This is a genomic window from Nonomuraea sp. K271 (assembly GCF_009908215.1).
In the GTDB taxonomy this organism is placed as follows: Bacteria; Actinomycetota; Actinomycetes; order Streptosporangiales; family Streptosporangiaceae; genus Nonomuraea; species Nonomuraea longispora.
Window position 1 is genome coordinate 1 of the sequence record NZ_JAAAHR010000018.1, and the last position, 56,272, is coordinate 56,272.

Annotated in this window: 56 protein-coding genes, 1 pseudogene and 1 riboswitch (1 of these 58 cut by a window edge); of the genes and pseudogenes, 28 read left to right on the forward strand and 29 right to left on the reverse strand. The window is 70.4% G+C overall.

From position 1 onward, the window contains the following. The 4 genes from GUY59_RS08790 to GUY59_RS08805 all read right to left on the reverse strand — a co-directional run. On the reverse strand, window positions 1-389 hold a 389-nt coding region (locus tag GUY59_RS08790), incomplete at its 3' end, for a hypothetical protein (RefSeq protein WP_161714456.1). Between the two features lie 108 nt (window positions 390-497). After that, on the reverse strand, window positions 498-1,334 hold the full coding sequence (locus GUY59_RS08795) for a universal stress protein (RefSeq protein WP_132329824.1): 837 nt from the start codon (window positions 1,332-1,334) through the stop codon (window positions 498-500). Between the two features lie 9 nt (window positions 1,335-1,343). Then, window positions 1,344-1,691 carry a hypothetical protein gene (locus GUY59_RS08800; RefSeq protein ID WP_138206102.1) on the reverse strand — a complete coding sequence of 116 codons (348 nt, stop codon included), beginning with the start codon at window positions 1,689-1,691 and terminating at the stop codon, window positions 1,344-1,346. Between the two features lie 38 nt (window positions 1,692-1,729). After that, window positions 1,730-2,341: a class I SAM-dependent methyltransferase gene (locus GUY59_RS08805; protein ID WP_161714457.1), complete on the reverse strand. Its 612-nt coding sequence runs from the start codon at window positions 2,339-2,341 to the stop codon at window positions 1,730-1,732. A gap of 51 nt (window positions 2,342-2,392) precedes the next feature. Then, window positions 2,393-2,505: riboswitch (TPP riboswitch) on the forward strand. Between GUY59_RS08805 and thiC the strand changes: the two genes are divergently transcribed. Next, a complete protein-coding gene (gene thiC, locus GUY59_RS08810; protein ID WP_138206105.1) occupies window positions 2,498-4,102 on the forward strand; it encodes a phosphomethylpyrimidine synthase ThiC in 1,605 nt (534 codons plus the stop codon). (Overlaps the previous riboswitch by 8 nt.) 7 nt (window positions 4,103-4,109) lie before the next feature. On the opposite strand, the gene GUY59_RS08815 is transcribed toward thiC, so the two are convergent. From GUY59_RS08815 to GUY59_RS08850, 8 genes are all read right to left on the reverse strand, one after another. After that, window positions 4,110-4,961: an SDR family oxidoreductase gene (locus tag GUY59_RS08815; protein ID WP_138206107.1), complete on the reverse strand. Its 852-nt coding sequence runs from the start codon at window positions 4,959-4,961 to the stop codon at window positions 4,110-4,112. 38 nt (window positions 4,962-4,999) lie between these two features. After that, window positions 5,000-5,956 (reverse strand): glycine betaine ABC transporter substrate-binding protein, encoded by a 957-nt coding sequence (locus GUY59_RS08820; RefSeq protein ID WP_252375154.1) that lies wholly within the window; start codon window positions 5,954-5,956, stop codon window positions 5,000-5,002. Beyond that, the gene (locus GUY59_RS08825) at window positions 5,953-6,729 is read right to left on the reverse strand and encodes an ABC transporter permease (RefSeq protein WP_138206108.1); all 777 of its coding nucleotides are present in this window, start codon (window positions 6,727-6,729) and stop codon (window positions 5,953-5,955) included. The genes GUY59_RS08820 and GUY59_RS08825 overlap by 4 nt, the downstream gene beginning before the upstream one ends. Then, window positions 6,726-7,910, reverse strand: coding sequence for a betaine/proline/choline family ABC transporter ATP-binding protein (locus tag GUY59_RS08830; protein ID WP_289514323.1), 1,185 nt, complete (start codon window positions 7,908-7,910; stop codon window positions 6,726-6,728). The genes GUY59_RS08825 and GUY59_RS08830 overlap by 4 nt, the downstream gene beginning before the upstream one ends. After that, window positions 7,903-8,580 carry an ABC transporter permease gene (locus GUY59_RS08835; protein WP_132329838.1) on the reverse strand — a complete coding sequence of 226 codons (678 nt, stop codon included), beginning with the start codon at window positions 8,578-8,580 and terminating at the stop codon, window positions 7,903-7,905. Before GUY59_RS08835 ends, GUY59_RS08830 begins: the two co-directional genes overlap by 8 nt. 63 nt (window positions 8,581-8,643) lie before the next feature. Then, entirely contained in the window at window positions 8,644-9,294 is a 651-nt protein-coding gene (locus GUY59_RS08840; protein WP_138206110.1) for a hypothetical protein, read from the reverse strand. Next, window positions 9,291-10,754, reverse strand: a complete 1,464-nt coding sequence (locus tag GUY59_RS08845) for a hypothetical protein (RefSeq protein WP_138206111.1) — start codon at window positions 10,752-10,754, stop codon at window positions 9,291-9,293. The genes GUY59_RS08840 and GUY59_RS08845 overlap by 4 nt, the downstream gene beginning before the upstream one ends. Then, window positions 10,745-12,631 (reverse strand): hypothetical protein, encoded by a 1,887-nt coding sequence (locus tag GUY59_RS08850; RefSeq protein ID WP_138206113.1) that lies wholly within the window; start codon window positions 12,629-12,631, stop codon window positions 10,745-10,747. Before GUY59_RS08850 ends, GUY59_RS08845 begins: the two co-directional genes overlap by 10 nt. A 400-nt stretch (window positions 12,632-13,031) precedes the next feature. Here GUY59_RS08850 and GUY59_RS08855 point away from each other — a divergent pair, with 400 nt between their 5' ends. Next, window positions 13,032-13,178 (forward strand): hypothetical protein, encoded by a 147-nt coding sequence (locus tag GUY59_RS08855; RefSeq protein ID WP_161714459.1) that lies wholly within the window; start codon window positions 13,032-13,034, stop codon window positions 13,176-13,178. 125 nt (window positions 13,179-13,303) lie between these two features. Further along, window positions 13,304-13,762, forward strand: coding sequence for a hypothetical protein (locus GUY59_RS08860; protein WP_201760641.1), 459 nt, complete (start codon window positions 13,304-13,306; stop codon window positions 13,760-13,762). Window positions 13,763-13,961: 199 nt separating this feature from the next. On the opposite strand, the gene GUY59_RS08865 is transcribed toward GUY59_RS08860, so the two are convergent. Then, window positions 13,962-14,399 (reverse strand): hypothetical protein, encoded by a 438-nt coding sequence (locus GUY59_RS08865; RefSeq protein ID WP_138206114.1) that lies wholly within the window; start codon window positions 14,397-14,399, stop codon window positions 13,962-13,964. Window positions 14,400-15,139: 740 nt separating this feature from the next. Between GUY59_RS08865 and GUY59_RS08870 the strand changes: the two genes are divergently transcribed. From GUY59_RS08870 to GUY59_RS08895, 5 genes are all read left to right on the forward strand, one after another. Then, complete coding sequence (locus GUY59_RS08870) at window positions 15,140-15,775, forward strand: TetR/AcrR family transcriptional regulator (RefSeq protein WP_138206116.1); 636 nt, start codon at window positions 15,140-15,142, stop codon at window positions 15,773-15,775. A gap of 88 nt (window positions 15,776-15,863) precedes the next feature. Next, window positions 15,864-16,349 carry a DUF3224 domain-containing protein gene (locus GUY59_RS08875; protein WP_138206117.1) on the forward strand — a complete coding sequence of 162 codons (486 nt, stop codon included), beginning with the start codon at window positions 15,864-15,866 and terminating at the stop codon, window positions 16,347-16,349. Between the two features lie 8 nt (window positions 16,350-16,357). Next, window positions 16,358-17,185, forward strand: a complete 828-nt coding sequence (locus GUY59_RS08880) for an alpha/beta fold hydrolase (protein ID WP_161714460.1) — start codon at window positions 16,358-16,360, stop codon at window positions 17,183-17,185. Window positions 17,186-18,205: 1,020 nt separating this feature from the next. Beyond that, window positions 18,206-18,439 (forward strand): hypothetical protein, encoded by a 234-nt coding sequence (locus tag GUY59_RS08890; protein WP_138206120.1) that lies wholly within the window; start codon window positions 18,206-18,208, stop codon window positions 18,437-18,439. Between the two features lie 678 nt (window positions 18,440-19,117). Then, window positions 19,118-20,533, forward strand: coding sequence for an alpha/beta fold hydrolase (locus GUY59_RS08895; protein WP_161714461.1), 1,416 nt, complete (start codon window positions 19,118-19,120; stop codon window positions 20,531-20,533). Window positions 20,534-20,788: 255 nt separating this feature from the next. Here GUY59_RS08895 and GUY59_RS08900 read toward each other — a convergent pair whose 3' ends face one another. The 4 genes from GUY59_RS08900 to GUY59_RS08915 all read right to left on the reverse strand — a co-directional run bounded on the left by GUY59_RS08900 (window position 20,789) and on the right by GUY59_RS08915 (window position 22,552). After that, on the reverse strand, window positions 20,789-21,181 hold the full coding sequence (locus GUY59_RS08900) for a hypothetical protein (RefSeq protein ID WP_138207474.1): 393 nt from the start codon (window positions 21,179-21,181) through the stop codon (window positions 20,789-20,791). A gap of 24 nt (window positions 21,182-21,205) precedes the next feature. Next, complete coding sequence (locus GUY59_RS08905; RefSeq protein ID WP_138207476.1) at window positions 21,206-21,631, reverse strand: hypothetical protein; 426 nt, start codon at window positions 21,629-21,631, stop codon at window positions 21,206-21,208. A gap of 50 nt (window positions 21,632-21,681) precedes the next feature. Further along, window positions 21,682-21,981: a hypothetical protein gene (locus GUY59_RS08910; protein WP_138207478.1), complete on the reverse strand. Its 300-nt coding sequence runs from the start codon at window positions 21,979-21,981 to the stop codon at window positions 21,682-21,684. A 172-nt stretch (window positions 21,982-22,153) separates the two neighbouring features. Further along, window positions 22,154-22,552 (reverse strand): hypothetical protein, encoded by a 399-nt coding sequence (locus GUY59_RS08915; RefSeq protein WP_138207480.1) that lies wholly within the window; start codon window positions 22,550-22,552, stop codon window positions 22,154-22,156. 167 nt (window positions 22,553-22,719) lie between these two features. Between GUY59_RS08915 and GUY59_RS08920 the strand changes: the two genes are divergently transcribed. From GUY59_RS08920 to GUY59_RS08935, 5 genes and pseudogenes are all read left to right on the forward strand, one after another. Continuing rightward, window positions 22,720-25,611, forward strand: coding sequence for an AfsR/SARP family transcriptional regulator (locus GUY59_RS08920; protein WP_138207482.1), 2,892 nt, complete (start codon window positions 22,720-22,722; stop codon window positions 25,609-25,611). 221 nt (window positions 25,612-25,832) lie between these two features. Next, on the forward strand, window positions 25,833-26,117 hold the full coding sequence (locus GUY59_RS08925; protein ID WP_138207484.1) for a hypothetical protein: 285 nt from the start codon (window positions 25,833-25,835) through the stop codon (window positions 26,115-26,117). Window positions 26,118-26,120: 3 nt separating this feature from the next. After that, window positions 26,121-26,534, forward strand: a pseudogene (locus GUY59_RS51300) (WXG100 family type VII secretion target); the annotation flags it as partial. Window positions 26,535-27,489: 955 nt separating this feature from the next. Then, complete coding sequence (locus GUY59_RS08930; RefSeq protein WP_138207486.1) at window positions 27,490-27,894, forward strand: scabin-related ADP-ribosyltransferase; 405 nt, start codon at window positions 27,490-27,492, stop codon at window positions 27,892-27,894. Between the two features lie 19 nt (window positions 27,895-27,913). Continuing rightward, window positions 27,914-28,186 (forward strand): hypothetical protein, encoded by a 273-nt coding sequence (locus GUY59_RS08935; protein ID WP_138207488.1) that lies wholly within the window; start codon window positions 27,914-27,916, stop codon window positions 28,184-28,186. A 79-nt stretch (window positions 28,187-28,265) separates the two neighbouring features. On the opposite strand, the gene GUY59_RS08940 is transcribed toward GUY59_RS08935, so the two are convergent. Together GUY59_RS08940 and GUY59_RS08945 are read right to left on the reverse strand one after the other, a co-directional pair. Beyond that, entirely contained in the window at window positions 28,266-28,685 is a 420-nt protein-coding gene (locus GUY59_RS08940) for a helix-turn-helix domain-containing protein (RefSeq protein ID WP_201760642.1), read from the reverse strand. A gap of 113 nt (window positions 28,686-28,798) precedes the next feature. Beyond that, window positions 28,799-31,642, reverse strand: a complete 2,844-nt coding sequence (locus GUY59_RS08945; RefSeq protein ID WP_138207492.1) for an AAA family ATPase — start codon at window positions 31,640-31,642, stop codon at window positions 28,799-28,801. A 152-nt stretch (window positions 31,643-31,794) separates the two neighbouring features. On the opposite strand from GUY59_RS08945, the gene GUY59_RS08950 reads away from it, so the two are divergent. The 7 genes from GUY59_RS08950 to GUY59_RS08980 all read left to right on the forward strand — a co-directional run bounded on the left by GUY59_RS08950 (window position 31,795) and on the right by GUY59_RS08980 (window position 37,364). After that, window positions 31,795-32,004 (forward strand): hypothetical protein, encoded by a 210-nt coding sequence (locus tag GUY59_RS08950; RefSeq protein WP_132329871.1) that lies wholly within the window; start codon window positions 31,795-31,797, stop codon window positions 32,002-32,004. Between the two features lie 94 nt (window positions 32,005-32,098). Then, window positions 32,099-33,118, forward strand: coding sequence for an MvdC/MvdD family ATP grasp protein (locus tag GUY59_RS08955; protein WP_330849149.1), 1,020 nt, complete (start codon window positions 32,099-32,101; stop codon window positions 33,116-33,118). After that, window positions 33,115-34,014: an SDH family Clp fold serine proteinase gene (locus GUY59_RS08960; RefSeq protein WP_161714463.1), complete on the forward strand. Its 900-nt coding sequence runs from the start codon at window positions 33,115-33,117 to the stop codon at window positions 34,012-34,014. The genes GUY59_RS08955 and GUY59_RS08960 overlap by 4 nt, the downstream gene beginning before the upstream one ends. After that, window positions 34,008-34,577 (forward strand): MauE/DoxX family redox-associated membrane protein, encoded by a 570-nt coding sequence (locus GUY59_RS08965; protein WP_138201039.1) that lies wholly within the window; start codon window positions 34,008-34,010, stop codon window positions 34,575-34,577. Before GUY59_RS08960 ends, GUY59_RS08965 begins: the two co-directional genes overlap by 7 nt. After that, entirely contained in the window at window positions 34,574-35,146 is a 573-nt protein-coding gene (locus tag GUY59_RS08970; RefSeq protein ID WP_138201038.1) for a peroxiredoxin family protein, read from the forward strand. The genes GUY59_RS08965 and GUY59_RS08970 overlap by 4 nt, the downstream gene beginning before the upstream one ends. Beyond that, window positions 35,143-35,871: an ABC transporter ATP-binding protein gene (locus tag GUY59_RS08975; protein WP_138201037.1), complete on the forward strand. Its 729-nt coding sequence runs from the start codon at window positions 35,143-35,145 to the stop codon at window positions 35,869-35,871. Before GUY59_RS08970 ends, GUY59_RS08975 begins: the two co-directional genes overlap by 4 nt. Further along, window positions 35,868-37,364 carry a hypothetical protein gene (locus GUY59_RS08980; protein WP_138201036.1) on the forward strand — a complete coding sequence of 499 codons (1,497 nt, stop codon included), beginning with the start codon at window positions 35,868-35,870 and terminating at the stop codon, window positions 37,362-37,364. Before GUY59_RS08975 ends, GUY59_RS08980 begins: the two co-directional genes overlap by 4 nt. On the opposite strand, the gene GUY59_RS08985 is transcribed toward GUY59_RS08980, so the two are convergent. Next, a complete protein-coding gene (locus tag GUY59_RS08985; RefSeq protein ID WP_138201035.1) occupies window positions 37,354-38,136 on the reverse strand; it encodes an SDR family oxidoreductase in 783 nt (260 codons plus the stop codon). The two genes, GUY59_RS08980 and GUY59_RS08985, sit on opposite strands and share 11 nt — an antisense overlap. 168 nt (window positions 38,137-38,304) lie before the next feature. Between GUY59_RS08985 and GUY59_RS08990 the strand changes: the two genes are divergently transcribed. The 6 genes from GUY59_RS08990 to GUY59_RS09015 all read left to right on the forward strand — a co-directional run bounded on the left by GUY59_RS08990 (window position 38,305) and on the right by GUY59_RS09015 (window position 43,133). After that, window positions 38,305-38,676 (forward strand): hypothetical protein, encoded by a 372-nt coding sequence (locus tag GUY59_RS08990; RefSeq protein ID WP_138201034.1) that lies wholly within the window; start codon window positions 38,305-38,307, stop codon window positions 38,674-38,676. A gap of 12 nt (window positions 38,677-38,688) precedes the next feature. Further along, the gene (locus GUY59_RS50610; RefSeq protein WP_201760644.1) at window positions 38,689-40,098 is read left to right on the forward strand and encodes a sensor histidine kinase; all 1,410 of its coding nucleotides are present in this window, start codon (window positions 38,689-38,691) and stop codon (window positions 40,096-40,098) included. Next, window positions 40,095-40,757 carry a response regulator transcription factor gene (locus tag GUY59_RS09000; RefSeq protein ID WP_132329886.1) on the forward strand — a complete coding sequence of 221 codons (663 nt, stop codon included), beginning with the start codon at window positions 40,095-40,097 and terminating at the stop codon, window positions 40,755-40,757. The genes GUY59_RS50610 and GUY59_RS09000 overlap by 4 nt, the downstream gene beginning before the upstream one ends. Window positions 40,758-40,845: 88 nt before the next feature. After that, window positions 40,846-41,397, forward strand: a complete 552-nt coding sequence (locus GUY59_RS09005; RefSeq protein ID WP_138201041.1) for a DUF4956 domain-containing protein — start codon at window positions 40,846-40,848, stop codon at window positions 41,395-41,397. Next, window positions 41,394-42,191: a polyphosphate polymerase domain-containing protein gene (locus tag GUY59_RS09010; protein ID WP_138201033.1), complete on the forward strand. Its 798-nt coding sequence runs from the start codon at window positions 41,394-41,396 to the stop codon at window positions 42,189-42,191. The genes GUY59_RS09005 and GUY59_RS09010 overlap by 4 nt, the downstream gene beginning before the upstream one ends. Before the next feature lie 9 nt (window positions 42,192-42,200). Continuing rightward, window positions 42,201-43,133 carry a DUF6891 domain-containing protein gene (locus GUY59_RS09015; RefSeq protein WP_138201032.1) on the forward strand — a complete coding sequence of 311 codons (933 nt, stop codon included), beginning with the start codon at window positions 42,201-42,203 and terminating at the stop codon, window positions 43,131-43,133. Here GUY59_RS09015 and GUY59_RS09020 read toward each other — a convergent pair. After that, on the reverse strand, window positions 43,075-43,641 hold the full coding sequence (locus GUY59_RS09020) for a kinase (RefSeq protein WP_138201031.1): 567 nt from the start codon (window positions 43,639-43,641) through the stop codon (window positions 43,075-43,077). The two genes, GUY59_RS09015 and GUY59_RS09020, sit on opposite strands and share 59 nt — an antisense overlap. 101 nt (window positions 43,642-43,742) lie before the next feature. On the opposite strand from GUY59_RS09020, the gene GUY59_RS09025 reads away from it, so the two are divergent. Then, window positions 43,743-44,321 (forward strand): DUF6879 family protein, encoded by a 579-nt coding sequence (locus GUY59_RS09025; RefSeq protein ID WP_138201030.1) that lies wholly within the window; start codon window positions 43,743-43,745, stop codon window positions 44,319-44,321. A 229-nt stretch (window positions 44,322-44,550) separates the two neighbouring features. Here GUY59_RS09025 and GUY59_RS09030 read toward each other — a convergent pair whose 3' ends face one another. From GUY59_RS09030 to GUY59_RS09050, 5 genes are read right to left on the reverse strand one after another with little or no spacing between them, the layout of a single operon-like run. After that, entirely contained in the window at window positions 44,551-45,774 is a 1,224-nt protein-coding gene (locus tag GUY59_RS09030) for an acyl-CoA dehydrogenase family protein (protein ID WP_138201029.1), read from the reverse strand. A gap of 14 nt (window positions 45,775-45,788) precedes the next feature. Next, the gene (locus GUY59_RS09035) at window positions 45,789-46,772 is read right to left on the reverse strand and encodes an ABC transporter ATP-binding protein (RefSeq protein WP_138201028.1); all 984 of its coding nucleotides are present in this window, start codon (window positions 46,770-46,772) and stop codon (window positions 45,789-45,791) included. Further along, complete coding sequence (locus GUY59_RS47365; RefSeq protein ID WP_138201027.1) at window positions 46,762-48,633, reverse strand: dipeptide/oligopeptide/nickel ABC transporter permease/ATP-binding protein; 1,872 nt, start codon at window positions 48,631-48,633, stop codon at window positions 46,762-46,764. The genes GUY59_RS09035 and GUY59_RS47365 overlap by 11 nt, the downstream gene beginning before the upstream one ends. Beyond that, window positions 48,626-49,564, reverse strand: coding sequence for an ABC transporter permease (locus tag GUY59_RS09045; RefSeq protein WP_138201026.1), 939 nt, complete (start codon window positions 49,562-49,564; stop codon window positions 48,626-48,628). The genes GUY59_RS47365 and GUY59_RS09045 overlap by 8 nt, the downstream gene beginning before the upstream one ends. After that, window positions 49,561-51,177, reverse strand: a complete 1,617-nt coding sequence (locus GUY59_RS09050; RefSeq protein WP_138201025.1) for an ABC transporter substrate-binding protein — start codon at window positions 51,175-51,177, stop codon at window positions 49,561-49,563. Before GUY59_RS09050 ends, GUY59_RS09045 begins: the two co-directional genes overlap by 4 nt. Before the next feature lie 110 nt (window positions 51,178-51,287). Between GUY59_RS09050 and GUY59_RS09055 the strand changes: the two genes are divergently transcribed. Then, entirely contained in the window at window positions 51,288-51,971 is a 684-nt protein-coding gene (locus GUY59_RS09055; protein WP_138201024.1) for a TetR family transcriptional regulator, read from the forward strand. A gap of 108 nt (window positions 51,972-52,079) precedes the next feature. Here the strand turns inward: GUY59_RS09055 and GUY59_RS09060 are convergent, their stop codons facing one another. From GUY59_RS09060 to GUY59_RS09070, 3 genes are all read right to left on the reverse strand, one after another. Then, window positions 52,080-53,861, reverse strand: a complete 1,782-nt coding sequence (locus tag GUY59_RS09060) for an ABC transporter ATP-binding protein (RefSeq protein WP_138201023.1) — start codon at window positions 53,859-53,861, stop codon at window positions 52,080-52,082. Window positions 53,862-53,918: 57 nt separating this feature from the next. Beyond that, window positions 53,919-55,610 (reverse strand): ATP-binding cassette domain-containing protein, encoded by a 1,692-nt coding sequence (locus tag GUY59_RS50615; RefSeq protein WP_161714464.1) that lies wholly within the window; start codon window positions 55,608-55,610, stop codon window positions 53,919-53,921. 138 nt (window positions 55,611-55,748) lie between these two features. Then, a protein-coding gene (locus GUY59_RS09070) for a DUF6807 family protein (protein WP_138201021.1) crosses the window boundary here: on the reverse strand, window positions 55,749-56,272 show its 3' portion. 1,402 nt of this gene lie beyond the right edge of the window; the window shows 524 of its 1,926 coding nt (coding positions 1,403-1,926); the start codon falls outside the window, past its right edge; the stop codon is at window positions 55,749-55,751.

Sequence of the window (56,272 nt, forward strand, 5' to 3'; positions counted from 1 at the left end):
CCCCAGTACACCGGCGATCCGCTCAGGTCCGCGAGTCCGGCCGCCGATGGTCCGGCCACGCCGAACGGCACGCCGAGCCCCCACAGCAGGTGCGGTACGGAGAACCCCAGCACGGGCACGCCGGCCGCCCCCCAGGTCGCCGCCCTGGCCCAGGGCGAAGGGCGTACGGTTCCGTCGGGCCGGGGTTCGCGGGGGCGGGTGCCGTAGCGCACGGTGGCCAGGGCGAGCAGCAGGCCGAGCACGGTGAGCAGGAGCTGCCGGCCGAGCGCCGGGTCGTCGAGCTTGCCGAACGCCAGCCGCATGACCAGGTTCCCCGGCGCCACCAGCGCCAGCGCGGCGGCCCCCGCGAAACCCGCGGTCAGCAGGGCCGGCCGGAGGTGTGGTCTCATGGCGGCCAGGCTACGGAGGCCGCGCGTCCGGAGCCTCCCCCTGCCGGGGGAGACGGCCGGGGGAGACGGCCGGGGGAGACGGCCGGGGGAGACGGCCGGACGTGGCTTTCAGGCCCGTACGACCGCGAGCGGGCACGGCGAGTGGTGCAGCAGGGCCTGGCTGATCGAGCCGAGCAGCATGCCGGCGAGCTGGCCGTGCCCGCGCGAGCCGACGACGAGCAGGTCGGCGCCCTCGGCCGCCTCCTTCAGGACCTCGACGGGATGGCCGTGCACGAGCTCGGGCACCAGGTCGATGTCCGGGTGCCGTTCCTGGCGCTCGGCCAACTGGTCCTTCAGCTGTTGCAGGGTGTGCTGCTCGGTGTCGGGGTCGGCCGGTGGGAAGCCGCCGGGCCGCGGCCAGGCCCACGCCTGCACGACCCGCAGCCGCGCCTCGCGCAGCCCGGCCGCGGCAAGGGCGAAGTCGAGCGCCCGAAGGCTGGGCGGGGAGCCGTCGAAGCCGGCCACGATCTCGCCGCGCGACGGTGTCGCGGGCCGTTCGCCGACCACGACGACGTTCGTACGGGCGTGGGCGGCGACCCCGTGGGCGACGGATCCGACGAGCAGCCCGCGTACGCCGCCGATGCCGTGGCTGCCGACGATCAGGAGTTCGGCCTGTTCCGCGGCCTTGATCAGCGCCGTGCGGGGGTCGCCGGGGAGCAGGGTGGTTTCGACGACGATGGCGGGGCGTTCGCGGAGCGCCCGGTCGCGTGCGGCGGTGAGCACCGAGTTCGCCTCGTCGCGCATCCACCGGGCGACCTCGGCGTAGCGGGCGGACAGTTCGTCGCACACCCACCGCGGCACCGCGTGCGCGACGGTCAGTCGCGCGCGGCGCAGCGCCGCCTCCCTGGCCGCCCAGCCGGCTGCCTCCAGCCCGGCGCGTGAGCCATCGACTCCCACGATGATCACGGCAGCTCCTCAGGATGACGCGTAGCACTCCACCTCGGCGCGGCGGAACGAGATGCCGCCCTCCGTGGAGTCGCGTATGCACGCCCGCTCGGCCTGGCTGAGCTTGAGCGTGCCGCAGACGGACACGCCGGCGTACGTACGGCAGTCGAGCTTCGTGTCCTCGGCGCCGATGCGGTAGATCTCCTTGACCGTCGAGCGGCAACGCGCCTTGCCCGTGCCGGCGTAGCTGCACTGGGCGAGCAGGGTCTCGTACTGTTCCTGGCTCACCTCGTGCTGGTCCGTACCGTCGCCGTGGGCGGCGGTGACGCCGAACGTGGCCAGCAGCACGAGTCCTGCGACAGCGGCGATCTTTTTCATAGTCCCCCTGATGGGGTTGGTACCGCTGGAGGCGGTCGTCAAACCTCGCGCCTGGTCGCCAGGACACTCAGCCACGTGCGTTCGGCGCGGTTCAGGCCGTGTTCGACGGTCTCGAATCCGGCCGCGCCGAGCAGGTGCAGGAGCGTGCCGGGGTCGCGGTGGGCGAACCAGCGGCGGCGGCCGGTGTCGCGCGGCAGCTCCTCCCATCCTTCGGTGTCGCCCGCCGAGGTGCTCAGCCCGAGCACGCCGCCCGGTCGCAGGGCCGTCCACCAGGCGTGCAGTGTGGCCTCGGTGTCGGCGGCGGGCACGTGCAGCAGGGCCGCGACCGACCACAGGCCGGCGAGCGAGCCGGGGGCCACGGAGGGCCGGCGCAGGTCTCCCAGTACGGCGGGCACGCCGCGGGCGGCGGCGAGCCGCGCCATCGCGGCCGAGCGGTCGACGCCGACGACCCGCAGCCCGCACTCGCGCAGCCAGGCGGCGTCCCTTCCTGGCCCGCATCCCAGGTCGGCGACCGTCGCGCCGGCGGGCACGGCCTCGGCGAAGCGCCGCCTGAAGGCCTGTAGGGCGTCGTCGGGGTGCTCGGTGCGGGCGGCGCAGCCGGAGGCGATGTGGTCGTAGGCGGCCGTGGTCGTTGACGTGGGATCTTCCATTTTGCGGATGATGTCATGTTTCGTCATGGCACAGGCGTGGGTACGATCACGGCCGTCCAACGCGGGAGCCCGGTGCAGACCGGGCTGAGAGGACGGCTGAGAGCCGCCGACCGCCAGAACCTGCTCCGGGTAATGCCGGCGAAGGGAGTTTGCGCGATGACCGACGCGCGCGTCCCCACCTTTACCAAGATCTACGAAGGCGACCTCCGCGTCCCCAAGCGCCAGGTGAACCTCACCGACGGGTCGTCGGTGACGCTCTACGACACCTCGGGCCCGTACACCGACCCGTACGTCGAGACCGACGTGCGGCGCGGGCTGGCGAGACCGCGCGAGCCGTGGATCGCCCAGCGCCGCGCGGCGGGCGCGCCCATGACCCAGGTGGGCTGCGCCAGGCGGGGGATCGTCACCAAGGAGATGGAGTTCGTGGCGGTCCGGGAGGGAGTCACCCCCGAGTTCGTACGCCAGGAGGTCGCCGCGGGCAGAGCCATCATCCCCGCCAACGTCAACCACCCCGAGACCGAGCCGATGATCATCGGCCGCAACTTCCTCGTGAAGATCAACGCCAACATCGGCAACTCCGCCGTCACCTCCTCCATCGAGGAGGAGGTCGAGAAGATGACCTGGGCCACCAGGTGGGGCGCCGACACGATCATGGACCTGTCCACCGGGCCCGACATCCACGAGACCCGCGAGTGGATCATCCGCAACTCGCCCGTGCCGGTCGGGACCGTGCCCATCTACCAGGCGCTGGAGAAGGTCAGCGGCCGCCCGGAGGCGCTGTCGTGGGAGGTCTTCCGCGACACCCTGATCGAGCAGTGCGAGCAGGGCGTCGACTACGTGACCGTGCACGCGGGCGTGCGGCTGGCGTACGTGCCGCTCACCGCCCGCCGCAAGACCGGGATCGTCTCGCGCGGGGGTTCGATCATGGCGGCCTGGTGTCTGGCGCACCACCGCGAGAGCTTCCTGTACGACAACTTCGACGAGATGTGCGAGCTGCTGGCCCGCTACGACGTGTCGTTCTCCCTCGGCGACGGGCTGCGTCCCGGCTCGATCGCGGACGCCAACGACGAGGCCCAGTTCGCCGAGTTGCGCACGCTCGGCGAGCTGACCACGATCGCGCGGGCGCACGACGTCCAGGTGATGATCGAGGGCCCGGGGCACGTGCCCATGCACAAGATCAAGGAGAACGTCGACCTGCAGCGCGAGCTCTGCGACGATGCGCCGTTCTACACCCTCGGCCCGCTCGTCACCGACGTCGCCCCCGGCTACGACCACATCACCTCGGGCATCGGCGCCGCCATGATCGGCTGGTACGGCACCGCGATGCTCTGCTACGTCACCCCCAAGGAGCATCTCGGCCTGCCGAACAGGGACGACGTCAAGACCGGCGTGATCACGTACAAGATCGCCGCCCACGCGGCGGACCTCGCCAAGGGGCACCCCGGCGCCCAGGCGTGGGACGACGCGCTGTCGGACGCGCGCTTCGAGTTCCGCTGGGAGGACCAGTTCGACCTGTCGCTCGACCCCGACACGGCGCGCTCGTTCCACGACGAGACCCTGCCCGCCGCGCCGGCCAAGACCGCCCACTTCTGCTCCATGTGCGGGCCCAAGTTCTGCTCCATGCGCATCAGCCACGACGTACGGCGCTACGCCGACGAGCACGGGCTGGACACGCAGGAGGCGATCGAGGCCGGCATGGCGGAGAAGGCGGCCGAGTTCACCAGGCGCGGAGGCAGGGTCTACCTGCCGATGGCGGACTGACCCGGGATCAACCGGGCAGCGTCTCCCCGCCGATCGGGGCCAGCACCTCACCCGTGTAGTACGACGACATCCGGCCGGAGGCGAAGAACACGTACGAGGGGGCGATCTCGTCCGGGTCGGCGGGCCGGCCCATGGGCACGTTCCCGCCGAACGAGTCCACCTTCTCCTCCGGCATGGTCGCCGGGATCAGCGGCGTCCAGACCGGGCCGGGAGCCACGGCGTTGATCCGGATGCCGCGGTCGACCAGGTTCTGGGCCATGGAGTAGGTGAAGGCGTTGATGGCGCCCTTGGTGGCGGAGTAGTCGATGAGCGTCTTGTTGCCGCGCAGGCCGTTGATCGACGAGGTGTTGATGATCGCGCTGCCTTCACGCAGGTGGGGCAGCGCGGCCTTCATGACCCGGAAGTAGCTGTGGATGTTGACCGCGAACGTGTGCTCCCACTGCTCGTCGGTCAGCTCTTCCAGGCCGTCGACGGGCGCCTGGTAGGCCACGTTGTTCACCAGCACGTCGAGGCCGCCCAGCTCGGCCACGGTCTGCTCGACGACGGAGGCGCAGTGCTCCCGGTCTCCGAGGTCGCCGGGCAGGAGCACGCAGCGCCGCCCGGCCGCCTCGACCAGCTTGCCGGTGTGCGCGGCGTCCTCGTGCTCGCTGAGGTACGCGATCGCGACGTCGGCGCCCTCCTTGGCGAAGGCCACGGCGACCGCCCGGCCGATGCCCGAGTCGCCACCGGTGATCAACGCCTTCTTGCCGTGCAGCAGGTCACGGCCCACGTAGTCGCGCATCTCGTCGCGCGGCTCGGGGGCCATCTCTCCCGTACGGCCCGGGTACGGCTGGTTCTGGGCGGGTGGTGTTTGCGACATGCCCAGCGGCTGCCCCCGAAAGGGCAGGGTTAACGCCCTTACCGCACGAATCCCTCGTCCCGCAGCCAGTCGCGCGCCACCAGGGCGGGCACGTCGCCGTCCACGTCCACCTTGGCGTTGAGACCGCGCATCACGTCGTCGGTCAGCTTGGCGCTGATGGGCGCGAAGATCTTCGCGATCTCGGGGTGCGCGTCGGCCAGCTCGCGCCGCATCGTCACCGCGGCGTTGTAGCTGGGGAAGAACTTCTTGTCGTCCTCCAGCAGCACCAGGTCGAGCGCCTGGACGCGGCCGTCGGTCGTGGTCACCATGCCGGCGGCGCACTGGCCGCTGGCGACGGAGTTGTAGAGCACCCCCACCGACACCCGGCGCACGTTGGCCCGCGGGACCTCCTTGCCGTAGGTCATGCCGTACGCCTTCAGCATGCCGAGGAAACCGTCGTCGCGGCCGAACGTCTCGTGGTCGACGCAGAACGTACGCTCGTTCACCGGGATCTTCATGAGGTCGGAGATCGTCTTCACGCCCCACTTCTGCGACGTGGCCCGGGTGACGCCCATGGCGTAGCTGTTGTTCAGCGGCGCGGGCGGCAGCCAGACGATGCCGTTCTCGCGCAGGTCGAGGTCGCGGACGGCGACGTACTGCGCCTGCGGGTCGGGCAGCGCCTTGGTCTGGGCGAGGTAGGTGATCCAGCCGGTGCCGGTGTACTCCCACATCAGGTCGGCGTCGCCGCGGGTCAGGGAGGCGCGGGCGTTCACGCTGCCCTGCACGTTCGTCTGGTCGGCCACGTCGGCGCCGGCGGCGGTGAGGGCCAGCACCGCGATCTTGCCGAGCACGAGCTGCTCGGTGAACTCCTTGGACGTCACCCGGATCGGTGTGCCCTCCAGCGACGGGATGGGCTGGATGCCGGCCGGCTCGACCGGCGGCACGAACGACGACGCCGGCCGCAGCCCGCACCCGGCCATCACCAGGACGAGCAGCAGGGCCAGGAACGCTCTCACGACAGCCCCTTCGGGGCGAGGACCCGCTGGGCCAGCCCGCCCACCCAGTCGATCATCAGGGCCAGCACCGCGATCAGCACGCACCCGGTGACCAGCACAAGGTTGCGCTGCGTGCTCACACCCGTGGTGATCAGGTCGCCGAGCCCGCCCGCGCCGATGAAGGCGGCGATGCTGGCCGTGCCGACGCTCAGCACGAGCGTGGTCCGGATGCCCGACAGGATGACCGGCGCGGCCATCGGCAGCTCCACCTTGAACAGCACCCTGGCCGCCGACATGCCGATGCCCCGGCCGGCGTCGATCAGCCGCCAGTCGACCTGTTGCAGGCCGACCATGGTGTTGCGCAGCGTGGGCAGCAGGCTGTAGGCGAACAGGGCGGCGACCGACGTCCAGAAGCCGATCTGGAAGAGCACCGCCAACAGCACGACGAGGCCCACCGCCGGGGTGGCCTGGCCCACATTGACCAGCGCCAGCACGAACGGCGTCGCCCGGCGCAGGGTGCCCCTGGTGAGCAGGATGCCGAGCGGCAGCGCCACCACGAGCACCAGCACGGTCGAGTAGAAGACCAGCTGGATGTGCTCCCACGTGCGGCCGAAGATGTAGGGCAGGTTGAGCGAGCCGCGCTCGATGCCGTCGAGCGGCACCGACTGCGTATAGATGATCATGGCTGCGCCCACAGCCAGGTAGCAGAGGAGCGGCAGCACGATGTGCCAGGAGCGGCCGAGCCGCGGCTCCGGGTTGGTGGTCTCGTCGGGGACTGCCGTGGAGACGGTCATCGGCCGGCCCCGGTCTCGCCGCGGTGCAGGCGGCGCTCGCGCTCCCTGATCTTGATCGCCTGGATCGCGTTCTGCACGGTGCTCAGCGACAGCGCCCCCGCGTACGCCCGCCGCCTGCCCACCACGGGCACCACGTCGTTGTCGGCGTTGAGCAGCGCCTCCAGAGCGTCCTGCAGCGTCATCCGGTGGTGGAGGGTGCCGGTGATCGGGTCGCCGGCGGAGCCGACCGGGCCCGTGAGCCCTTGGAGGTGCTCGGCGCCGACCCAGCGCAGCGGCCGCCGCATCCCGTCCGTGATCAGGGCGTAGTCCAGGCCGTGTCGCTCGACCTCGGCGAGCACCTCGGCCGCGTCGGCGTCCTCCGACGCGTACGGCACCTGGTCCACCTCGATGTCGCCCACCTTGGTCAGGCGCAGCAGCCGCATCGAGGAGCCGGCGCCGAGGAACTGCTCGACGTAGTCGTCGGCCGGGTTCGTGAGGATCTCGGCGGGGCTGGCGTACTGCACGATGTGGCCGGGCGCTTTCATGATGGCGATGTGGTCGCCGATCTTCAGCGCCTCGTCGATGTCGTGCGTGACGAAGACGATCGTCTTGGCCAGGTCGTCCTGGAGGCCGAGCAGCTCGTCCTGGAGGCGTTCGCGGCTGATGGGGTCGAGCGCGCCGAACGGTTCGTCCATGAGCAGCACGGGCGGGTCGGCGGCCAGCGCCCTGGCGACGCCGACGCGCTGCTGCTGGCCGCCGGAGAGCCGGCGCGGGAAGGTGTCGCGGTATTGACCGGGGTCGAGGCCGACCAGGGTGAGCAGCTCGTCGACGCGCTCGGCGATGCGGGCGCGGTCCCAGCCGAGCATCTTGGGCACCTGGGCGATGTTCGCGGCCACCGTCATGTGGGGGAACAGGCCGGCCTGCTGGATGACGTACCCGATGTTGCGTCTGAGCCGGTCGGGGTCGATGTCGTGGGAGCTGCGGCCGTCGATGACGATGTCGCCGGAGGTCGGCTCGATCAGGCGGTTGATCATGCGCATGGTGGTGGTCTTGCCGCACCCGGACGGCCCTACCAGCACGACGATCTCGCCCGCCGGGATGTTCAGGTCGAGCTCGCGTACGGCCGGCTCGCCGCTGCCCGGGAACACCTTGGTCACCTTGCGCATCTCGATCGGCACGCCGGAGGTGCTCTGGTCAGCCACGGACACCTCCTGTGGTCAAGCGGCGGCTCAGCGGGCCTTCGGGCCTGGTCAGCTTGCCGAGCAGCACGAAGCAGCCGTCGAACAGCAGCGCCAGGACGGCCACCCCGATCGTGCCGGTCAGCGTGGAGTTGACCGCGTTGGCCCCGCCCAGCCGGGCCAACCCGGAGAAGATCTGCTCACCGAGCCCCGGCCCTGAGACGTACGCGGCCACCGCCCCGATGCCCATGGCCAGCTGTGTGGACACCCGGATGCCCGTGAGGATCACCGGCCAGGCCAGCGGCAGCTCGATCCTGGTCAGCGACCGTTGCCTGCTCATCCCGATGCCGCGCGCCGCATCGACCACCAGCTGGTCGACTCCCTGCAGGCCGACGACGGTGTTGCGGATGATCGGAAGCAGCGCGTACAAGACGATCGCGGTCACACTGGGCGCCACCCCGAGCCCGAGCGCCGGGATCAGCAGGCCGAGCATGGCCAGCGACGGCACGGTGAACAACACCCCGGACGAGGCGGTGGCCAGCGACGCCAGCCGGGGCCGCCGGTAGGTGGCCACGCCGATGAGCACGCCGAGGAGGGCCGCCACCAGGACACACTGGGCGACCATGCTCGCGTGTTGCGCCGTCTCGAAGAGGATGAGGTCCCATCGGTCCTCGACGTACTCCCACAGGGTCATCGCCTACGTACTAACCGGGATTGTCAGCCCCAAACCTCACAAGCGAAACTTTTGTCCCTTTAGTCACACCTGTCCCACTGGCGAGAGCCACAGGACCAGTGCCAGGGCCAGGAGCAGGTAGCCGCCGGCGGCTGTGAACACCTGCTTACGCTGCGTTCCGCGCTGCAGGAGGCCCGCCCCCGCCCTCACCGCGAATGTGAGCAGGGCAAGCAGCGGGCTCCACACGACCAGCGCCCACGGCGCCGTCTCCGTGGCGAGCATCCCACCGCCGGCCAGCACGTTCACCGGTCCCAGAGCAGGCTCGGGTTTCTGCCCCGTCCCGCGCTCGGCGGTGGACAGACGCATGAGCCCCAGCAGCCCGAGCGCCAGCCCGATGCTCCACGTCAGCAGCCCGATCCACGCGGCCTCGACCGCGCCCACCCCCGACCAGAGCACCAGTCCCAGGCGGATCAGCTCCTGCAGCGCTATATGGGTCACCATGACCACCCCGACGCGCCGCTCCGGATCCGCGGACAACCCGAACAAGGACGCGCAGAGCAGGCCGGCCAGGAACGTGCTCACCGTGAAGACGATCGACAACCCCACCGCGCCCCACGTGGGCCCGCCCGCGAAGACCAGCAGCCCGGCGGCAGCGAGCGCGCAGACGACCGCCCGCACGACCAACCTCCCGATCGGACGGTCCCACAACCCTGCCGTCTCCGCCGCGTCCGTCATGTTCCGCCCTTCCCGCAGAGCGGGCGATCGTCCTGCACCCGGCCGTTCAGCGCCCCCTCAAGGGCGCCGGCGGAGGCAAAGAACGTCTCCCGTGAGACCTTGTTCTCCCAGACGCCCCGGGCGCACCGGCGCAACAGCTCGCTGAACTGGGCATAGTAGGGCGATTTCGGCCGCGGCCTGGCCCGTTCGATCGACTCCTTGGTCTCCGTCGCCAGTCTCGACAGCTCGTCCAGGCTCGGATTGGTGATGTCGGAGCCGTCCTGGCGCCGGCACGACGGGCCGCCGCCGCCTTCGTACCGCTCGTACACCTCGGACAGAACCGGCGAGTAACCGCCGCAGGCGAACAACGTTGCCTGCACCTCCGGGCTGGTGAGCCGGTTGATCAGGCGCATGGCGGGAGCCAGTTTGGCCGGCTTGATGTGCCGCGAGACGGCCAGCACCGACCCGCCGAGCACGCCGCCGTGCGCCGCTGGCGCGTGCACGTCGAAGCGCAGCTTCCGGCCGGAGTCGCGCATGCGCGGGTCGCTCGCCAGCTGGTGGAACGCGATCGGCCAGTTGCGCATGTAGGCCACCGGCTGCCCGCCGGCCTCGCTCTCCTTGAAGGCCACGACGCTCGCGTCCTCGTCCATCTGCAACGACTCGCGCAACACGACCGCGCTCCCCTCCGTGCCGGACAACGTACGGGTCGGCGACGTCAGCGCCCGCCACACGTCGTCGCGCGCGTGGCCGAGGACGATGGCGGTCCTGTCGTCGCCGTCGAGCACCTTCCCCCCGCCCAGCTCGATCGTCTCCAGGAAGTTGACGGTGCCCATCTCGTTGTCGTCCAGTTGCAGCAGGTAGCCGCCGGAGCGCCGGTCCAGCCGCCGGAACTCCAGCGGGGCGTCGGCGGCGAACGGCACGCCGTACTGCTCGCCGTCGATCTGCCCCGCCTCCAGCGGACCGGTCAGGAACCGGTTGTCCCGATCGTCCAGGTCGATCGGCTGGATGTAGCCGTGCCGGGCGAACTCCGTCACCCACGCCACGTCGAGCACGAGGATGTCGTACGCGCAGCTGCCCGCCTGCGCCAGCGCCGCCATCTGGGCCCGCCGCACGTCGGTGCTGCCGGACAGCTCCAGCAGCTTGGAGCGGGGGTCGGCGGGCGGCTTCAACTGGTCGTTCCACTCCTCGATGACCTCACGGCGCACGCTGCCCGTGCTGACGTCGTCGCCGGTGGCCACGACCAGCTCGGCGTCGTTGCCGCCGCAGTTCTCCAGCGGCGTCGCGGGCACCGTGGGCGGCGAGACGGTCGTCCGGGGCATGGCGGGCTGGGACGGCCCGGCGGACATGGCGGCCTGCCACGCGAGGAGCAGCACCATCAGCAGGGCCCCGCAGCAGGCCGCCACCACGTTGTTGAGCCTGACGTTCTTGAGCCGGCCTGCCCGGTTGCGCAGGCGCGGCCGCAGCCATGCCGTCATCGCCACCCCCGCACCGTGATGATGGCCCGGGTGAGCGCCTGGTCCGCGCCCTCGCCCACCGTCACGCATCGATAGGGCTTGTCCGTGTCCGGCAGCGCGCTCACGGCGCACTCGTCCTGGCCGAAGACGACCACGTACAGGCCGGAAACCGTCTCGGCGTCCTTCAGAGCCCGCGCGATCACGTGCGCGGCGTCGCCCGTGCCCTCGTTGTCGAACAACCTGCCGTCGGTCAGCAGCACCACCGGCGCGGCCACCGCCCCGTCGCCCGCGCCCAGCCGGGAGAGCCCGGCGGAGGCGGGGGCGTCCCAGCGGTCGAACGCGGTGCTCTCGATGCCGGTGGCCACGGCGCCGAGCTGCTCCCTGGTGCTTTCGGCGGCGATGCGCGTGACCTCGGCGGGACCGTTTCTCGTGAGCGCGTGCAGGCCGAACACCTCGACCTTGTCGCGCGGCCCGAGCAGCCTGCTGTTGGCCCGCACCGCCTCGGCGGCCTGGACGCGTACCGGGCGGTCCGCAGATCCCGAGGTGTCGACCAGCAGCCGCAGGCCGAGCTGCGGGCGCAGCTCGTCCAGCACCAGCTTCCTCAGCTGCCCGAGCTCGCGCAGGCCGAGCTCGCTGTCGCGGGGCCCCGGCGCGTTGGGGAAGAGCGGGTGGGCCCGCAACCACGCGCCGAAGTGCTCGACCAGCTTCGCGCGTTCGGGCGAACGCTGGTCCGGCCACGACACCTTGACGAACTGGTAGTCGAGCGTGCTGAGGTCGTGGTGACGTACGGCGACGAGGGGCGCGCTGTCACCGGTGCCCTCGCAGCCCTCGACCCGGTCCGCGTTGTAGTCGTCCACGCTGTGCCCCGGCACCAGCAGGGCGATCTTCGGATCGCCACCATCCGCCCTGTCGGCGAGCCGGTCGAACTCGCACAGCAGCGAGGTCACGGTGTCCGCGCCGAGCCCGTTCTCCACCAGCTCCTGCTCGGCCTTCGGATAGCGGGACTCGGGCAGCCCGCGGTCGTGGAACACGTCATGGGTGCCGATCAGCGCCGCCACGGACGTCTCGGGGAACGGCCGCGCGATGGTCATGCCCATCTTGTTCGTCAGCGTGTCCCACACCTCACCGAACGAGTAGTCGTCCGGATTGTCCATGTACGTATCCAGCTCCTCGCTCCGCTTCCCGGACATCGCCAGCACCAACTGGTCCCGCCCCACCGTGTCCTCCTGCTTGCGGGCGCTGAGCGAGCGCAGCTGAGCTGCCCTGAGCTCGTCCGCCTCGGCCGCGGAAGAGGCGACCCAGGCGTCCGGCTGCAGGTCGTAGAGGCGGGCGTACGGCTGGTCGCGGCGGTCCTCCCGCCACTCCCAGCCGTTGTCGAACGCGTCACGCAGATGGATGGGAGGCGGCGCCACCCCCACGGTCATCCTGACCACCGGGCAGCCGTCCTCCGTCTGGTGCTCGCGCACGTAGCTCCGGGTGCGCGCGGTCAGCTCCGCCACGTTCTCGGACGCGGTGACCAGCCGCAGCTCCGCGGGCGCCGGGCACTGGTCGTCGGCGGCGACCGTCCGAATCCCCGTCCACCCCCCGGTGACCAGCGCCGCGCCCGCCAGCACGCACAGCGCCGTCCTGACCTTGTCGGGGTGCTTCTGGATGAGGTCGCGCAACACCGGGATCAGCGCGACGACGCCGAGCGCGCCCCCCACGGCCAGGGAAACCCACAACTGGACGTGGAGGGGCTGGCGTGCGAACAGGCCGAGCCACGGCGCGGAGATCCACGTCACGAACGCGCCGGCCAGGGCACCGATCAGCGCCGTCTGCACCGCTGCGGCGAACTGCGACTTTCTCGACGGTGGCGCAGCCGGCTGGTTCTGCTGTGTGTCGCTCATGTGAAGGGGTGCCCTCATGAGACAGGGGATACGTGAAGCCTAATCCGCTTCTGCGACGCGTGCAGGACCGTTACGGCAACGAACCGGCCCAGTAACGGGTCGCGTACGGGCATGGCGGGAAAGCCGCGACGGCGTCCGCGCGCGGCCACCCGCGGACGCGGAGCGCGGACGAGAACGGGTCCGGCATCCTGAGAACGCTCTTACGGCCGCGATCCGCTTTACCCCTGCTGCCTTTCCATTACCGCCATTCGAAAGGTACGGAGAAAATGCACAGAACCTGCAGGGCATTGGCCGTGGCATCGGGCGCCGCACTCCTTCTCATGAGCGGGGCGGGAGGCGCGCGGGCGGAATCCACGAACACGGTCATGGCGAGTTGTGTGTAGCCGGGAAGAATTCGCTCGTCACCCCCTGGGCCACGGTGCGGAACAACTGCGCCTTCACGTACGACGTGAAGGTCGTGTGGAACAACGGGCCGGACAGCTCGTGCGTCGAGCTCAGCGTGCGCGAACAAGACACGAGCACCTCCACTCCGGGCACCACCTTCGACCGCGTCGCAAACTGCTGAGCCGACCCGAATTACGCTGATTTCTCCATTCACCGCCATTTCCCGGTTCTGGGCCCGTACAGCGCCGATCGCCATACGGGCCCACCGCCGTTGCTCTGCTTAGCGCGCGGCACGCCATCGCCACGGTGAGCGGTTCCCGCGTCAATGCCGAGGGCCTGCTCGGCGACGTGCGTAACGCGGTGATGCTGCCGGCGCAGGAGTATGAGATCGCCCGCCTGCTGGCCAAGCTGTCGGCGCTGCGCGCCAAGCACACGAAGGTTGTCTCGACGGGCCTCACGCCCGGCGCGCAGGCCGTGGCCGAACCCATGGCACAGGCGCTGAACAGCAGCGAGGCGGCGGTGCTGGCCCGGGTCGAGGCTCTGGAACGGTACGCGACCAACGTCGCCGAGGCCGAGCGCGCGTACATGGCCCGCCACCAGATCGAGGAACTGCGTGGAGAGGCGCACGTGTACGAGGAACTGGTGGCCGAGACAGGGGCCGACACGTTCGCGGTGCCTGAGCTGGAGCAACTGGCCGCCGACGCCGGCCAGTTGGAGCAGGCTCTGCGGCGGAGCGTGGACTCCGCCCACGAGGCCCTGGGATAACCCCACGCGGCGCGCGAGACGCCGCACCCGGCCCGAGCTGTTCGGCCCCGTCGCCCGACCCGACGGGTGCACGCCTGATCGACCGGCTCGCCGGCCATCGTGCCCTTGGAGCCGACAGCCCCGCCTGTGATGGTCAATTTCGTGCGTGCGGCGCGGCGATCAACCCCGCCCGCCGTCACTGCTCTGCGCTACACGACCCCTACCCGAAATTGACGAAACCGGTCGTTGCGCCGATCTTCTTGCCGTTCCGCGTCTGGAGAATGTACGTGAACTTCCTCCCCGACGTGTGGCCGATTGCCGCCTTGGTGGTCTTCCAGGCTCCGCGGCAGCCGTTGTTGTTCTTCGCTTCGAACCACGCGCCGGACATGAAGTTGGGCCCATAGTTATCGCACTTGGTGTCCTTCGTGCTGATGGCGAGGTAGTCCCGCCCGGCGATGCTTGTGCCGCTGGCGTACCGGACCGTGCAGTTCCGCCTCAAGAGGCCGCTCAGCTGCGCCCCCGTGATCGTCTTGGTGAAGAGGTGGTCCTTCTGCTTGCACGCCGAGACGCTGATGATGGTGTCCGCCGAGGCCGCCGGCGCACCGACGACCAGTCCGGCCACCATCACCACAGCTCCGGTCATCACTCTGAGCTTCATGTGTGTGCACTCCTTCTGTCAGTTGCAGGAGCGACCATAGAGACGGCCGGTATAGGGCAGGTATGTCGCTGGTATGGCAGTCTCCACTCGTGAGCTGAGCTGCGGGTTCATGCGGTAGCCAGGCGGGCGCGTTCATGGAACCAGCGCTGCCCTGGTCACGTCTCCAGGCCCCTCTTGCGCCCCGGCACAATGACTCCGCGAAACGGACACTCAGGCTGTTACCGATACCTCGCCGTGGCCCTGCACCTAGCAGGAGTCGCAGGACGGGCCCTGGTTTGCGAGGGCATCTCCGCGTACTCCGACATGATCGAGTGGGCGGCGGAAAGTACGGCATCATCTACGGGGCCGGAAACGCCGATCAGCACGAGTTCAAGCGCGGGCTCTGGGGTACGGCTGTGGCCGGGGAATCGGTCGCCTACCTCGCCGGCGCGACTCCGGCGCCCAGGTGGTCAAGCAGCAGACCTGGGCGGGCTGGTTTCGCTGGCGGGCGGCCCTCCGCATTCGTGTACGGCTCCCAGCAGCACGTCTTCGCCTGCACGACCGACACAGCCTGGCGATCTGGTGGTGGGATCCCGGGGCGTCTGCCGACGAGACGGTCATCCACTGGTGGTGGGACCGTACCGGTGGTGTCCAGCAGGAGAGCCCGAGACCACGTAACTCAATTTTCGAGCAGCACACCATCCACAGACTGAGCTTGACACATATCAAACTGAACAGTACGGTTTGGTTCGGGAGGTCAGATGATGGCGAGTCAGGAAACGGCGCGCAGCCGGGCCAAGCGGGCACAGATCCAGCGGGGTGCCACGCGGGTCTTCCTGGCCGGGGGCTTCGCAGGCGCGACGACCGATGCCATCGCCAAGGCGGCGGGGGTGTCGAAACAGACGCTGTACGTTTACTACCGCACCAAAGAGCAACTCATGGTGGACGTGCTCGACACACTGCTGTCACGGCTGAACCGGGACCATGCGGTGCTGGACGCCGAGCGGCCGACCGGCTCTCTGCCCGAGTTGCGCGAGACGCTGACGACGTTGGCGTGCGAGGTGCTGCAGGCCCTCACCGACAGCGACTACCTGGCGCTGGCGCGGGTCATCATCGCCGACTCGCCGCAGGTGCCGGAGATCGGCCGGTTGTGGGCGCAGACGATCACCGGCGGCGTCCGCCCCATAGTGGCGGAACTGCTGGAACGCGCCCGCGATCACGAAGTGATCGGAGCCGTGGATGTGGAGGCGGCCACCAGGATGTTTGTGGGCGGTGTGTTGACCTACATCCTCCCCGACGGCATCGTGGCGACAGCCGGCAAGCCGGTGGCTGCGCCACCCCGCGAGCGGGTCGAGCGGCTCGTGGACCTGTTCCTGCGCGCCGTCAGCACTGACTGACCCTGAGCATGCCTTTTTGTCTCTCTATCAAACTGAACAGTTTGGTTTGACATCGACTGTCGAGGATTCATCGGAAGGGAAGGATCCCATGACCTTCGCCTGGGGTGGGCTGACCGAAGGCCCCACCACATACGAGGAAGAGCACCCGCCGGCGCACGCCGTCACGCACGCCAGCTCCGTACAGGTGCTCAGCATGGACAAGCTGGACATCGGCCCGCAGGTCGAGGGCGGCCCCGCAGTGTTCGCGACGCTGATGACGGAGCAGTTCAGCGGGGGAATCGTCGGCGTTGGGCACGCCGACCACGTCCGCGTCGTCCAGCCCGACGGCTCACAGATCGTCACCGGGGTCGAGCGCATCGTCGGCTCGGTCGATGGCCGCTCAGGCAGTTTCGTACTGACCTGTTACGGCTTCGGGGAACGGCCCGGGTCGGCACAGGGTTACTGGACGGTGGTGCCGGGCTCCGGCACCGGCGAGCTGGCCGGGCTGCGCGGACGCGGCGCCTTCACCGTCCGGCTGGAGCCGGATGGCACCTGGCGGGCCGAGGACACCTTCACGCACTGGTTCGGCCAATGAGCCCGCGAATGGCAGCGGACCACTTCCGTACCGGACACCTCCAGACCGGCGGTGCACGGATCTATCACGAGGTCCGCGGGAGCGGTCCCGTGCTGGTCTTCGTGCCCGGCGGCGGGGTGGACGCCACTCACTTCGAGACGATCGCGTCCCTGCTGGCCGACACGTACACCACCGTGACCTACGACCGCCGCGGATACTTCCGCAGCAGCCTGTCATCCGATGACCGTTCGCCGAGCACGATCAGCCGGCACACCAACGACCTCGCCGCGCTCATCGAATCCCTCGGCGCGGGCCCAGCGGCCGTATGGGGCGGCAGCCTGGGCGCGTTCATCGCGATGGACCTGCTCTCACGCCGCCCCGAACTGCTCACCACGGCGCTCGTCCACGAGCCGCCGCTGTTCTCCGTGCTGGAGGGAGGCGGACCGCCGCCCCTCCCCCGCGACCTGTCCCATCCGCGCGCAGCGATGGAAGAGCACGCCCGTCAGACGCTCGGCGACAACTTCGACCGGCTCACTCCCCAGCAGCGCGAACGCGTGATCGCCAACGGTGAGGCGTTCTTCGGCACCGACGCGCCCGGCGTGATCGCCTCACTGCCCACGCCGGGCACGCTCGCCTCCGCCCTTGCCTCCTCCACCGTCACGGTGCACGTGCTGGCCTGCCCCGGCGACCCGGCGCCTCCATTGCGCCGCACTTCCCGCTGGGTCGCCGACCAGGCGGGGACCACCCTGATCGACCTGCCCGGTGGCCACATGCCCTACGCCGTCGAACCCGAAGCGACAGCGCAGATCCTCCGAAATACCATCCAACACACCACCGCAACAAGAAGCCGCCCATGATTCTCGTCACTGGCGCGACCGGCAACATCGCCCGCCGCCATCTCGTCTCACCCCGGTGTTGTTCGGCGGTGGCCGGCGGCTGTTCGAGGTGTTGCCGTCGCGCGTGGAATTGCAGATCGTACGTGTGATCGACACGCCGGAGGCCACCCACATCCGCTACCGGTTCCGCCGCTGAGCCGATCCAGCGACCGTCGACATCCATGTGTCGCAGAGGCAAGCACACCGTCAGCGGGCAGGAGGGCTCGTGGTAATGCCGGCCTACTGTTCGACCCGTCCCAGGCGTGGACCGCCGGCCAGATGATCGTGCTCTGGCCGGCGCACCCCGCGGACGATCGCGACCCGTTACGAGATCGCCCGCGTCCTGGAGGAACGCAGTCCCTCCGCGACCGGGCCTGCGGTGCTGGAGCTGGACGCGCGTAAGAGCGGCACAAGTGAACGTCGCTGCGAGCTCGGTGGCCCACGGTAAAAGCACTGACACATACACTTATAAGTGTGCGGCTCAGTGCTTGCAGAGCCATGTCAAGGATATTTCCGTCAGCCGGAAGGCGAATGAGCTCTGCATCTGAAATTCGACGGGCGGAGAGCTGGAAACGCACCTTGGCGTCCGGTCATGGCCGTCGGGAAAGGAAGACCGATCGGCAATCGGGGAAGACAACCCCCGAGTTTCACCGCCGGACTGTGCCACCTCGCCGGCTCCCCACCCGATGTTCCTGGTCAGACCGGTTTTTCCTGCTCACCCACCCTGCCGGTGCGCGGCGCCCGATTCTCCGACCTAGGGAACTGTCCTGCGAGCAGCCGTGTGATCAGCGGCCGATCGAGTGATAGCAGTAGTGCCCTCCGCCGCGGCAGTCGGCGGATGCGGGGGCGCTTATCGCGCTGAGTGCGGAGACTGCGGCGATGCAGATCGCCGCTGTGCGCAGCGCCATTCCTCTGTACTTCACGGGTCACTCCGATCATCAAGGAGATTGAGGCATCGACATGGCATATTGAACACGAGTGACCGAGATTAGTAAATGTTTCGTGTATTTGATTCGGCCCCGATTGTCGCCGCGCGGGCCGTGGTCGGGGTTGTTGTGGGTGTACAACGTCGCTCATCTGGAGTTTCTGGAGGCGTACGTGGCCGTGACGTTGTGTGAGCGGCCCCGGCCCGCGGGATCACGGAGCCCGCTGAAGCGGCTGCCCGCGTGGATGAAGTCGGCGGGAAACCGGGACGAGGCGCTCGTGGCGATCCGAGCGCTGCGCGACGGCGCGTAGCTCCGCCGGTCATGGGCGAAGGCCCGCTCCTTGGACGACCCGGTGCCCAAGGAACCCACTCCGGACGGCGAGACCGCCCTCGACTCAAGTGTATGAAAGATCCTTTTGCAACCTGGCCAAGACGATCCGTTGCCTCGGCCGGGACGCTACCCGGGTCCTGTCGATCCTGGGGCTCACATGCTCAGGAGATGCTCAGCCGACTTTGCCGGGGCCCTGGGCCGGGACACCTGTCCGAAAGCGAGTGATCCTTGGCCTTTGTGGCGATCACTCCTCCTCTGGAAGCTTGCCTATCATGCCTGGGGAGCCCGAGGTCAGAGAGGCCATCCCGCTGTTTCGAGTACCAATTGCTTTCCACCTCACCCCAGCTCCGTCGGCCGATGCGATGTGAGACCAGGGGTAAAAGGAGGCTTTGGCCCTGTTATATTCGAGGGCTGAAAGATCAAATGAGGCAGGCATCCACGATCCCGCTGCGTTGGGAACGTCTCGACAGCCTGCAGGTCCGACCTTCGACGAGCCTCTGTTCCCGCCCCATGGCGGCTGGCAGGCGCGCGAGGGGGAGGCCGGTCGTGCCCGTGTGCGCGACCCGGTCTGCCGATCGACGATTGGAGAAGTGTGCGGAGAAGACTATCCACGCTCGCCACCGGCCTTGTGGTGACGGCGGCCCTTTTATCCGCCCCGATGGCTGGGGTGGGCAACGCGGCCGTAGCCGGAAAGGGCGTCACGGATGCCGTCGGCAAACGCGGCATCACGTGGAAGCCGTGCGAGGAGGAGCCCACCGTCGAGTGTGGCAAGCTGACCGTGCCGATCGACTGGTCGAAGCCGGACGGACCCACCGTCGACCTTACCCTGGCCCGGCGTAAGGCCACTGACCCCTCCGCGCGGATCGGATCCCTGCTGACCAACCCGGGCGGGCCCGGCAACTCCGGCGTGAACGACATCCTTCGCCCTTCGGGGTTCAGTGAGGAGGTGCAGCGGCGGTTCGACATCGTCAGCTACGACCCCCGGGGCGTCGCCCGCAGCGGAGCGGTGACCTGCTCGGCGTCGGTGTACAACAAGATCCCGTACGAGGTCATGACGAGCCAGGCCGACTACGACAAGTGGATCGCCTTCAACGAGGAGTTGCGCGCGGACTGCCGCAAGCTCACCGGCCCCCTGTACGACCACATCGACTCGGCCAACGTGGCCCGTGACATGGACGCCATCCGCGCCGCGCTCGGCGATGACAAGCTGACCTCGTACGGCGTCTCCTACGGCACGCTCGCCCAGCAGATGTACGCCGAGCTGTTCCCGAACCGGGTCCGGGCCATGGTGCTGGACAGCAACATGGACCACAGCCTGGACGCCAAGGCGTTCCAGGTCAGCGAGGCGGCCGCGGTCCAGGACGGCTTCGACGAGTTCGTCGCCTGGTGCAAGCGTGACACCGAATGCGTCCTGCACGGGCGCGACGTCCGGGCCCTGTGGAAGGGACTGCTGGCGAAGGCGGACCGCGGCGAGCTGTACTGGCCGGGCCACACCGACAAGCCGGTGAGCGCCCACAACCTCCTCTGGCTGGGCGTGGTGATGAACGAGGGGCCGGACTGGCCGATGGAGGCCAAGGTGTTGCTCGCCCTGGCCGGCGGGCCGGTGCCCGACGACATGCCGGGGCCTCCCGGCAACGGACCTGCCAGCGGTGAGCACGCCGAGTTCCCCACCGCGATCCTCTGCGAGGACTACAACCTCAAGCTGCGCAACTACAAGGCGTACGCCGACGTGATGCGCGGCGCGAACGCGGTGGCCCCGGACATGCGGTACAACCCGATGCCGATGGGCGACATGCCGCGATGCCAGGGTCACCCGGTCAACAACCCGCAGCACCGCCTGCGGTACAAGGGCAGCGCTCCGCTGCTGGTCGGCGCCTCCAGGCACGACCCCTCCACGCCGTACGCGTGGTCGGCCAACGTGGCCCGCCAGCTCGGCTCCAAGGCCACGCTGCTCAGCTACGAGGGCTGGGGCCACGGCATCTACGGCAGGACCGACTGCATCACAACGGCGATGGACAAGTACCTGATCTCGCTGCAGGTGCCCGCGAAGGGCACCCGCTGCCCGGCGGAGTAGGAAGCCGCGAAGCAGTAGACGGCGGGTGGCCGACGGTCGGTCTGACGTCGGCCACCCGTTGCTCCATCGGTCCGGCAGGTGTCGACCCACGCCGAATCCGACCCGCGCGTCCTGAACCGCAGTCCCACGGGGAGATACGTCGCCTCGCGTTCTCCGTGGATTGCCCGTCCATGCGGCTTTGCGCTACGACAAGCTGTGCGGCGGCGCTGAACCAGGCGTCGACCTCGACCGCTCGACCTGACCAAGCGAACGCGGTCAGAGGCAATCCCATTTCATGGTTTCGGAGCCTCCCCAGTTGACGACGGCCAGGGTGCACCAGTCGTTACCACCTTGGGCCCGGAAAACGGTGTCGGTCCAGGCGACACATTTGAGGTCCTTCCCGCAGTCCTTGCGGCCTTTCGCTTTGACCTTGTCGCGATAGTGCAGGCTGAGCGAGATCTGCGGACGGAGCATCGACTTGCACTTGACGGTCGCCCGGCCGACCATCGTGCGCATCCCGACGGAGTGGTTCTCCATGGTCTTCACGGCGACCGTGCAGCCAGGAGGCGGTTTGTCCATGGCCGCCGCTCCGGCCGGCGAGGCGAGACCGGCGGCCGCGCCCAGGCTGACGGCAGCGGTGACGGTGCTGAGGCGCGCGACGACGCCCATCCGATGTCTGGTCATGCCGGCCTCCTAGGCCCTGAACGACTTGCTGATCGAGCGCGATTCGCGAACAACGAAGTTGTAGATGTAGGTGATCTTTCCCTTGATCTTCCAGTTGCTGGTCTTCGGCCTGTTGACCCGCAGATTCACCTCGCACGTCATGTTGGACGGGAACTTGTCCGGGCCGTCCTGGCAGATCTGCTTGGAGCCCACTTTCTTGCCGTTCCGGTAGAGCGTCATCTCCAGCTTCACGCCGTAGACGTTCTTGCAGGTGGCGCTGATGTGGGCGTACACCTTCTCGGGCGGCTGACCGGGGGCCGCGGACGGGCCGCCGGCCGGGTACGTCTTGCACGACCCCGTGGCCGCCGCCGCTGCGGATGCCGGCAGGGCGCCGACACCGGAGGCGGTGAGGCAGGCGGCCGTGAGGACGCTTGCCGTTCTGAGTTTCCTGCTCATGACGAAACCCTCCGAGGATGATCGGCCGTTGTGGACGAGCCGCTTCGCGATCAGGAAGGAACGGAGACGCTGAGACGCTCACCGACCGCTGTGGTGCGCCCCGGCGGAACCACCAGCGAAGGGCCGGCGCAGCCGGGCCCGCTGTGGACGGTGACGGCCGTATCGGTGTCGTTGGCCACGGTGGTGAAGGGAACGGTGGAGCGGTAACAGCCCGGACCGGGGTCGGTCAGCACCGAAGTCGTCTCGGCACCGCGCAGGACCAGGCGGCCCTTCGCGGCCATGGCGGGAGCGGCGGTGACGGTCATCAGTCCGAACGCCACACAGGTTGCGGCGGCGAGTCGTCTCATCACGTCGGTCGTCCTTTCGGCGTGTTTCGTCAAGCCCGCTGCAGGCTCAGCACTGTGGCCGACGGCCAGCGGGCGGCTCTCAGCAGACGAAGGTGAATTTCTTGGATTTCCGGCTCGCGAGTTTCTTGTGACGCCCGCGAGCTCCTCTGTCGGAGGAACACCGGGGCCTACTCCTCTAGGGGCGGTTACAGCCCTTCTTGAGCCATTGGAAGCTGCCGGCCAAGCCGTAGCTGACCTTCTTGCTGCTCTTTGTGTGAGGAGGCGCCAGGATGCAGGTGTACTGGTCCTCGCTTCCGCTGAAGGCGAGCACCTGGACCGGCACCGCATGATTGCAGTGGTTGTTGTAGTACACCGTGACCGAGGCCGATCCGGGATTGTAGGAGAAATTAGCTCTCCCCGCTATGGGGGGCTTGCCGCAAGGAATCGACAGTTCGCCAAGCGTCGAAGGCCCTTCCTGCGGGGCCTGTGCGCCGGTGCCGCCAGGGGTGGCCGCACTGGCCGGGACGGCACCCGCCAGTGCCATTGTCATAATCGCCGCGGGAATGATGAGCGCCTGCTTGGCAGCGAGCTTCACGTCGTCTCTCTTTCGACTGGTCGAGTGCTGGATAATTCTTGATGGGGCCTGCCCTTCAAGGATCAGGCTCACAATGGCGTACGGGTGTTAGTGTCGGCGTATGACCGGACGTATGGGCCGAGGGTTAACGGGGACGGTCAGACTCGCCGTCGTCGAAGGCGCCGCCTGTGGCTGAGCTGGCCTTCAGCGTCCTCGGCCGGCTCGAGGTCATGGTCCCGGCGCGGAACGGTCCGGCTGACGCCGGTGTCGCCCGCGTCGGCCCCATCGACACCGAACCCGTGGACATCGGGTCGCGTAAACAACGGATGCTCCTCGGGCTGCTGCTCCGGTCAGCGAATCGGCCCGTACCGTCGTCCCGGCTGCTCGACGCGTTGTGGTGGGACGGCGCGCCCCCTTCGTCCTCGAAGGTCAGCATCCGGCTCTACGTGCACAACCTTCGGCAGGCCTTCGGGCCGGAGCGGCTCATGTCTACCAGGCACGGCTACCTGCTCGCCGTACATCCGGGCGAGCTGGACTCGCAGCGCTTCGAGGAGTTCCTGGCGCGCGGCAGGCGGGCCATGGAGGAAGAGGACGTCGCCGGCGCGGCCTCCCTGCTGCGTGCAGGGCTCGATCTGTGGCGTGACCCGGCCTACGCGGGGCTGACGGACTGCCCGCCGCTCGGCGAGGAGTCGGCCCGGCTGGAGGAGCTGCGGCTGGAGGCACTCCACGAGCGGCTGGCCGCCGATCTCTCCCTCGGCCGGAACGCCGACGTGATCCCCGAACTGCACGCGCTCATCGCCGACCATCCCACGCGGGAGCGGTTCACGGCACAGCTCATGATCGCGCTGTACCGGGCGGGGCGGCAGGCGGAGGCGCTGCGTGCCTACCAGCGGACCCGGCAGGCCCTCGTGGACGAGCTGGGACTCGAACCGGGGCCGGAGCTGCGGGAGCTGCATCAGGCCGTGCTGCGCGGCGACCCGGTCGCGGAACGGAAGGAGCCGGAAACCAGGGCGGACAAGGCCGGCGTACCGGTGGCGAAAGCGGTCCAGGCCTCCGTGCCGGCCGAGCTCCCCGCCGACATGGAGGCTTTCACCGGCCGTACGGCGGAGGCCGCGCGGCTGTGCGCGGCCCTGACGGACGACGACGCCCGCCGCTCCGCCGCCGTCTGCGCCGTCGCCGGGTCGGGCGGAATCGGCAAGTCCGCCCTCGCCGTGCACGTCGCGCACCAGGTCGCGGACCACTACGGCGACGGCCGGCTCTACGTCGACCTGCACGGCTCCACCCCCGGGGTCCAGGCACTCGAACCGATCGAGGCGCTCAGCCGGGTGCTGCGGTCCCTCGGCGCCGGCAGCTCCGGCGTACCGGCCGACGCGGACGAGGCGGCGGCGCGGCTGCGCACCCTCACCGAGGGCAGGCGGATGTTGCTGGTCCTCGACAACGCCGTCGACGCCGCCCAGGTGCGGCCGTTGCTGCCCGCCAGCCCGACCTGCGGGGTGCTGGTCACCAGCAGGAAGGTGCTCGCCACCCTGGACGGCGCCGTCCACGAGCGGCTCGACGTCCTGCCGGAGGACGACGCGCTCGCGCTGCTCGCCCGGCTGCTCGGCGCAGCCAGGATGGACGCCGAGCCCGAGGCCGCCGCCGAAGTCGTACGCCGGTGCGGCCGTCTGCCCCTGGCCATCCGCATCGCCGCCGCCCGCCTGACCGGTCGCCCCGGCTGGAAGGTGCGCACCCTCGCCGACCGGCTGGCCGCCGAGGAGAACCGCCTGTCGGAGCTGGAGATCGACGACCGCGCCGTCCGTACGAGCTTCATGCCCAGCTACCGGGATCTCGACTACGTGACGGCGCGCATGTTCCGCCTGGCGAGCCTCCTGGACACCGCGGACCTGGGGGTTGCCGCGGCCGCCGCGCTCGCCCACGTGCCGGTCGCGTACGTCGAAACCCTCCTCGACCGGCTCGCCGACGCCCAGCTGGCCGAGCCGCGCGGCCCCGGCCGGTACGGCATGCACGACCTGCTCCGGTTGTTCGCCCGCGAGATCGTGCTGGAGGAGGAGAGCGAGCAGGAGAGCCGGCAGGCCGTGGAACGGGTGCTGCTGTGGTATCTCGCCACCGCCCGCACGGCCACCAAGGCGGTCGCCGCCACGCGACGGACGCGGCTGCTCGGCCTCGGCCCGGAGACGGACCAGGCCGGCCTGGCCCTGGAGAGCGCGGACGATGTCTACGCCTGGGTCGACGCCGAGGCGCGGAATCTGCCCGCCATCGTGGGCCAGGCAACCACCCCCGAACTGACGGTCGCCCTGGCCACCGCCCTCTACACGCCGCTCTACCTGCGCGGACGCTGGCGGGAGCAGATCGCCATCGGGCGGCTGGCCGTCGAGGCCGCCGCTCGTGCAGATGATCTTCGCTATCAGGCGGTCGCGCACAGTGACCTTGGCGGGGCAATGACCCGGTTCGGCGACCCGGCGGAGGGCGTCACCCACCTGAAGGCGGCGCTGGTGGCCTACCGGGAGATCGGCGATCTGTGGGACGAGTCGGGCCAGCTCAACCTCCTCGGCATCGCCTACAGCAAGCTGGGCCGCTTCGAAGAGTCCACAGCCTCGTTCCTCCAGGCCCTTGAACACGACCGGAAACAGGGCAACCGGTCCATCGAGGGTGTCACGCTCACAAACCTCGGCAACGTCCACCAGAAGGCCGGGCGGCTCGCCCATGCCGTCAAAGCCCACACCGAGTCGCTGGCCATCGCCGAAGAGGTCGGGAACACGATCGGAGTGGCGGCAGCCTTGGGCCATCTCGCCGAGGCCGACCGCATGACGGGGGCGCCCGTGGCCGCCGTTGAGCGCTACCTCGCGGCCCTCGACGCCGACCGTACGGCGAACATGCTGGAGACGCCGCTCGCAGCCGAGCACTGGTGGGGGCTCGGTCAGGCCCACCACGACCTGGGCGAGCGCGACCAGGCGAGGTTGTGCCGCGGCAGATGCGCCGCCATCCTCGACCGGCTCGACCTGATCAGCGCGGACGAACGGCGCACCATCGAGACCAGCGACGACCCGGACACGCCGGAAGTCATCAGCAGGAACATGTAGGCGTGATGCGGCGACGCCGTCGGCGTGGGCCACGTTTCGACGTTTTTTGATGCGTCCCTGCATCGCGAAGTGGCGTCAGTACGATGGCCTGATGCCGCGATCCGAAAGTGCGTTCCCGTTACATCGCCACCCGTTGACATGATGTCCGGCCGACCAGGTCTCGCAACACCGGATCGGCGCCGTAACGTACCCAGGAAAGGCGGAATGTGAACGTCAGGCGCATGCAAGTGCAGCCTGAAGGGTTGTCCGGCGACGGCGCGCGGCTGCGCGCCCTGGCCGGGGAGCTCGACACGATCAGGGCGGTGCTCGCGAGGGAGATCGCCGCCGACGAGGGCTGGGAACGCGACGACGAGGCGGGCAGGCAGCTCGCGGAGTCACTCGAGCCCAACGGCGAGATCACGATGGACCTCTTCTCCCAGGTGGTCACGCAACTGTCCGGCACTGCGGACGACGTCGAGGCCACGGGTCGCCTCGCGGCGGAGACCGACGGCGGTATGAAGGCCTGACCCGTGGAGTTCCCCTCCTGGGCCGAGTGGGCGGCCGGATGGCTCGGCGGCTGCAAGTGGCCGGATGTCGACATCGAGGCCATGCGCCGCCTCGGCGACGCGTGGCTGCGCGCGGCGGACGACGTGGCGGCGCTCCTTCCCCACCTGGACGAGGTGCTCGGCCAGGTCAGTTCCCACAACACCGGCGACTCGTCCGAGGCGTTTGCGGGCCGCGCGAGCGAGCTGCGCGAGTCGGCCGCCCGGCTCGAACAGCTCTGCCGGGCCATGGGCGCACAGTTCAAGGACGCCGCCACCGAGATCGAATACGCCCAGATGATGATCCTCGCCACGCTCGCCGTGGTGGTCGTCTCGATCGCGCGGCTCGTGACCGCGCTCTGGACCGGCGGGATCACCGCGGCCGCGGTCGCGGCCCGGCTGGCTCAGCAGCGGATGCGGATCACGCTCATCTACCGGCAACTGCTGCAGTCCTTGCTGCGGTACGTCGCCGTCGACTTCGCGACCGGGGCCGGCCTGTCCGTGGCGGTCCAGGGCGTACAGGCGTTCCAGGGCAACCGGGACCGCATCGACCTCGGCAAGGCGGCCATCGAGGGTTTCCAGGAGGCCATGGAGTCGATCGTGCAGAGCCTCACCCAGGGCGCCCTGAACCGCAAGGGCGCGCCCGGGACGACCGGCATCGCCGACGCCGGCCGGATGTTGCTGCTGCGAGCCGCCGGCCACAACGCGTTCGGCGGCGCCACCGGTGGCGCCGCGGCGGCCGCGGTGATGGGCTTCATCACGGGGGAGCCCGTCTCGCTCGAGGACATGGCACGTGCGGGCGTCTCCCAATCCGTCATCGGTACGGCTACGGGCATCCGCGAGCTGATCACCCCGTTCGACGCCGGCCCGACCCCCACCGCGCCGTCGACTGGTTCTCCGGGTTCCGCCGGCTCCCCTTCAGGGGTTCCTTCCGACCCTTCAGGGACCGCCGAACCTCCTTCCGGGCTGTCCGGAACCGCGAGCCCCGCCGCCGTGCCCAATCCCGGGGCCGCCGGCTCTCCTGCGCCGCCCGTTCCCGGATCTTCCGGGATGGTCGGCTCTGCTCCTGCGCCGCCCTGTCCCGGACCTTCCGGGGTCGCCGACTCCACTCCTGCGGCCGAGTCGCCTCTGCCACCCGCCGGAGCGCCGACGCCGGAGTCCAACCCGACGCCGGCCCCATCGGCCGGGTCCGTACCGAGTCAGTCCCATCCCTCAGCATCCCGGGAGTCCACCACACCAAGCTCGACCAGCCCTCCCACTGCCGTGTCCTCCCCGGTATCCGGTTCCGTGCGGCACGAAGGCGGCGGGCCGATGCCCGACGCACCTTCACGACAATCTGGGGCGCCATGTCGACAACGTGGTGATACGGGAGACACGGGAGCCGCTCTACCGGGTGGACAACCGTGGCCCGGACCAGTTGAAGGAGACCGGTTTCCTGGCGAAGGACATCCACGACGCCGACCTCGACCAGCATCTCGGCGCGGGCAACAGGGCCTTCGTGTCGACCAGCCGCAATCCCGCGATGCCCTGGCGTGGGAGATTCCAGTACGAGCTCGACCTGGAGGGCGGCATCGACGCGGACCGGACCGTCGGCAGCGAACTGTACGGCGGGCACCAGCAGGAGGTCGCCATCCCTGGCGGTTTCCCCTACAAGCACGTGCGGAGATTCCGGGTGATGCTGAACGAGGAAGCGGTCGGGAACGGTGAGGCCGCGCCGAAATATGGTCCGTGGCACGACAACCCCGACTACGAACCGCCATAGAGAAGGCAGGGGAGAGGATATGCGGCTACGGCCGGCCATCTGCGACGCGTGTTCCCGGATCAGGAAGCGGCCCAACCCGGCGGGGACGACGTCGCTCGACCGGGCCCTGCCGTTCTGCGAGGCATTTCCCGGCGGCGTACCGGACCAGATTTATTTCGGTGGCTTCGATCACCGGCAGGGCCATCCGGGGGACGGCGGCGTGCTCTTCGAACTGCGCGAAGGCGGCGAGCCGGCGTTGGCAGCCTATGAGCAGGACACCGGCGAGCGGGGTGTTGTCTCAGGTCGTGAGTGAGGGGAACGTGCGCGCCGGGCAGCCGTGGCCGGGCGACGGCGGGGCCCGGTTCGCGATGCGGGCCGGCGCGCTCGGCGCTTCAGACGCTCCGGCCCTCCCTCAGTGTCGGCTCAGCACGATGGCCGAGCACGGCCGCCCTGGTGAGTTCGGCCTTGTTGCCCAGCCCCAGCTTGGTCCTGATCCGGCGCAGGTAGGTGTCGACGGTGTGCCGGCTGATGCCCAGGCTCTGCGCGATCTGCTGCTGGGTCAGGCCGTCGGCGATCCGCTGGAGAACCTCGTTCTCCCTGATGGACAGATCGGGATGACGCAGGGGTGGATCGTCCTCCACCACCTCTTGGATCACTCCCACGACCCTCTCGACCAGGCCGCCGTGCTGCCCGCCGGCCACCAGTACGAGGACGGGTGTGATGGTGGCGGCGTCGATGCCCTCCTCATGGAGCACCTCCGACAGACCGCGCGTGAGAATCGGCGATGGCGAGACAACAGAGACGATCGTCATGTAGGCACCCCAAGCTCTGTGACGGACCTGCTCAGCATGAGGTACGAGGGGCCACGCGAACATCGCGGTAAACCTTGATTCCCCGCGATCCGCCGCATCAGGGTTCTTCGTGGTCAGATCCAGCCATCGAGAGCGTTCCTCATCCCGATACGGGAAGTGACGCCCAGTTTGGTGAAGATGTGCGACAGGTGGGTCTCGACCGTGTGGATGCTGATCGACAGTTGCCGGGCGATCTGCTTGTTGCTGCTGCCCTCGCCCGCCAACTCGGCCACGTCCATCTCGCGGCGCGAGAGCCCGAACGGCCCTGCCGCGCGGCCCGGTGACGACGGCACCCGCACCCCGCTCCTTCGTTGCTCCCGGACGGTTTCGGCCAGCAGGTGCTTGGCCCCGCATCGGATGAAGATCTCCGCTGCTCGCTGCAGGGCCGTACGCGCGGGACCGCGCGCGTTCGCGGCGGTGAAGGCGACGCCCGCGCCCAGCCACGCGCGCCCGGCGTCGACCCAGTGCCCGGCATGGGTGAACTCCTCGGCTGCGCGTGCGGCCTGCTCGGCCGCGGCGGCGGGCTCGTCGAGGCGCAGCGCGTGGGCCCTGCTCAGCCGGGCCGTTGCCTGGGAGGCGGGTAAGGCGAACGGGGCGAGGCGGGTGGCGCGCTGGGCCCACAGCGTGGCCTGCTCGCCTCGCTCCTGGGCCATCTCCGCGAAGGCCATGGTCTCGTAGCAGGCCAGCAGCGTGGCCCGGTCGAGGAGATTCCTGGCGGACGGTGTACAGACCTCCGCGAGCGCCTGCGCACCCGCGCTCACCTCGCCTGAGTTGATCAGCGCCCGTGCGCCGGCGTAGCGGGCGGTGGCCGCCCACGATTCCGCTCTGCCCGCGCACACCTGCATCGCTTCCTCGGCGTGTCGCAGGGCCTCCTCGTGCCGTCCCGACCAGGAGGCCACCAGGCAGCGCTCCGTCAGCCCGAAGGTCAGCAACTGCACCGAAGACAGCGATCTGCCTGTCTCTGTCGCCTCGTCGGCCGCCATCTCCGCCGCCGAGAGCTCGCCGGCCTGCCAGAGCGTCCGAGCGTGCCCGGCCAGCAGATTCGGCAGGATGTAGGTCTGGCCCGTCGATCGGGCCACGGCGACAGCGCGCGAGAACCAGTGCAGCGCCGGCTTCTGGCGGCCCAGCAACGTCTGTGCCCAGCAGAACCAGGACAAGGCGTCGATCCATTCGGCCAGGTGCTCGTCGGAGCTCTTGCCGGCCAGGCGCTCCGCGGCCTCGATGTGGAAGAGCGCGTCTTCCGCCCGCCCGGCCGAGTAGGCCGCTATGGGCCGCAGCGCGGCCACGGCCACGGCCATGCCCGGCTCCTCCTCCACGGGGATCTCCGGGATGAGGTCCAGGTAGTGCTGAGCGGCCTGGACGTCGCCGCGCATGAGGTTGTCACCGACGAGCCGCAGCCGCAGGGGCACCGCCGCGCGCAGCAGGGGATGCGGCATGCGGCTGAGCTCCGCCATGAGCAGGGCCAGCCCCTCGGCCGGCCGGCCGAGCATCCGATCCATCATGGCCGAGCGCCGGACCACCGATGCCCGTCGCGCATGATCGGAGTCGGGCAGCAACCGCAGCGCCTGCTGCGCCGTGCTCCTGCCCTCGTGCAGTTGGCCACTGATCGCCTGGAGCCTGGCCAGTTCCATGAGGACCTTCACCCGGTCCGGCTCCTCCTCCGGCATCAGGCGCAGCACCGCCTGCAGCCAGCGCGCGGCTGTGGCGGGAGCGTGTTCCTCCGCCGACTGCGCCGCCGACTTCAGTGTCCGGATTGCGCCGCCGTCGCCCGGCCGGGCCGACTGCACCAGGTGGTGGGCGCGCAGCGACGCCGGCGCGCCTATCTCGGCCAGGTACGCGGCGATGCGCCCGTGCGCCCGCACCCGCCAGCCGGCGCCTGCCGAGTCGTAGACCGCGCTCCTGACGAGGGGATGGCGGAAGCGGAAGCGACTCGCCGACCTGGCCGGGCGGATGACGTCGCGAGCGGCCAGCCGGTCCATGCTCTCGGCGACGGCCTCTTCCGGCAGCGCAGCGGCCACCTCCAGGATCGGCAGATCGAACTCCTCGCCCGCGACCGCCGCGCCGTGGGCCACCAGCAGCGCGTCGGGCGGCAGCGCGTCGAGTTCGAGCCTGAGCGCGCTACGCAGGTCGGCGGGCAGACCGCCCGGCATCGCCTCGGCCATGACCGGCGAACCCAGGTCGGCCAGGACCTCCAGATAGAACGGGTTGCCGCCGCTGACCTCGTACAACGCCTGTGATCGGGCGGGACCGGCCGCCGGGCCGAGAAATTCCTCCACTTCGGTACGGCTCAGCGGATCCACCGTCAGCCGGTGGGCGTGCTTGCCGGGCTGCACCAGTTTGGCCAGGTGGGCGGGGGCCTGTGCGGGACGGTAGGCCAGCGCCATGAGCACGCTGCCGTCGGGCGGATGGCGGATCAGATAACCGAGCAGCTCCGCCGACGCCTCGTCGGCCCAGTGCACGTCGTCGAGCACCAGGGCCAGACCCCTGGGAGCGGCCAGCTCCTCCAGTACACCCCTGACGGCCCGGTAGAACCGGTTGCGGGTGAAGGGACTCAGCTGCGCGTCGTCGGCCGGTTCGCCGGCCAGAGAGGGGAAGACGGAGGCCAGCAGGGAGATCGCCGGCCGGTCGAGGCGTTCGCCCAGCTCCTCACGCAGGCCGGCCAGCCGTTCGTCGAGGGCGTCGACGACCAGGGCGAGCGGTAGGTCGGACTCGTACTCCGAAGCCAATCCCCTCGCCGCGCACATGCCATGCTGCTCCGCCTTGGCCGTCACCTCATCCAGTAACCGTGACTTGCCCACGCCGGGTTCACCGGTCACCGCCAGGAGCTGGAAACGCCCGGCGAGAGTCGTTCTCAGCACACCGTCGAGCGCCGAGAGCTCGGCATGCCTTCCTACGAGCCGCTTGACTCGACCGTCCACGTACGACCTCCGGTTGCGCGAGATCAACGATCTTCAACTCTATTGCCTGTGCGGTTGCCTGACCACGCGGGTGTCAGGTGTTTTCGTGACTGTTGTCATCGCCCGGCCGTCGGCACTATTAAGTCACCGCCCCAAAGAAAGGGAAAAGAAAAATGAATTCTCCGTTCGGTCTGGGAATCGCACGCACCGTCCCCGCCGAGGCGACCGGCGAGCCGGCCGGCGCCTACGACGCCGGCCAGCAGGTGTGGGTCGGTGGCGAGGACGTCTCCGCCGGTTACTGCACCAAGTTCAAGGTGTGCGCCCTCGGCGGCTGCGTCACCTACAACCGGCAGCTCTGGGACACCGGCCCCATCGGCTGCTGACCCGCTGGGACAGCTCGGGGCGGACACCTTCGCGGCGTCCGCCCCGAGCTCCCCACCCCGTTCCATCCCTATTACGAACCGGCGGGCCGCAGAAATGCAGGAATCGCAGATATTGATATTCACGAACACCATGGATCCGCACGCCGACGTCGTCATCAAGAAACTGAACAGCTGGGGTCATGAACCTGTGCGGCTGAATTCCGACGACCTGCCCGACGCGGCGGTGATCCGTACGGCGCTGCGCGGCCGGCGCTGGACGGGCGGATTTCACATAATTGCCGGCGACCGGGTCGCCGACCTGGAGCGCGTGCGGTCGGTGTGGCTGCGCCGCCCCCACCCGTACGGGCCGTCGGCCGCGCTCGGGCCGCTGGAACGCGCCTTCGCCGTCGCGGAGCTGGAGCAGACCATGGGCGGGCTGCTCGCCTCGCTGGACTGCTACTGGATGAGCCGCCCGGGCGACGTCAGGGCGGCGAGCTGGAAACCCGAGCAACTACGGCGGGCCGCACGCATGGGTTTCGAGGTGCCGCGCACGCTCATCACGAGCGACCCGGAAGCGGTACGCGCCTTCCACGCCGAGTGCGGTGAAAGGACGATCTTCAAGAGCATGACGGGACCCGCCGCGCTCGCCTCCGTCGAGCCCGCCCCGGAGGCGGTGCCCGCACCGCCGACGGCCTTGGAGATGCCGACGACCATGCTCGGGGAGGCTGAGCTGGCGGCGCTGGAGGCCGTTCGCCTGACCCCCTGCCTGTTCCAGGAGTACGTCGACAAGGACAGGGAGCTGCGGGTGACCGTCATCGGCGACGAGGTCTTCGCCGCCGAGATTCACTCGCAGGCACGGCCGGAGACCGCGGTGGACCTGCGGCACTTCGAGGTGGACGTCCCCTACCGGGCGGTCCGCCTGCCGGACGAGGTGGCGGGACGATGCCTGGAGTTCGTGCACAGCTACGGCCTGACCTTCGGCGGGCTCGACCTCATCCTGACTCCGGACGGCCGCCACGTCTTCCTGGAGAACAATCCCATCGGCCAGTTCCTCTACATCGAGGAGCGGGTGCCGGAGCTGCGCATGACAGATGCGCTGGCCGGCTGCCTGGTCAACGCGGGGCGGCCGTCGTGAGCGGGCACGTGGTAGCCGACGTGCTGGCCGAGCTGGAGAGCGTACGCGGTGGCCGGGCGATCGCCCTGCTGGCCGACCGCCTCGACGCCACGCACGCCTACGCCCTGTACGAGTGCCTGCGCGGCCGCGAGCGTACCGAGCGCATCGACCTCGTGCTCTTCACCAGCGGAGGCGACGTTGACGCCACGCGGCGTATCGCCCTGCTGCTGCGCGAGCACGCCGATCGGCTGACCGTGCTCGTTCCCGACCACGCCGAGTCCGCGGGCACCCTGCTGTGCCTGGCCGCTGACGAGCTGGTGCTGGGTCCGATGGCGCAACTTGGGCCGATCGACCCGCACGTCTCCGCCGCGGGGGAGCAGGCCGCGGGTCCCGGCCGGATCTCCGCCGAGGACATCCGGCTCCTGCCCCGGATGGCCGGTGAGTGGTTCGGCCTGGACCAGAAGGCCGACCAGGTGCACATCTTCTCGGCCGTCAGCCAGCGGCTGTTCCCCACGACCCTGTCCACCTTCTACCGGGCCGACCGCAACATCCGCAGGGCGGCACGCGAGCTCATCGCCCTCCAGCGGCCCGGCCTGGCCGAGGAAGGACGTACCCGCGTCGTCGACGAACTGGTCTCCGGCTACGACAGCCACGGCCACGCCATCACACGTGCCGAGATCGCGCGGCTGGGGCTCGGGGTGACGATGCCGAGCCCGCGTGAGGAGGAGCTGATGTGGCGCTGCGCCGAGCCGCTGCGCGAGTGGCACACGCGCAGCGACGAGAACGGCGGCCTGCTCGGCATGGTCGCCGACGCCGAGGGCTTCCGCGCCCGCAGATTCTTCACCGCCCCCACACCCGACCAGCCGCCCCGCCCCTACTGGGAGTTCGACCACCCCGGAGGTGAACGCACATGCTGAGCCCCTTGCCCGAATACGCGCTGCTGTTCTTCCGCCTGAGCCTGACCCTGGTCTTCGTCCTGGCGGTCGTGGCCAAGCTGCGCGACCTGCCGGCCTTCACGAAGGCGACCGCCGACCTGTCGGGCCTGCCCGCCCGCGCGGCCCGGCCCGCCGCGACCGCGGTGGTGCTGGCCGAGGCCACCGCCGCCGTGTCGATCGCGGCCGGCGGCGACGCGCTGACGTGGGGGCTCCTGCTCGCCGCGGGTCTCCTGCTGCTGTTCTCCGCCCAGCTCACGCTGGCCCTGCTGAGAGGGCGCAGCGTTTCCTGCAACTGCTTCGGCCGCAGCACGCAACCCATCTCGGCGCTCGACCTGCTCCGTAACGCCGGGCTGATCGCCTGCGCCTGCGCCGCGCTCGTTCTGCAGCTGCTGACGCCGCACCAGAGCGTCGTGCGTACCGACGCGCTCGCGCTTGTCGCGGTGATGGCCCTGCTGTTCGTCACTGTCTGGCTGCGCCTGCCCGATGTGAGCCTGATCCTGCGCCCGGCGCGGCAGGCGGCGGCCGCGAAAGAGAGCCTCTCATGACCACGACCACGATGTTCGCCCTCACCTGGGCCGTCCTGCTCGGCTCGGTGGCGCTGACCCTCTTCATGGCGGCCAAGCTCAGGTTCGTGCTCGACCCCTTCCGCCATCAGCCGGCCGACCTGACACTTCCTGAGGGCGCGTCCGCGCCGGCCTTCTCCGCGTCCACGCTCGACGGGGAGGTGCTGGACACCGAGGACTACGCCGAGCGCGCCTTCACCCTCGTCTTCGTCTCCCACCACTGTCCGAGCTGCCACGAGCACCTCCCCCACATGAAAGCGCTGTGGTCGCTGGCCGCGTCGGCGGGGAGCGAACTGGTGATGGTGGTCTTCGACGAAGAGTCGGGAAGCCGTGCCGAGGCCGAGCGCATGGTCGCCGAACACGCCGTCCCGGCCCGGACCGTGCTGGCCGCGCCGGGCCACCCCTTGCGCGAGCTCTACAACCCGCGGCAGGCCACGCCGCTGTACTGCCACGTGGAGTCGGGCGTGGTGCGCGGCAGCGGCCCGCTCGGTTCGCAGGGCTGGCAGAACCTCGTACGCGGCTGGCAGGCGGACGTCGTAGGTGCACGATGACAGCGGCGTGGGAGTGCGAGGCGGCCGTCAAACGGTTCGCGGAGCGGACGGCCGTCGACGGCGCGACATTCCGCTGCGCGTACGGGCAGATCACCGCGCTGCTGGGGCACAACGGGGCCGGCAAATCCACGCTGTTCAAGGCGGCGGCCGGGCTCGTACGGCTCGACGCGGGCGCCACGCTGGTCGGCGGCCACGCGCCCGGCAGCACCCAGGCCCAGCAGACGGTGTCCTACATGCCGGAGCAGCCCGACCTGTACCCGGGAGTGTCGGTCTGGGAACACATCACCTTCGTCGCCCTGGCCTACCGGTTGCGCGCATGGGAGCCCCGCGCCCGCGAGCTGCTGGAGCGGTTCGAGCTCACCGACCGGCGTGACGCGCTGCCCCACGAGCTCTCGCAGGGGTTGAGGCGCCGGCTCGCCCTGGTCATGGCGCTGTTGCACGGAGCCGAGGTGTTGCTGCTCGACGAGCCGTTCAACGGCCTGGACCCCCACAGCGCCATGCGGTTGCGCGCCACCCTCACCGACCTGGCGGCGGGTGGTGCGGCCGTCGTGGTGGCCACCCATATCCTGCATGACGCACAGCGCATCGCCGATCACGTGATCGTGCTGGAGCGCGGGCGGGTCATCGCCGGCGGCGACCTGTCCAGCCTCGTGCGTCAGGCGGGGCTGGCCGGGCAGACCGGGCTCGAGGACGTCTATCTCGCTCTGACGGCGGAGAGCCGATGAACGAGTTCGCGGCCGCGAGCCGCGCCCTCGCCCAGCTCTCCTTCGCCGCCTGGTCCCGGCGGGTGCGGCAACTTCGCCCGTGGCGGATGCTGTTGCTGGCCGCAGGGGCGGCACTGGTGGCCCTGCTCCAGTTGCGGATCACCGCGCTCGCACCTCCAGGCCAGGACGGCGTGGCCGACCGGGTCGTCACCGTCGCGCCGCTGATCCTGCCCCTGCTGTTGCTGACCGCGACGCGCCGCTCACCGCTGCGGCTGTCGACCGCCGACGCCTCGTGGTCGCTGACCGCTCCTGGAGGCGGCCGCGCCCTGCTGGCCAGGCATCTGCTGGCCGGGCCGGCACGTTTCGCGCTGATGGTCCTGGCCGCCGGAGCGCTGACCCGCTGGTGGGCGGGGTTCGACCCGATGTGGGCGTGGCAACCGGCCGCTGCCTGCGCCGTGCTGCTCCTGCTGTTCGGGCTGGTCGCCTGTGTACGCCACCTGCTGGCGCTGGGGCCCGCCCCGGTGCGAGTGTCCCTGCGTGTCGCCGGAGCGGCGTGGGCCGTGGCGATGCTGATCTCGTACGCCTCCGACCTGCCCGCCGCGGCCTGGGTACGGCTCGCGCCGCTCGTGCGGGGACTGGCCGGACTGCTGTTCGAACCGGCGCCAGGTTCCGCGCCGCTGCTGCTGGCCGGTCTGGCGTCTCTGATGTGCGCAGTGGCCCTCCTGATCGCCGTGGCCGACGGCTACCAGGAGCCCGCCGACGCGGCTGCGCGGGAGAGGGCCGGCGCGCAGGAGGTGCTGCGCGACTCCCACTCGGGCCAGGAGCTGGGAGCCGAGCGGTTCAGGACCGGGGTCGCCTCGCTGAGGCCACGTTCGGCACTCACCGGTGAGCGGGCGGTGTTCTACCGGGCGCTGGCGCAGGAGCGGCGGGTGCTGGCCGACCGCCTGGTCATGCCCGTCCTGCTCCTGGCGGCGGTGGCGGGACTCATGGTGGTGGCTCCCGCGTACGGCTGGGTGCCGCTGCTGCCCGCGGTGCCGCATCTGCTGGGCGAGCATCTCGTCGGAGGCGTGGCAGTCGAGCGCGACCACCACTTCGCGCAGGTGACGGGCATGCGGACGGAGCGGGTCCTGATCTGGGCCAACATCCTCCCAGTGGCGCGCACGGCCGTGGCGCTGGAGGTGCTGTGGTTGCCCCAGATCTTCTCGCCCGTGGTCGAGGCGCCCCTGTGGTGGGCCGGGGTGCTGCTGGCTCCGATCACCGCCGTGCTCGTCGGCGGCGCGGGCGAGCTGGCCGGCTCGCTCATCGACCCGATCGCCGCGAGGTTCACGGTCGCGCTGGCAGTGTGCGGGCTCGGCTGGACGCCGTGCGCGGTCCTGCTGGCCGCGGACACGCCACTGCCCATGGTGGTGGCGAGCCTGGCGGCGGCGGCGGTGGCGGTCTGGGCCGGTGCGGCCCTTGCCGCAGCTCCGCGCACACCGTGGCCGCTCCGCCGCCCCGGCGAGCTCAGGTCGTGAGTGAGGTGACGAAGCGGGACATGCCGGCGAGCCACCGGTCGGGGTCCTCGGCTTTGCGGCGTACGTACTCCGCCACCTCCGGATGCGGAAATATGTGGAACCGTTCCGCCGCCAGGCCGTCGATCACCGTGCCCGCCACGTCCGCCGGGTCCAGGACGGGCCCGGACGCGCTGACGGCCCTCGCGGTCAGGTGGTCGTCCTCCAGGCCCTGCTCCAGCATCGCCGTACGCACTCCCTGCGGGCACAGCACGCTGACCTTGATGCCTTTGGGGGCGTAGTGGATGGCCAGCCATTCGGCGAACGCGATCGCCGCCGCCTTCGTCACCGCGTACGGTGCGTCGCCGGGGCAGCTGATCAGCCCCGCCGCCGAGCAGGTGTTGAGCAGGTAGCCCCCGCCGCGAGCGATCATGGACGGTACGGCGGCGCGGGCGGCGTGGACGTGGGCCAGCACGTTGACCGCGTAGAGGCGGTTCCAGTCCTGGACGGAGGCGTCCAGGCCGTGGCCGTCGATGACGCCGGCGTTGGAGCAGAACAGGTCGACAGGGCCGAACGGGGTCTCGACGAGCGCGGCGACCTCCTCCTCGGACGACACGTCCACGCGTACGGCGGCCGCCCGGTGTCCGATCTCCGCGGCCACCGCGCTCGCCCCGGCGGCGTCGAGGTCGGCGACCACCACGCCCGCCGCTCCCTCCGCGGCGAACCTGCGGGCCATCGCCCTGCCGATCCCGCCGGCCGCGCCCGTGACGACGACGACCTTGTCCTGTACGCGCATTCGTGCTCCTCCCGAGCCCGAGCCCGGTCCAGCCGGAACCCGAGCCTGTGCCTGAGCCGGCCGACCGGCACCAGAACATGATTCTAATGCGGCGGAACCGGCCGCAGATGAGAGTTTTCTCATCTGGACCTCAGCGTGGTCTCCTCAAAGGCCGTCATGCTCGACCCCATGAAGCAGCGGGGAACGGTGATCCTGCTCGTCCTGGCGGCGGCAGCGGCGGGATTCATGTCGGTGGGGCTGGTGCAGGCGTCCGAGGAGCCCGACCTGGGTGGGCCGGTCGTGGTGACGCCCTCATCCGACGGGCGCAGCGCGTACGACCCCCGAACCTCAGAACCTCGCACGTCCGAAACCGCCCCGAGCGGTCAGAAGACCTCCGAGCCCGCAGTCTCCGGCTCGCCGTCCAAGAGCCCGGAACCCCGCCACAGCATGGGCCCCACCCCGCGCACGACGAAGGCGCAGCCGGTCAGACCGCCTTCGCCGAGACCGGGCGGGGGCGATGACGACGATGATGGTGACGACGACGACGATGATGACGACTGACGGGGAGGGCGCATGAGGGTGAGCGCCCGTGCCCGGATCGTGGGCTGGATGCTCGCCGTCGTCGGACTCGCGCTCTCAGTGTCGATCTTCGCGACCTGGTCCGTCCTGCTGGCCCGGCTCGACAGCCGGATCAACCTCGAGATCAGCAACGAGGTGGACAAACTGCGCGCCTACGTCCACCCGGAAAGCGGTCACTCCTTCACCAGACTCGACGACCTGCTCGACGGCTACCTGTCGGTCAACACGCCCGACCGGTGGGAGACCTTCTTCAGCATCGTCGACGGCGAGGCCCACAAGGTCACCGCCATCCCGCCACCCGTGCGCCTCGACGCCGACGCCGAGCTGGTCGCCGACCTGGCCGAGGCCACCGAGGCCGAGCGCGGCACGGTGGACAGCGCGCAGGGCCCGGTGAAGTACGCCGTGATCCCCGTACGCGTGCAGGGCGATCCCCGCCAGGGCCACCTGGTCGTGGCGATCTTCTACGAGCGGCACCGCGACGAGATCGTGGAGGCGGTGAGCACGCTCGGGTTGTCCGCGCTGGCCGCGATGGCGTTGTCGGGCGGCGCCGGCTGGCTGGTGGCCGGGCGGGTGCTCGCCCCGGTACGGCTGGTCAGGCAGACCGCGGAGCAGATCAGCGACTCCACCGACCTCACGCGCCGGCTCGACGTGCCCGGCAACGACGACGTGGCGGCGCTGGCAGGAACGTTCAACCACATGCTCGACCGGCTGGAGCGCGCGTTCGTCGGTCAGCGGCGGTTCCTCGACGACGCCGGCCACGAGCTGCGCACCCCGATCACGGTCATCCGCGGTCACCTGGAGCTCATGGGCGACGACCCCGCCGACCGCGCGGAGACCATCGCCCTGGTCACCGACGAGCTCGACCGCATGAACCGCATCGTCGACGACCTGCTCACCCTCGCCAAGGCCGAGCAGCCGGGCTTCCTCACGGTCGACGACGTGGAGCTGGCCGACCTGACGGTCAGCGTGGTCGCCAAGGCCCGTGCGCTGGGCGAGCGCCGGTGGCGGGTCGACGAGGTGGCCGAGGCGGGGATGCCCGCCGACCGGCAGCGGCTCACGCAGGCGCTCATGCAGCTGGCGGCCAACGCCGTGCGCCACACCGCCGACGGCGACCTGATCGCCGTCGGGTCCGCCGTTCGCGACCAGTACGTGGAGCTCTGGGTGCGCGACAGCGGCCCGGGAGTGCCGCCCGCCGAGCGCGAACGCATCTTCGGGCGGTTCGTACGCGGCAGTGGCCGCACCGGCGCCCACGACGGCGCCCACGACGGGGCCGGCCTCGGGCTGGCCATCGTCAAGTCCATCGCCGAGGCCCATGGAGGCGACGTGAAAGTGACGGAGGCTCCGGGCGGAGGAGCCAAATTTGTCATGACGCTGCCGCTGCGGCAGCTGTGGAGGCAGTGGTGAACCGTATTCTCATCGCCGAGGACGAGTCCAGGATCGCTTCCTTCGTGGAGAAGGGGCTGCGGGCCAACGGCTTCGTGACCGCCGTGGTCGGCGACGGGGTCGTCGCGTACGACCTGGCCTGCGGGGGCGGGTTCGACCTGCTCATCCTCGACATCGGGCTGCCCCTGAGCGACGGGTTCACGGTGCTGCGGCGGCTGCGCGAGTCGCGGGTCACCATGCCCGTGATCATCCTGACCGCGCGTGACAGCGTGAGCGACACCGTGGCGGGGCTGGAGGGCGGCGCCGACGACTACATCGCCAAACCCTTCGCCTTCGAGGAGCTCCTGGCCAGGGTGCGGCTGCGGCTGCGCGCGGAGCGCACACCCGAGGTGACCGTGCTGCGGGTGTCGGACCTGTCACTCGACCTGCGCACGCGGCGGGCGTACGTCGGGGACCGCGCGGTCGACCTGTCGGCCAGGGAGTTCGCGCTGGCGGAGATCTTCTGCCGTCACCCCGACCAGGTGCTGACCCGCGAGCAGCTGCTCAGCCACGTGTGGGGCTTCGACTTCGACCCGGGCTCCAACGTCGTGGACGTGTACGTACGCTATCTGCGGCGCAAGATCGGCGCCGAGCGCATCGAGACCGTGCGTGGCACCGGATACCGGATGAGAGCCGCCTAATCATCACCTCACGGTTGCTTCACCCCCTACGTAGAGGCTGTTCATCGACGGCACTACAGAGGGAGAAAACGTGGCAACCGGGTTGGTGATGGACCTCGCGGCGATCGTCGCGCTGGCCTACGGGCTCTACTATCGGCGGCACCACCGGCGCGACCTGCTGTTCGCCTACGTGGCGCTCAACGTGGGCATCTTCGCCGTGGTGTCCCTGCTGCTCGTCCAGCGCGTCGACATCGCGGTCGGGTTCGGGTTGTTCGGGGTGTTGTCGATCATCCGGCTGCGGTCCAGCGAGATCACCCAGCAGGAGATCGCCTACTACTTCATCGCGATCGTGCTGGGGCTGGTCAACGGCCTGGCCGGGGCGTGGCCGATGACCGCGCTGCTGCTGAACGGCGTGCTGCTGGCGATCATGTACGTCGCCGACCACCCCCGGCTGCTCGGCCGCACCCGGCAGCAGGTCGTGACGCTGGACGTCGTGCACGCAGACCCCGATCTGCTCCGCGCCGACCTGGAGAGCCGGCTGCGCGCGCGGGTGCTGCACTGCGTGGTCACCCAGGTCGACTACGTGCGTGACGTGACCGTGGTCGACGTGCGCTACGCGGTGCCGAAGGCGGCGCCGAGCATGATGGGGGTGCGGCGATGACGGACGCGGACGTGCTGCTCGCCGGGGTGGCCGCGGCCGCCAGGCCGGTCGGGCTGGCGGACGTGCCCGAGCTGATGAGCCGGGTCGACCGCAAATATCTCGTGACGGGCACGACCATGGCCCGGCTGGCGGGGGAACTGGGGGACCGGTTCTCCGTGCTCCGCATCGGCGGCAGACGGCAGTTCCGCTACACCTCGACCTACTTCGACACCCCCGACCTGCTCACCTTCCGCCAGCACCGGCAGGGGCGGCGGCGCAGGTTCAAGCTCCGTACCCGCACCTATCTGGACGGCGGAGGGCGGTGGCTGGAGCTCAAGCTCAGCGGCGCGCGCGGCAGCACCGACAAACACCGCATCCCGTACGACGGCGTGCCCGCGCACGTCCTCACCCAGGAGGCGCGCGACTTCGTGCACAACACCCTGGTCGGCGAGTTGCGTCTCACCCCGCCCGCCGCGCTCGGGCCGGTGCTGTCCACCGACTACCGGCGCGTGACGCTCATCGACCGGGCGGGCGCGGCCCGGCTCACCTGCGACACGGGGCTGCTCTGCCACGACGGGCACCGGCGCGTGCCCGCCCGGCGCGACCTGGTGCTGCTGGAGTCGAAGTCGGCCGACGGCAGGGCCCTGGTGGACAGGGTGCTGCGCGGGATGGGGGTGCGGCCGGTCAGCGTGAGCAAGTACTGCATCGGGATGGCGGCGATGCGGGAACTGCCCGGCAGCAACCGCTGGCGTCCGGTGGTGCGGCGCTATCTCGAGCCCCAGGGGGAGATTTCCTGTCTCAGCCAGGTGGCATAGTGATCGCCCATGGACGAGTCGATGCGACAGGCGCTCGCCACGCACATCCACGTGGAGGTGGCGATCGGGCGCCGCACGTTCGAGCAGGTGGTCCGTGGCGCCGTGGACGTCTGGGGGCGGGAGGTCGACGATCACGATCTCTTCGTGCGCACGGCCGGGGAGATCGCCGGGCGCGCGTTCGCCGATCACCTCGCGGCACAGGCGGCCTGGCCGGAGGTCACCGAAAGCGACCGGCTGAGCATGGCCATGATCGACCTCGCGATGGCCGGCATCCTGTCGCGCGAGAGCTACACCGACTGCCTCAACTGCGGGACCACGGAGATCGGGGGCGAGCTCGCCAAGCTCCCCGGCATGCGCGGCTACACCTTCTACCACCAGCAGGACGCCCAGGCGGCGGCCGGGGGCGGCGGGGTCATGCTCGCCTACGGGGCCACCGGCGACGGCGACGCCACCACGATCGGAGCGGAGATCGTGGCGGCCTGCCGGCGCCGCGGCCTGGAGGCCGAATGGGACGGCGACGCCCGGCAGCGCGTCCACGTGCCGGTCGACTGGCGGCGGCGGCGCTTCGGGCCGCTGGCCGGCCACCCGGGCGCGCCGACGCCGCCCGGCGGACCCGCCGTGCCGGTCACCTTCTGCGACTACACCTCGATCTCGGGCGACGACCCTGTGGACATGTCCGTGCAGGAGTGCCGCGACCTGCTGCTCTGGCTGACCCCGCACGACGGCAACTTCGCCTGCTACCGAGGGCGGTCGGGGCCCACCCTGCAGTTCATGTGGGAGACGGGGATGCGGCTGTGGGCGGAGACGCCCGATCTCGCGGCGCGGTGCTCGCGCGGGCGGCACGTTACCGTGGACGAGGCGCTGGAGCTGATCACACTCCACGTCAGGGACGGCGGGATCGCGCCGGAGGATCTCGGGGAGGCGCGGACGGTGCCGTGGTGAGCGTGCGCGACATGATCCGCCTGACCGTCTCCTCCAGGGAGCTGGTCTGGTCGATGACGATCTCGCCGGCGCCGGGGAGCAGGTCGCGTTCGACGTACCAGTCGCGCATCATGTCCGCCCCGAACTCCCTGCTCTGGGGGCGGGTGGCGTGGCGTCGCAGGGTCTCGTCGAAGGAGACGTCGAGGTAGAAGAAGTGGCTGCGGTCCGGGTGGTCGCGGCGCAGAGCGGTCAGCATGTCGCCGTATCTGCCGGTGGTGAGGATGCCCTCCAGGATGACGTGGTGGCCGTGGTCGAGGGCGTAGCGGGTGATGGTGTCGATGAGGCCGATGTTCACGCCGCCGGGCTGGTCGAGCTCGCGCAGGATCTCGCGGCGCACCACGTCCTGGCTGACGATGGCCAGTCCGCGCCGGTCGTAGGCGTCGCGGATGGCTCGCGCGACCGTGGTCTTGCCCGAGCCGGAGTTGCCGCGCAGGACGATCAGCTGGGTCTGGTCCGAGCGTCCACGCACCGCACCAGGCTAGCCGTCCCGCCGCATCCGTTTATCCGGGACCTGGCCGGTGATAGGCACCGTAACGACCTGCAGCGATGGCCGCCCCGGGGGAAGTCTTCATGCTTGACCGCATCCACCAGATACCGGCCGTCCTGCTGGGCGCCGACGACTATCTCGACGACTTCTGGCCGAGCTACCGCCGGACCGACGACGTGGTGTGGAAACTCCAGCGGGTGCAGGGCTTCGACGCGGCAGCGGGGCCGGGCGCGCTGGTGCAGGGCGACTGGGAGCGCTCGCTCAAGCTGGCCGGCGACGGGCGGGCCGCGGCGGCGGGGTTCGCGCGCAGGCGGCTGCGGATCGTCGAGCCGTGCATCACCTCCTACCTGCGCTGGGAGATGCACGTGCTGGCCTCCCGCGGCCAGGTGCGCGAGGAGGTGCGGGTGCTCGCCGCCCAGCAGGTGGCCGACCTGGAGATCGACCGGCGACTGCCCGAGCTGGTGGTGCTGGGGACCTCGGTGATGTACGAGGTGACGTACGACGCCCTGGGCGCCCACAGCGGCGCCCGGCGGATCGACGACCAGGGGGTGATCGCCGCCTGCCGGGGTGAGCTGGACAAGCTGTTCGCCGCGGGGGAGACGCTCGAAGGGTATTACGAGCGCGAAATCGTCCCGCTCACCGCACCACGGGTGCCGACCTGACCAGCGCGGCGCTCATATTCCGACGAGGTGTACCCGATCTCCGCAGAGCTTCCATGCCCCGGTGGCGAGCCTCGGCCACATGGGCGACCGTGGGCTCATGATCGTCAAGCAGCCTGGAGAGACCCTCGCAATCCAGGACGAGGGTCCCCTCGTGGCTCAGCTTGCGGGGGGCCGCTGCGCCGCATCGTCGAATACTTCGTTGAAAAGCTGGAAAAAAGTCCGGCCGACACTAAAGGGGCAGGTCGCCGGTGGCGGAGGCGGTGGAGCCGGTGGCCTGGTAAGCGGCGATGGTGCGTTCGGCGATGCGCATCTGGTGGATCTCGTCGGCGCCGTCGGCGAAGCGGGCCCAGCGGGCGTGCTGGAACATGTGCGCCAGCGGCGTGTCCGTCGAGTAGCCGAGCGCCCCGTGCACCTGGATGGCCCGGTCGATGATGCGGTTGAGGCTGTTCGCGACGAAGTGTTTGGCCATCGAGACCTCCGTGCGGAAGTCCTCGCCCTTGTCGATCTTCGAGGCGGCGTGCAGCACCATGAGTTTGCACTGGTAGAGCTCCATGGCCGAGTCGGCGATGAGCCACTGGATGCCCTGCTTCTCGGCCAGCAGGGAGCCGTGGCTGTAGCGGGTGAGCGCGCGGCCGACCATCATGTCGAGAGCCGTCTCCGCCTGTGAGATCCAGCGCATGCAGTGGGCGAGCCTGGCCGGGCCGAGGCGGTACTGGCCGAGGCGGTGGCCGTTGCCCCGGCCGCCGAGGATCTGGCTGTCGGGCAGCCGCAGGTCCTCGATGACGATCTCGCTGTGGCCGGTCGAGCCGTGCATCGTCTCGACCTCGCGCACGTCGTTCCAGCCGGGGTCGGGCAGGTCGACGAGGAAGGCGGTGTTCGCGCCGCGCGAGCCCTCGGGCACGTCCTGCTCGGTCCTCGCGATGAGGATGGCGAAGTTGGCCCGGCGGGCGTTGGAGATGAACCATTTGTGGCCGTTGATGACCCACTCGTCGCCGTCGCGTACGGCGGTCGTCCGGATCAGGGTGGGATCGGAGCCCGCGACCTCCGGCTCGGTCATGGCGAAGCACGACATCTTGGTGCCCTCCAGGAGGGGCCGGAGGTACTTCTCCTTCTGTTCGTCGCTCGCCCAGTGCAGCAGCGTGTGCATGTTGCCCTCGTCGGGGGCCTGGCAGTTGAGCACCCACGGGCCGATGCGGATCTTGGCCGCCTCCGACTGCACCATGGCCAGTTCGACGTGGCCGAGGCCCATGCCGCCCCATTCCTTCGGCATGTGTGGCAGCCACAGCCCTTCGGCCTTGGCCAGGGAGCGCAGGTGGAAGATCGTGCGGAGGTAGGCGTCGCGGTCTCCCTCCTCCAGTTCCTCCATGGCGGGCGCGACGGTGCCCTGGATGAAGGCGCGGACCCGCTTGCGGATCTCCTCGTGCTCGGGGGCGAGGGTGAAGTCGATGGCCATGCTGCTCCTTATGGTCAGTCAGGTGAGTCGGTGGGGTGGTGGCAGGCGAGCCAGTGGTCGTCGCCGACCTGCCGGATCCGGGGCTCCTGCTCGACGCATCTGGCGGACGCGCGCGGGCATCGCGTACGGAACCGGCACCCGCTCGGCGGGTCGACCGGCGAGGGCGGTTCGCCGCTGATCAGGGTGTCGGCCGGCGGAAGGTCCAGGCCGCCGCCGGGGATGGAGGCGATGAGCGCCCTCGTGTACGGATGGGCGGGCCGGGAGATCAGCTCGGCGCTCGGCGCCAGTTCGCACACCTTGCCCAGGTACATCACCATGATGCGGTCGCTGACGTTCTTCACCACGGCCAGGTCATGGGCGATGAACACGAGCGTGAGCCGGTAGCGGTCCTTGAGGTCCTCCAGCAGGCCGAGGATCTGCGCCTGCACCGAGACGTCCAGCGCCGACACGGGTTCGTCGCAGATCACCACCTCGGGGTCGAGGATGAGCGCCCTGGCGATCGAGATGCGCTGGCACTGGCCGCCGGAGAACTCGTGCGGCCTGCGTACCGCCGCCGCCTCCGGATCCAGGCCCACGGCCTCCAGGACCTCGTCCACCCGGTCGCCGGGCAGGCCCCACACACGGGGGCCCTCCCCGACGATCTCGCGGACGCGGCGGCGCGGGTTCAGGGACGAGATGGGATCCTGGAAGATCATCTGGAGGCGGCGGCGGGTCCTGCGCAGCGCCTCGCCGCGCAGCGCGGTCAGCTCCTGCCCGTCGAGCCGCACGGAGCCGGACCGCGGCGGCGGGAGCTGGACCAGCGCCCTGGCGGCGCTGGACTTGCCGCAGCCGGACTCGCCGACGATCCCGAGCGTCTCGCCCCGCGCCAGGTCGAAGCTCACGCCGGAAACCGCCCGCACGGTACGGCCGCGCCCGGCGGGGAACTCCACGACCAGATCCTCCACCCGCAGCAGCACCTCGTCACGGGGACGCAGGTGCGCGTTTCCGCTACCGGCCACCGCTGTCCGCCCCTTCCTTGACGGCCTGCGCGTGCTCGCGCGGGTACCAGCAGGCGTAGGAGCCGGTCAGCGGCGGCGCCTCCTTCGCGCAGCGCTCCCGCGCGTACGGGCAGCGCGGCTGGAAGGCGCACCCGCGTGGCAGGTCCACCAGGTCGGGCGGCCGGCCGGGGATGACGCGCAGCCGGTGGTGCACCGGATCCGTCAGCTTGGGCGCGGCCTGCAGCAGCGCCTCCGTGTACGGCATCCGGGGCCGGGCGAACACCTCCGCCGCCGGGCCCCGCTCCACGACCTTGCCCGCGTACATCACGATCACCTCGTCCGCCCACCGGGCCACCACCGACAGGTCGTGGCTGACCAGCACCACCGCCATGTCCCGCTCCTCGCGCAGCCGGTGCAGCAGCCGCAGCACCTGATCCTGGATGGTGACGTCGAGCGCGGTCGTCGGCTCGTCGGCGAACAGCACGTCCGGCCCGCATGACAGCGCCATCGCGATCGTCACCCGCTGCCGCATGCCGCCGGACAACTGGTGCGGGTAGCGGCGCAGGGTGCGCTCGGGGTCGGGGATGCCGACGGAGGCCAGCAGCCGCGCGGCCTCGGCGCGGGCCTGCCGGCGGTTCATGCCGAGATGCACCCGCAGCGGCTCGGTCACCTGGGTGCCGATCGTGCGTACGGGGTTCAGCGCCGTCATCGGGTCCTGGAACACGGTCCCGAGCCGCCGCCCGAGCACCGAGCGCATCCGGGCGGGGCTGTAGCCGGTCAGGTCGTCGCCCAACAGGTAGACGTGCCCGCTCCTGACGGACGAGCCGGGCAGCAGGCCGAGGATCGAGCGGATCAGCATCGACTTGCCGGAGCCCGACTCGCCGACGATGGCCAGCGTCCGGCCGCGGCGCAGGGTGAAGGAGACGCCGTCCACGGCCTTGACCACGCCGCGCGGGGTGACGAAGTGCGTACGCAGGTCCTCGGCCTGAAGCAGGCAGTCGGCGCGCACCTCGTGCTCGGCGGAAGGGGCGGCGGCGGCCTGGCGCACCGGCTCCAGGCCGCTCTCCCGCACGTCCGTCAGCGACCTGAGCCGGTCGCCCACCAGGTTGAACGAGAGCACGGTCAGGAACATCACGAGCGAGGGCGCCAGCACCACGTGCGGCGCGCTGTCCAGCAGCGTGCGGCCCTCGTTGATCAGCCCGCCCCAGGTGGGGGTGGGCGCCTGGACGGACAGGCCGAGGAAGGCGAGGCTGCCCTCGGCGACCACGACCACGGCCATCCCGATGAACGCGTACGACGCCGCGGGCACGGCCACGTTCGGCACGATCTCCCGCCACAGGATGCGCCGGTCGCGGGTGCCGAGCACGCGGGCGGCCAGCACGAACTCGCGCTCGGCGTAGGTCAGCGTGGCGCCCCTGATGAGCCTGACCCAGGACGGCACGCCGAGCACGCCGAGGACGATGAGCACGTTGCGCAGGCTGGCCCCGGCGAAGGCCACCACGGCCAGCGCGAACACCAGCGCGGGGAAGGCCTGCGCCACGTCGTTGACCGCCATGATGACCGCGTCGGTGGCGCGGCGGCGGTAGCCGGCGAGGATGCCGAGCGGCGCGCCGATGCCGAGGCCGAGCAGCACCGCCCCGACGCCCACCCCGAGCGAGACGCGGGCGCCGTGCACGACCCTGCTGAGCACGTCACGGCCGAGACCGTCGGTGCCGAACGGGTGCGCGGCGCCGGGCCCCGAGCGCGGCGGCCCGGCCAGCGTCTCGTCGTAGCGGGCCAGCGGCAGCACGTCGGCCAGGACGGCGGCCAGCAGCACCAGCCCGATCCAGCCGGCGGCGGCCCAGAACCCCCACCCCAGCCGGCCCCTCCACCGGCTACGCACGCCGGATCCTGGGATCGACGGCGGCGTACACCAGGTCCACCGCGAAGTTGACCGCCACGTAGCCGACCGAGATCAGCACGACGCCTCCCTGAACCGTCAGGTAGTCGCGGGAAAAGATGGAGTCGACGATGAGCCGCCCGACGCCGGGCAGGCCGAAGAGGGTCTCGATGATCACCGTGCCGCCGATGAGCGCGCCCAGGTTGAGCCCGACCGCGGTGATCAGGGAGATGGCCGACGGGCGCAGCGCGTGCCGCCACAGGATGCGGCGCGGCGACAGGCCGCGGGCGCGGGCCAGCGTGATGTAGTCCTCCTGGAGGGTGGCGATCAGGTCCGTACGCAGCAGCCGCGCGTAGACGGCGAGCTGCCCGCAGCCGAGCGTGATCGCCGGCAGGATCACCGAGGTGAGGTTCCAGCCCAGGTCGAGCGAGATCGGGGTCCAGCCGGTGGCCGGCACCACCTGCCAGGTGACGGCGAAGACCAGGATGAGCAGCACGCCCAGCACGAAGACCGGGGTCGACAGCAGCGCGAAGCTGAGCGCGGTGAGCACCTGGTCCAGGGCCCGGCCGGCGCGGCGGGCGGCGGCCACGCCCACGGGAATGGCCAGGCCCAGCGCAATGATCTGCGCCGCGACCAGCAGCTCCAGGGTGACGGGCAGCCGCTCGGCCAGCTCGCTCGCGACGGGCATCCGGGTGATGTACGACTCGCCGAAGTCGCCGGTGACGAGCCCGCCGAGCCACCCCAGATAGCGCACCAGGAGCGGCTGGTCCAGCCCGAGGTCCTGCCGGACCTGCGCGCGGGCCTCTTCGGTCGCCGACAGGCCGAGGATCTGCGTGACCGGGTCGCCGGGCAGCAGGTCGAGCAGCGCGTACGACAGGAAGGTCACGACGAGCAGGACGACGACGAGCCGGACCAGCCGGTGGACGACGATCACTGCGCGTCGACCCAGAGCTGCGCGAACGGATGGTAGGGGATGGGCGACCCGGTCAGCGGCAGGCCCGGCTCGCCGTCGGGCAGCCGGTGCTCGCCGATGCCGTGCACCTTCGTGCGCGCCACGATGGCCCCGGTGTTCAGGTGGTCGACGAACACGTACGGCACCAGCTCGCGCAGCCGCTGCTGCACGGTCGCGTACGCCTTCTTGCGCGCGGCCTCGTCCGGGTTGGTGCGCCCGACGTCGAAGGCGTCGCTGAGCTGCTTGTCCTTGAAGCGGGAGAAGTTGAGCGACACCTTGCCGACGGGCTGGGAGTAGGCCTGGTGCATCCAGATGTACTCGCCGTCGGGGTCGGGGGAGGAGAACTGGGTCCACACGGTGGCCACGAAGTTGCCGGTGACGGCCCGGTTGATCAGGTCGGCCTGGTCCGCCTGCTTGATGGTGACGTCGATGCCGGCCTTGCGCCACATGTCCTGGGCCAGCTCGATGCCCTGCATGGTGTTCGGGTCGGGCGTGGAGATCATCTCGAAGCGGACGGGGCCCTTCTCGGCCTCCACCTCCTTGACCAGCGCCGCGGCCCTGGCCGGGTCGTAGGCGGGGTAGCCGCCGCCCTCGGCGTACCACTTGGAGTCCTTCGTCCACGGGCCGTCGGCCGGCTCGGTCATTCCGCCGCGCAGGGTCGAGATGACGGTCTCGCGGTCGGTGGCGTGGGCGAGCGCCTTGCGGACGCGCAGGTCGTCGAGCGGGGGCACGGTGGTGTTGAGCATGAACATGTACTCGGCCACGGCCATGCCCTCCGAGCGCCGGACGGTGTAGGCGTCCTTCTGGGCGGCGTACTTGGTGAGGTCCTCGTCGCGTGAGGTGCCCATGGCGTCGATGCCGCCGGCGTCGAGCGTCTGGGCGCGGGTCTGGCTGTCGGGCAGGATGCGGAACTCGATCTCGTCGAGGTAGGGCAGGCCCTGACGCCAGTAGCGCGGGTTGCGCGTGACGACCATGCGGTTGTCCGGCACGTACTCCTTGAACAGGAACGGGCCGGTGCCCACCGGTTTCAGGCTGGCCGCCTTGGGGTCCTTGAGCGAGGCGGGCGGCACGATCATGCCGACCTGGGCGTCCAGGTAGTACGGGAAGGCCACCCACGGCTGCTTGAGCACGACCTTGACGGTCATCGGACCGGCCAGTTCGATCGCCTTCACCGGCGCCAGCACGGCGGCGTTGAGCGGGGAGGCCTTCTGCGCCTCCAGGTTGGCCCTGACGACGTCACCGGTCAGGGCGAGGCCGTCGGAGAACGTGATGCCCTCCCTGATGGTGATCGTCCACTCGTCGTGTGCCTCGTTGGGGGTGAGCGATTCCGCCAGGTTCGGTTTCCAGTCGCCGTTGGCGTCCACGGCCGTCAGGGTCTCGATGACCGTGCCCGCCATGCTGTAGCTCTGCCCCGCGAACTGGTCGGTGACGGGGTTGAACCCGTTGGCGTCCGCGCTCAGCCCGTACACCAGGCGCCCGCCCTGGACGGGGCCGGACGTGCCCGCCTGCGGGGTGGCGACGGGGCGTTGCCCGCTGCACGCCAGCATCACCGCCGCTGCCAGAATCAACGTGGTCGGCGTCCTCCAGCGTTTCATCCACGCCTCCTCCCGGTAAGCCCCCCGAGAGCAATTTCACCGATAGTACTATCGGTGAAATTGCGCACAAGAGCCGCGGGAGAATCGTTACGGGAGGGGAGGGAGCACCGATGACGAGCACACCGCTCAGCAGGAGCGAGGCGAAAGACCTGACTCGGCGCAGGCTGATCAAGGCCGCGCTGGCGATCCTCGACGAGGAGGGCGAGGCCGGGCTGACCACCGTCAAGGTCGCCAAGGCCGCCGGCATCGCGCAGTCGAGCTTCTACGTGCACTTCAAGGACATGCAGGACCTGCTGCGGGCGCTCGCCGAGGAGGGCGGCCGGCGGCTGCGCGACTCCATGCGCGAGGCCCGCCGCGCCGCCCGCGAGGCCCCCGGCGACCTCGAACGCCACCGCGACACCTTCCGCATCCCGCTGGAGGCCAGCTGCCGCCACCCCGAGCTGCTGCGCATCCAGCTGCGGGCCCGGCACGACCCGTCGTCCTCGCTACGCGACTTCGCCACGGAGAGCGCCGCCGCCTACCGCGAGCACCACGCCGCCGACCTGGCCGCCCTCGGCTACACCGCCGACGACGAGCACGACAGGCGGCGGCTGGAGATGATCGCCGACGGCATCAACGCCGCCACCAACGCCCTGGCCATCGGCCACCTGGAGGGCCGCTACCCCGACCTCGACGAGGCTGCCGACATCCTGGTGGCCCTGTCGAGGGGCGCGCTGAGGCTGCTCAGATCCAGCTCAGGCCGCGACGAAGGCCCGCGTCCTCCCGAGGCCGGCCACCCGCCGCCACGCGACTGAAGCGCAGCGCCCGGCGGGCGGTACGTTGCCCGCCGCCGAGCCAGCAGGTCATCGCCGTAGACGATCTCATGCTGAATTGACTTATTCGCATAAGAGGTCTCATGGCGGTCATCGGTAGGCGAGTGCCTGAGTGAGATAGAGGTCGGCGTAGTCGCCACCCGCCCTGAGCAACTCGGCGTGGCTGCCCTGCTCCACCACCTGCCCATGGGACAACACCGCGATGTGGTCGGTCATGTGCACGGTCGAGAACCGGTGCGAGACCAGAACGGTCACCGCGCCCCGCTCGATGAAGTCGCGGGTCTGCTCGGCGTACAGCTCGAAGAGGTCGTGCTCCGCCTGCGGGTCGAGCGCCGCCGTGGGTTCGTCGAGGACGCGCAGCAGCGGAGTCTCACGCATGAGTCCACGGGCGAGTGCGACGCGCTGCCACTGGCCGTGGGAGAGTTCGGCGCCGCCGAAGGTCCGTCCGAGCTGCGTCCGCAGGCCGTGGGGGAGGCTCTCCACGATCCCCCCGGCGCCCGCTCGCCGCAGCGCCAGCCCGATCCGGGCAGTGTCGTCGATCCTGGACAGGTCGCCGGCGCCGACCGATTCGGCCACTGGGGTCTGCAGCTTGAGGAAGTCCTGCAGCGTGCCGGTGCACCCGGCCGCCCATACGGACGGATCGAAATCGCGCAGGTCGACGCCGTCCACCAGGATCGTGCCCGAGGTGGGCCGGTACACCCCGATGAGCAGCTTGATCAAGGTGGACTTGCCCGCGCCGTTGATGCCAACCAGGCCCAGCGTGCAGCCGGCGGGGATGGTGAGGTTCACGTGGTCGAGCACCATCGTGTCCGTTCCCGGATAGGTGAAGCAGACGTCGCGCAGCTCGATGCCGGCGGTCAGCCGGGCCGGCACGGCTGTCCCCGTAGGGTGTACGCCGTGTTCGGCGGCGTAGGTGAGGAGCCAGTGATGGTGCTCGGCCACCCGGCCGCCGTCGGCGACCAGGGCGATGGAATCGACCGCGCTCTGCTGCTGCCGTAGCTGACCGGCCAGCGAGATGATCAGCACCGCGTCGCCGGGAGTGGCCTGGCCGCGGGCCAGGAGCAGCCCCACGATCAGCAGCGCGCCGGCCAGCATGGAGAAGTAGAGCGCCCAGGCGCCGATCTCGCTACCCAGCCCGCGCAGCCGGGCCCTGGCCTCCAGGTCGGTCGCCTCCTCCCACAACGCGCGCGCGTGCCGGTCCAGCTCCGCGCCGTTGCCGGAGATCCAGACCTCCTTGGCGGGGTCAGGGTTCAGGCAGAGGTCGTGCAGCCTGCTCTCGCGGCGCAGCGACTCGGCCGTGGCGTCGAACGCCTGCCGCTGCATCCGCATGGCCCGGTTGGCCAGAGGCAGGATCGGCACGGCCGCCACCGCCAGGAGCGCGAGCGCGGGATGCACCCGGATGAGCAACCACAGGCTCAGCCCGATCCCGGCGAGGGTGGAGGCCGTGTGCGCCGCCGCCCAGCCGGTCTTCGACAACGCCAGCGTGCCGCGGCGCAACATGGCGATCCGGTCGAGGAAGTCCGCCCGCTCCAGGTGGGTGATGGTCGGGATCTTCGCCGCTGCCTCGGTGATCTCCTGCTCAAGCGCCAGCTGGATCCGGTCGCGCAGATCGTTGCGCAGGTTGTGGGTGAAGCGCCAGCCGATGAGCTGCAGCGCGTGGGCGGTCATCCCCAGCGCGACCGCGGCCAGCAGCCCGCCGAGCAGGTGGGCGCCGGCCGCGTCGACCAGATGCCGCTGAGCGTAGGCGATGCCGGCGGCCATCCCGGCCTGCAGCAGCACGAGCACGCCCCCTGTGATGCTCACGCGGCGGTCCGCGCGCAGGCCCAGCGCCAGGGTGTGCCGCGCCATCCGGGCGCTGTCCCGCAGTGTCATCGCGCCTCCTCGCCGCCCCCGCGAGCGTCGGGTCCCTGCTCGGAATCGACGGCCCCGCTACCGTCGGCCCGGCTGTCGGCGGCTCCGTTGACGGCGGCCCTGTCGTCGCCGGCCGTGGGCCTGTGGAATCTTGACGCCTGGAGCAGGAAGAGCCGGGTGTACGTAGAGTGCCCGGATCGCGGCGAGCTTCTGCCACTGCCCGCCTGATAGGTCACGGCCGTCGGCGCCGGTCCGCCACAGTTCGGTGTCGAGCCCCGATTCCAGCCGGTCCAGCACCGGCTGCGCGCCGCCCTCCCGTACCAGTTCCAGGAGTCTTTCGTCGTCGGTCGGCGCGGCTTCAGGAGCGGCCAGCGTGATGTTGTCGCGCGCGGTGAGCGGGTAGTGGACGAAGTCCTGGAACAGCGCCGTCATCCCGCGGCGCCACGCCGTGGCGTCCAGCGAGCGAAGGTCTGTGCCGTCGGCGGTGATGCGGCCCTCGGTGGGCTCGTACAGGCCGGCCAGGAGCTTCACCAGCGTGGTCTTGCCCTCTCCGCTGGCTCCGACGATCGCCAGCCGCTCGCCGGGGCGGATGGTCAGGCTCAGCCCTCGCAGCACGGGCACGGAGGCGCCCGGGTACCGGAAGGACACGTCCTCGAACCGCACCAGGGGTGCAGGGCCGCCAGGGGGAGCGCTTTCCCGAGGGGCGTGCCGATCCGGGCCGGTCAGGTCCTCCAGCTTCCGCAGTGCCGTCACCGCGGTCCTGCCGTAGTCGATGTCGTACGACTCCCCGCCCATCGCCGAGATCGCGAGGATCCCCCAGACCGCCACCAGGCACTGCGACAGCTCGGCGATGCTCAGCTCCCCCGCCCACGCGGCGAGCCCGGGGACCAGCAGGCCCAGTCCAGCGCACAGCGCCGCGAGCAGGAAAGTGGCCTTCTGGCTGCGCAGCACGCGCCGGCGGGTTCGCCAGTGGCCGGCCTCCCACGCGTGGTGCGCCGCCAGACGCCGCTCGCTCACCCACCCCGCCAAGCCGAACAGCCGGACCTCCTTGGCCGCGTCGGACCCTGCCGCCAGGTCCGCCCAGAAGTCGACCTTGCGCCGCTCGGGGGTCGCCGCGTCCTTGACCGCCTCCAGATGCATCCACTGCCGCCGGGTGATCGACCGGATCAGCACCGACAGCGCCAGCAGTGCCACCGCCAGCATGGGGAAGTACGCGGCCAGCACCGCCGCCATCGCCACCGCCGACATCGTTCGCGCGGTAATTCCCAGTTGGCCCACGGCAGCGGCTCCGGGAGAGCGTATCCGCCAGGTGAAGCCCTGGTCGCCGGCGCGCACGGCCACGTCGTGGAACTCCGGGTCCTCCAGGTGGGCGATGCAATCCGGGCGCAGGGCGATTCGCCGTACCCGGGAGCGCACCACACCGTCGATGCGCCTGCTCGCCGACGCCTTCAGCGCCCACCCGAGGACCTCGGCGGCCTGCCTGGCCAGCATCGCGGCCGCGAACCCCGCCACCGGCCACACCAGCGCTAGCAGGTCGGCCTCGGGAGACGCCGCCGTCATCGTATGCACCGCGTGACTGGCGAAGATGGCGGTCAAGGGGGCCGCGGCGATCGAGGTGGCCACCGTCGCGCACAGGGCGGCCAGCGTACGTGGGCGGCTGAAACGTAACAGCGCCAGCAGGCGTCTTCGTTCGTCGAAGGTGTCCTGTATCCGGGCCAGGCTCAGATCGCGCCAGGAGAATCTTGGATAGGCCGGCTGCGTGTCGGTCACCGTGTCTCGCCGTCCCCCAGGTCGACAGTCGGGGTGATCTTCACATGGGCTGCTCGATAGGTCAAGAAAATTCATAAGGCGTTAGATATGCAGCGTTGGAGAGGCGGGGTCGCCGGACTACACTCCAGCGGCCCCGCGCTATCGCAGCAGTTCGCCCGCGACGGACCCGGCGGCGGTGGCGTCCAGCCGGCCGTCGATCACCGCGGTGACGACGCGTCTGGTCAGCGTGTTCTCGACGAGCAGCGGCCGGTCCCACGCCAGCGCCTGGCCCACCCCCGGATACTCCTCGACGCGCACGAACCAGGGGTCGTCGCCGTCCTGCACGAACACGAGCGTCCAGTCCCGCCCCGCCGGGTCGGTGCCGGACAGGGCGATCCAGCGGTCGCGGCTGCCGTGCACCGCCCGTTCGTCCCCCGGCAACGTCGTCCGGGCGGTCGAGGTGCCGGGCGCGCGCCAGAAGAAACCGCCGTAGCCGGCGCCCGCGCGGCCCTTGGTGGCGGAACTGTTGATCTCCAGCGGCGCCCCGGTGAGGTTGGTCAGCGTGAAGGCGAAGTCCAGCGCCCAGGCGTCCTCCCGGATCGGCCGCACGGTGACCGTGCGCTCCTCGCGGGCCATCAGCCCGCCGCCGGGCCCGATCCACTCCAGCTGCTCGGCGAAACCGC

Coding starts and splice junctions, on each gene's coding strand:
- GUY59_RS08975 (WP_138201037.1), top strand. CDS start 35,143: ATGACAGCGGCGTGGGAGTGCGAGGCGGCCGTCAAACGGTTCGCGGAG.
- GUY59_RS08985 (WP_138201035.1), bottom strand. CDS start 38,136: ATGCGCGTACAGGACAAGGTCGTCGTCGTCACGGGCGCGGCCGGCGGG.
- GUY59_RS09025 (WP_138201030.1), top strand. CDS start 43,743: ATGCTTGACCGCATCCACCAGATACCGGCCGTCCTGCTGGGCGCCGAC.
- GUY59_RS08935 (WP_138207488.1), top strand. CDS start 27,914: ATGCGGCTACGGCCGGCCATCTGCGACGCGTGTTCCCGGATCAGGAAG.
- GUY59_RS08925 (WP_138207484.1), top strand. CDS start 25,833: ATGCAAGTGCAGCCTGAAGGGTTGTCCGGCGACGGCGCGCGGCTGCGC.
- GUY59_RS08875 (WP_138206117.1), top strand. CDS start 15,864: ATGACCTTCGCCTGGGGTGGGCTGACCGAAGGCCCCACCACATACGAG.
- GUY59_RS09010 (WP_138201033.1), top strand. CDS start 41,394: ATGACGGACGCGGACGTGCTGCTCGCCGGGGTGGCCGCGGCCGCCAGG.
- GUY59_RS08870 (WP_138206116.1), top strand. CDS start 15,140: ATGATGGCGAGTCAGGAAACGGCGCGCAGCCGGGCCAAGCGGGCACAG.
- GUY59_RS08950 (WP_132329871.1), top strand. CDS start 31,795: ATGAATTCTCCGTTCGGTCTGGGAATCGCACGCACCGTCCCCGCCGAG.
- GUY59_RS08825 (WP_138206108.1), bottom strand. CDS start 6,729: ATGACCGTCTCCACGGCAGTCCCCGACGAGACCACCAACCCGGAGCCG.
- GUY59_RS08955 (WP_330849149.1), top strand. CDS start 32,099: ATGCAGGAATCGCAGATATTGATATTCACGAACACCATGGATCCGCAC.
- GUY59_RS08895 (WP_161714461.1), top strand. CDS start 19,118: ATGGCTGGGGTGGGCAACGCGGCCGTAGCCGGAAAGGGCGTCACGGAT.
- GUY59_RS08990 (WP_138201034.1), top strand. CDS start 38,305: ATGAAGCAGCGGGGAACGGTGATCCTGCTCGTCCTGGCGGCGGCAGCG.
- GUY59_RS09015 (WP_138201032.1), top strand. CDS start 42,201: ATGGACGAGTCGATGCGACAGGCGCTCGCCACGCACATCCACGTGGAG.
- GUY59_RS08965 (WP_138201039.1), top strand. CDS start 34,008: ATGCTGAGCCCCTTGCCCGAATACGCGCTGCTGTTCTTCCGCCTGAGC.
- GUY59_RS09005 (WP_138201041.1), top strand. CDS start 40,846: ATGGACCTCGCGGCGATCGTCGCGCTGGCCTACGGGCTCTACTATCGG.
- GUY59_RS08815 (WP_138206107.1), bottom strand. CDS start 4,961: ATGTCGCAAACACCACCCGCCCAGAACCAGCCGTACCCGGGCCGTACG.
- GUY59_RS08865 (WP_138206114.1), bottom strand. CDS start 14,399: ATGAAGCTCAGAGTGATGACCGGAGCTGTGGTGATGGTGGCCGGACTG.
- GUY59_RS08940 (WP_201760642.1), bottom strand. CDS start 28,685: ATGACGATCGTCTCTGTTGTCTCGCCATCGCCGATTCTCACGCGCGGT.
- GUY59_RS08970 (WP_138201038.1), top strand. CDS start 34,574: ATGACCACGACCACGATGTTCGCCCTCACCTGGGCCGTCCTGCTCGGC.
- GUY59_RS08880 (WP_161714460.1), top strand. CDS start 16,358: ATGGCAGCGGACCACTTCCGTACCGGACACCTCCAGACCGGCGGTGCA.
- GUY59_RS09055 (WP_138201024.1), top strand. CDS start 51,288: ATGACGAGCACACCGCTCAGCAGGAGCGAGGCGAAAGACCTGACTCGG.
- GUY59_RS09050 (WP_138201025.1), bottom strand. CDS start 51,177: ATGAAACGCTGGAGGACGCCGACCACGTTGATTCTGGCAGCGGCGGTG.
- GUY59_RS08905 (WP_138207476.1), bottom strand. CDS start 21,631: ATGAGCAGGAAACTCAGAACGGCAAGCGTCCTCACGGCCGCCTGCCTC.
- thiC (WP_138206105.1), top strand. CDS start 2,498: ATGACCGACGCGCGCGTCCCCACCTTTACCAAGATCTACGAAGGCGAC.
- GUY59_RS08840 (WP_138206110.1), bottom strand. CDS start 9,294: ATGACGGACGCGGCGGAGACGGCAGGGTTGTGGGACCGTCCGATCGGG.
- GUY59_RS08800 (WP_138206102.1), bottom strand. CDS start 1,691: ATGAAAAAGATCGCCGCTGTCGCAGGACTCGTGCTGCTGGCCACGTTC.
- GUY59_RS09060 (WP_138201023.1), bottom strand. CDS start 53,861: ATGACACTGCGGGACAGCGCCCGGATGGCGCGGCACACCCTGGCGCTG.
- GUY59_RS08980 (WP_138201036.1), top strand. CDS start 35,868: ATGAACGAGTTCGCGGCCGCGAGCCGCGCCCTCGCCCAGCTCTCCTTC.
- GUY59_RS08805 (WP_161714457.1), bottom strand. CDS start 2,341: ATGGAAGATCCCACGTCAACGACCACGGCCGCCTACGACCACATCGCC.
- GUY59_RS08900 (WP_138207474.1), bottom strand. CDS start 21,181: ATGGGCGTCGTCGCGCGCCTCAGCACCGTCACCGCTGCCGTCAGCCTG.
- GUY59_RS08835 (WP_132329838.1), bottom strand. CDS start 8,580: ATGACCCTGTGGGAGTACGTCGAGGACCGATGGGACCTCATCCTCTTC.
- GUY59_RS09030 (WP_138201029.1), bottom strand. CDS start 45,774: ATGGCCATCGACTTCACCCTCGCCCCCGAGCACGAGGAGATCCGCAAG.
- GUY59_RS08850 (WP_138206113.1), bottom strand. CDS start 12,631: ATGAGGGCACCCCTTCACATGAGCGACACACAGCAGAACCAGCCGGCT.
- GUY59_RS50610 (WP_201760644.1), top strand. CDS start 38,689: ATGAGGGTGAGCGCCCGTGCCCGGATCGTGGGCTGGATGCTCGCCGTC.